Source organism: Prochlorococcus marinus str. AS9601 (assembly GCF_000015645.1).
Taxonomy (GTDB): Bacteria; Cyanobacteriota; Cyanobacteriia; order PCC-6307; family Cyanobiaceae; genus Prochlorococcus_A; species Prochlorococcus_A marinus_O.
In genome coordinates this window covers 1484892-1541413 of the sequence record NC_008816.1, presented here as the reverse complement: position 1 = coordinate 1541413, position 56522 = coordinate 1484892, and the positions used below count along the sequence as shown (strand labels likewise).

69 protein-coding genes and 3 tRNA genes (2 of these 72 cut by a window edge) are annotated in these 56522 nt (G+C 32.3%); 57 read left to right on the top strand and 15 right to left on the bottom strand.

The window, feature by feature from the left end:
- The 4 genes in view from A9601_RS17620 to A9601_RS17605 are tightly spaced (at most 43 nt apart) and all read left to right on the top strand, a layout consistent with a single transcriptional unit that may run on beyond the window.
- A protein-coding gene (locus A9601_RS17620) for a cation:proton antiporter (RefSeq protein WP_011819214.1) crosses the window boundary here: on the top strand, window positions 1-135 show its final stretch. It extends 1233 nt beyond the left edge of the window; 135 of the gene's 1368 nt are visible here — the last part of the coding sequence; its start codon lies beyond the left edge, outside the window; its stop codon occupies window positions 133-135.
- Between the two features lie 43 nt (window positions 136-178).
- Window positions 179-1078, top strand: a complete 900-nt coding sequence (locus A9601_RS17615; protein ID WP_011819213.1) for an alpha/beta fold hydrolase — start codon at window positions 179-181, stop codon at window positions 1076-1078.
- Window positions 1079-1087: 9 nt separating this feature from the next.
- A complete protein-coding gene (locus A9601_RS17610; RefSeq protein WP_011819212.1) occupies window positions 1088-1942 on the top strand; it encodes a galactose mutarotase in 855 nt (284 codons plus the stop codon).
- Window positions 1943-1955: 13 nt separating this feature from the next.
- Window positions 1956-3305 carry a four-carbon acid sugar kinase family protein gene (locus A9601_RS17605; RefSeq protein WP_011819211.1) on the top strand — a complete coding sequence of 450 codons (1350 nt, stop codon included), beginning with the start codon at window positions 1956-1958 and terminating at the stop codon, window positions 3303-3305.
- Window positions 3306-3307: 2 nt separating this feature from the next.
- Here A9601_RS17605 and A9601_RS17600 read toward each other — a convergent pair whose 3' ends face one another.
- Complete coding sequence (locus tag A9601_RS17600; protein WP_011819210.1) at window positions 3308-4732, bottom strand: NADP-dependent isocitrate dehydrogenase; 1425 nt, start codon at window positions 4730-4732, stop codon at window positions 3308-3310.
- 210 nt (window positions 4733-4942) lie between these two features.
- Here A9601_RS17600 and A9601_RS17595 point away from each other — a divergent pair, with 210 nt between their 5' ends.
- From A9601_RS17595 to A9601_RS17575, 5 genes are read left to right on the top strand one after another with little or no spacing between them, the layout of a single operon-like run.
- Window positions 4943-5374, top strand: a complete 432-nt coding sequence (locus tag A9601_RS17595; RefSeq protein WP_011819209.1) for a hypothetical protein — start codon at window positions 4943-4945, stop codon at window positions 5372-5374.
- Between the two features lie 57 nt (window positions 5375-5431).
- Window positions 5432-6142 carry a heme oxygenase (biliverdin-producing) gene (locus A9601_RS17590; RefSeq protein ID WP_011819208.1) on the top strand — a complete coding sequence of 237 codons (711 nt, stop codon included), beginning with the start codon at window positions 5432-5434 and terminating at the stop codon, window positions 6140-6142.
- Window positions 6143-6147: 5 nt separating this feature from the next.
- Window positions 6148-6858 (top strand): 15,16-dihydrobiliverdin:ferredoxin oxidoreductase, encoded by a 711-nt coding sequence (locus A9601_RS17585; RefSeq protein WP_011819207.1) that lies wholly within the window; start codon window positions 6148-6150, stop codon window positions 6856-6858.
- Complete coding sequence (locus A9601_RS17580; RefSeq protein WP_011819206.1) at window positions 6859-7620, top strand: phycoerythrobilin:ferredoxin oxidoreductase; 762 nt, start codon at window positions 6859-6861, stop codon at window positions 7618-7620.
- A 32-nt stretch (window positions 7621-7652) separates the two neighbouring features.
- Entirely contained in the window at window positions 7653-8126 is a 474-nt protein-coding gene (locus tag A9601_RS17575; protein WP_011819205.1) for a low molecular weight protein-tyrosine-phosphatase, read from the top strand.
- Between the two features lie 2 nt (window positions 8127-8128).
- Here A9601_RS17575 and A9601_RS17570 read toward each other — a convergent pair whose 3' ends face one another.
- Window positions 8129-9658 carry a bifunctional pantoate--beta-alanine ligase/(d)CMP kinase gene (locus tag A9601_RS17570; protein WP_011819204.1) on the bottom strand — a complete coding sequence of 510 codons (1530 nt, stop codon included), beginning with the start codon at window positions 9656-9658 and terminating at the stop codon, window positions 8129-8131.
- A gap of 98 nt (window positions 9659-9756) precedes the next feature.
- On the opposite strand from A9601_RS17570, the gene purM reads away from it, so the two are divergent.
- The 4 genes from purM to A9601_RS17555 all read left to right on the top strand — a co-directional run bounded on the left by purM (window position 9757) and on the right by A9601_RS17555 (window position 13435).
- The gene (gene purM / locus A9601_RS17565) at window positions 9757-10800 is read left to right on the top strand and encodes a phosphoribosylformylglycinamidine cyclo-ligase (protein ID WP_011819203.1); all 1044 of its coding nucleotides are present in this window, start codon (window positions 9757-9759) and stop codon (window positions 10798-10800) included.
- Between the two features lie 133 nt (window positions 10801-10933).
- On the top strand, window positions 10934-11563 hold the full coding sequence (locus A9601_RS17560) for a hypothetical protein (protein WP_011819202.1): 630 nt from the start codon (window positions 10934-10936) through the stop codon (window positions 11561-11563).
- 1 nt (window position 11564) lies between these two features.
- Window positions 11565-11732 (top strand): hypothetical protein, encoded by a 168-nt coding sequence (locus A9601_RS18850; RefSeq protein WP_011819201.1) that lies wholly within the window; start codon window positions 11565-11567, stop codon window positions 11730-11732.
- Between the two features lie 548 nt (window positions 11733-12280).
- On the top strand, window positions 12281-13435 hold the full coding sequence (locus A9601_RS17555; RefSeq protein ID WP_225866256.1) for a polysaccharide biosynthesis/export family protein: 1155 nt from the start codon (window positions 12281-12283) through the stop codon (window positions 13433-13435).
- A 193-nt stretch (window positions 13436-13628) separates the two neighbouring features.
- On the opposite strand, the gene A9601_RS17550 is transcribed toward A9601_RS17555, so the two are convergent.
- A tRNA-Cys gene (locus A9601_RS17550) sits at window positions 13629-13699 on the bottom strand.
- On the opposite strand from A9601_RS17550, the gene A9601_RS18410 reads away from it, so the two are divergent.
- Entirely contained in the window at window positions 13664-14971 is a 1308-nt protein-coding gene (locus A9601_RS18410) for a lipid-A-disaccharide synthase-related protein (RefSeq protein ID WP_071813234.1), read from the top strand. The two genes, A9601_RS17550 and A9601_RS18410, sit on opposite strands and share 36 nt — an antisense overlap.
- A 35-nt stretch (window positions 14972-15006) precedes the next feature.
- On the top strand, window positions 15007-15273 hold the full coding sequence (locus A9601_RS17540; protein ID WP_011819198.1) for a hypothetical protein: 267 nt from the start codon (window positions 15007-15009) through the stop codon (window positions 15271-15273).
- 3 nt (window positions 15274-15276) lie between these two features.
- Here A9601_RS17540 and A9601_RS17535 read toward each other — a convergent pair whose 3' ends face one another.
- A complete protein-coding gene (locus tag A9601_RS17535) occupies window positions 15277-15912 on the bottom strand; it encodes a ribonuclease D (protein WP_011819197.1) in 636 nt (211 codons plus the stop codon).
- Window positions 15913-16075: 163 nt separating this feature from the next.
- On the opposite strand from A9601_RS17535, the gene A9601_RS17530 reads away from it, so the two are divergent.
- Window positions 16076-16633, top strand: coding sequence for a cofactor assembly of complex C subunit B (locus A9601_RS17530; protein ID WP_011819195.1), 558 nt, complete (start codon window positions 16076-16078; stop codon window positions 16631-16633).
- A gap of 28 nt (window positions 16634-16661) precedes the next feature.
- Here A9601_RS17530 and hemF read toward each other — a convergent pair whose 3' ends face one another.
- Window positions 16662-17690 carry an oxygen-dependent coproporphyrinogen oxidase gene (hemF, locus tag A9601_RS17525; protein ID WP_011819194.1) on the bottom strand — a complete coding sequence of 343 codons (1029 nt, stop codon included), beginning with the start codon at window positions 17688-17690 and terminating at the stop codon, window positions 16662-16664.
- 159 nt (window positions 17691-17849) lie between these two features.
- Between hemF and A9601_RS17520 the strand changes: the two genes are divergently transcribed.
- The 8 genes from A9601_RS17520 (at window position 17850) to A9601_RS17485 (ending at window position 28261) form a co-directional block, all read left to right on the top strand.
- Window positions 17850-18920, top strand: a complete 1071-nt coding sequence (locus A9601_RS17520) for an Mrp/NBP35 family ATP-binding protein (RefSeq protein ID WP_011819193.1) — start codon at window positions 17850-17852, stop codon at window positions 18918-18920.
- 3 nt (window positions 18921-18923) lie between these two features.
- Window positions 18924-20192 carry a rod shape-determining protein RodA gene (gene rodA / locus A9601_RS17515; protein ID WP_011819192.1) on the top strand — a complete coding sequence of 423 codons (1269 nt, stop codon included), beginning with the start codon at window positions 18924-18926 and terminating at the stop codon, window positions 20190-20192.
- The gene (locus A9601_RS17510; RefSeq protein WP_011819191.1) at window positions 20192-21556 is read left to right on the top strand and encodes a sensor histidine kinase; all 1365 of its coding nucleotides are present in this window, start codon (window positions 20192-20194) and stop codon (window positions 21554-21556) included. The genes rodA and A9601_RS17510 overlap by 1 nt, the downstream gene beginning before the upstream one ends.
- A gap of 111 nt (window positions 21557-21667) precedes the next feature.
- Window positions 21668-22090, top strand: a complete 423-nt coding sequence (locus A9601_RS17505) for a photosystem I reaction center subunit II PsaD (RefSeq protein ID WP_011819190.1) — start codon at window positions 21668-21670, stop codon at window positions 22088-22090.
- Window positions 22091-22149: 59 nt separating this feature from the next.
- Window positions 22150-23670: an anthranilate synthase component I family protein gene (locus tag A9601_RS17500; protein ID WP_011819189.1), complete on the top strand. Its 1521-nt coding sequence runs from the start codon at window positions 22150-22152 to the stop codon at window positions 23668-23670.
- A complete protein-coding gene (gshA, locus tag A9601_RS17495; RefSeq protein ID WP_011819188.1) occupies window positions 23671-24780 on the top strand; it encodes a glutamate--cysteine ligase in 1110 nt (369 codons plus the stop codon).
- A 61-nt stretch (window positions 24781-24841) separates the two neighbouring features.
- Window positions 24842-27811 (top strand): phosphoenolpyruvate carboxylase, encoded by a 2970-nt coding sequence (gene ppc / locus A9601_RS17490; protein WP_011819187.1) that lies wholly within the window; start codon window positions 24842-24844, stop codon window positions 27809-27811.
- Between the two features lie 3 nt (window positions 27812-27814).
- Window positions 27815-28261: a hypothetical protein gene (locus A9601_RS17485; protein WP_011819186.1), complete on the top strand. Its 447-nt coding sequence runs from the start codon at window positions 27815-27817 to the stop codon at window positions 28259-28261.
- An 11-nt stretch (window positions 28262-28272) separates the two neighbouring features.
- Here A9601_RS17485 and A9601_RS17480 read toward each other — a convergent pair.
- Window positions 28273-28346: transfer RNA gene (locus A9601_RS17480), tRNA-Arg, on the bottom strand.
- Window positions 28347-28381: 35 nt separating this feature from the next.
- On the opposite strand from A9601_RS17480, the gene recF reads away from it, so the two are divergent.
- Both recF and speD read left to right on the top strand, forming a co-directional pair.
- A complete protein-coding gene (gene recF, locus A9601_RS17475) occupies window positions 28382-29515 on the top strand; it encodes a DNA replication/repair protein RecF (protein ID WP_343205483.1) in 1134 nt (377 codons plus the stop codon).
- A gap of 51 nt (window positions 29516-29566) precedes the next feature.
- Window positions 29567-30001: an adenosylmethionine decarboxylase gene (gene speD, locus A9601_RS17470; protein ID WP_011819184.1), complete on the top strand. Its 435-nt coding sequence runs from the start codon at window positions 29567-29569 to the stop codon at window positions 29999-30001.
- A gap of 8 nt (window positions 30002-30009) precedes the next feature.
- Here speD and larE read toward each other — a convergent pair whose 3' ends face one another.
- Window positions 30010-30834, bottom strand: coding sequence for an ATP-dependent sacrificial sulfur transferase LarE (larE, locus tag A9601_RS17465; RefSeq protein ID WP_011819183.1), 825 nt, complete (start codon window positions 30832-30834; stop codon window positions 30010-30012).
- 109 nt (window positions 30835-30943) lie between these two features.
- Here larE and A9601_RS17460 point away from each other — a divergent pair, with 109 nt between their 5' ends.
- Window positions 30944-32104 carry a cob(I)yrinic acid a,c-diamide adenosyltransferase gene (locus A9601_RS17460; RefSeq protein WP_011819182.1) on the top strand — a complete coding sequence of 387 codons (1161 nt, stop codon included), beginning with the start codon at window positions 30944-30946 and terminating at the stop codon, window positions 32102-32104.
- A 14-nt stretch (window positions 32105-32118) separates the two neighbouring features.
- On the opposite strand, the gene moeB is transcribed toward A9601_RS17460, so the two are convergent.
- Window positions 32119-33264 carry a molybdopterin-synthase adenylyltransferase MoeB gene (moeB, locus tag A9601_RS17455; protein ID WP_011819181.1) on the bottom strand — a complete coding sequence of 382 codons (1146 nt, stop codon included), beginning with the start codon at window positions 33262-33264 and terminating at the stop codon, window positions 32119-32121.
- A gap of 295 nt (window positions 33265-33559) precedes the next feature.
- Here moeB and A9601_RS17450 point away from each other — a divergent pair, with 295 nt between their 5' ends.
- Window positions 33560-33925 (top strand): CAAD domain-containing protein, encoded by a 366-nt coding sequence (locus tag A9601_RS17450; protein WP_011819180.1) that lies wholly within the window; start codon window positions 33560-33562, stop codon window positions 33923-33925.
- Between the two features lie 7 nt (window positions 33926-33932).
- On the opposite strand, the gene A9601_RS17445 is transcribed toward A9601_RS17450, so the two are convergent.
- Entirely contained in the window at window positions 33933-34811 is an 879-nt protein-coding gene (locus A9601_RS17445) for a fructosamine kinase family protein (protein WP_011819179.1), read from the bottom strand.
- Window positions 34812-34815: 4 nt separating this feature from the next.
- On the opposite strand from A9601_RS17445, the gene crtD reads away from it, so the two are divergent.
- Window positions 34816-36321, top strand: a complete 1506-nt coding sequence (gene crtD, locus A9601_RS17440; RefSeq protein ID WP_011819178.1) for a C-3',4' desaturase CrtD — start codon at window positions 34816-34818, stop codon at window positions 36319-36321.
- Here crtD and A9601_RS17435 read toward each other — a convergent pair.
- Window positions 36311-37150, bottom strand: a complete 840-nt coding sequence (locus tag A9601_RS17435; RefSeq protein ID WP_011819177.1) for a prephenate/arogenate dehydrogenase — start codon at window positions 37148-37150, stop codon at window positions 36311-36313. The genes crtD and A9601_RS17435 overlap by 11 nt on opposite strands.
- Before the next feature lie 95 nt (window positions 37151-37245).
- Between A9601_RS17435 and A9601_RS17430 the strand changes: the two genes are divergently transcribed.
- Both A9601_RS17430 and A9601_RS17425 read left to right on the top strand, forming a co-directional pair.
- The gene (locus A9601_RS17430) at window positions 37246-38694 is read left to right on the top strand and encodes a DNA helicase (protein WP_011819176.1); all 1449 of its coding nucleotides are present in this window, start codon (window positions 37246-37248) and stop codon (window positions 38692-38694) included.
- 29 nt (window positions 38695-38723) lie between these two features.
- Window positions 38724-38969, top strand: a complete 246-nt coding sequence (locus A9601_RS17425; RefSeq protein ID WP_011819175.1) for a DUF2839 domain-containing protein — start codon at window positions 38724-38726, stop codon at window positions 38967-38969.
- 2 nt (window positions 38970-38971) lie between these two features.
- Here the strand turns inward: A9601_RS17425 and recA are convergent, their stop codons facing one another.
- The 5 genes from recA to ndhN all read right to left on the bottom strand — a co-directional run bounded on the left by recA (window position 38972) and on the right by ndhN (window position 42630).
- Entirely contained in the window at window positions 38972-40069 is a 1098-nt protein-coding gene (recA, locus tag A9601_RS17420) for a recombinase RecA (protein WP_011819174.1), read from the bottom strand.
- A gap of 112 nt (window positions 40070-40181) precedes the next feature.
- A complete protein-coding gene (locus A9601_RS17415) occupies window positions 40182-40958 on the bottom strand; it encodes an HAD family hydrolase (protein ID WP_011819173.1) in 777 nt (258 codons plus the stop codon).
- Between the two features lie 16 nt (window positions 40959-40974).
- A tRNA-Gln gene (locus A9601_RS17410) sits at window positions 40975-41046 on the bottom strand.
- A gap of 94 nt (window positions 41047-41140) precedes the next feature.
- Window positions 41141-42148, bottom strand: a complete 1008-nt coding sequence (locus tag A9601_RS17405; protein WP_011819172.1) for an LdpA C-terminal domain-containing domain — start codon at window positions 42146-42148, stop codon at window positions 41141-41143.
- A 5-nt stretch (window positions 42149-42153) separates the two neighbouring features.
- Complete coding sequence (gene ndhN / locus A9601_RS17400; protein ID WP_011819171.1) at window positions 42154-42630, bottom strand: NAD(P)H-quinone oxidoreductase subunit N; 477 nt, start codon at window positions 42628-42630, stop codon at window positions 42154-42156.
- 279 nt (window positions 42631-42909) lie between these two features.
- Here ndhN and rplC point away from each other — a divergent pair, with 279 nt between their 5' ends.
- The 26 genes from rplC to truA form a co-directional block, all read left to right on the top strand.
- Window positions 42910-43563, top strand: a complete 654-nt coding sequence (gene rplC, locus A9601_RS17395) for a 50S ribosomal protein L3 (RefSeq protein ID WP_011819170.1) — start codon at window positions 42910-42912, stop codon at window positions 43561-43563.
- Entirely contained in the window at window positions 43560-44192 is a 633-nt protein-coding gene (gene rplD / locus A9601_RS17390) for a 50S ribosomal protein L4 (protein ID WP_011819169.1), read from the top strand. Before rplC ends, rplD begins: the two co-directional genes overlap by 4 nt.
- Window positions 44189-44491, top strand: coding sequence for a 50S ribosomal protein L23 (locus A9601_RS17385; protein ID WP_011819168.1), 303 nt, complete (start codon window positions 44189-44191; stop codon window positions 44489-44491). The genes rplD and A9601_RS17385 overlap by 4 nt, the downstream gene beginning before the upstream one ends.
- 12 nt (window positions 44492-44503) lie before the next feature.
- Window positions 44504-45367: a 50S ribosomal protein L2 gene (gene rplB, locus A9601_RS17380; protein ID WP_002807290.1), complete on the top strand. Its 864-nt coding sequence runs from the start codon at window positions 44504-44506 to the stop codon at window positions 45365-45367.
- A 37-nt stretch (window positions 45368-45404) separates the two neighbouring features.
- Window positions 45405-45683, top strand: coding sequence for a 30S ribosomal protein S19 (gene rpsS / locus A9601_RS17375; RefSeq protein WP_011819167.1), 279 nt, complete (start codon window positions 45405-45407; stop codon window positions 45681-45683).
- Window positions 45680-46066, top strand: coding sequence for a 50S ribosomal protein L22 (rplV, locus tag A9601_RS17370; RefSeq protein ID WP_011819166.1), 387 nt, complete (start codon window positions 45680-45682; stop codon window positions 46064-46066). The genes rpsS and rplV overlap by 4 nt, the downstream gene beginning before the upstream one ends.
- On the top strand, window positions 46066-46797 hold the full coding sequence (gene rpsC / locus A9601_RS17365; protein ID WP_011819165.1) for a 30S ribosomal protein S3: 732 nt from the start codon (window positions 46066-46068) through the stop codon (window positions 46795-46797). Before rplV ends, rpsC begins: the two co-directional genes overlap by 1 nt.
- Window positions 46798-46808: 11 nt before the next feature.
- Entirely contained in the window at window positions 46809-47291 is a 483-nt protein-coding gene (gene rplP / locus A9601_RS17360; protein ID WP_011819164.1) for a 50S ribosomal protein L16, read from the top strand.
- Window positions 47288-47506: a 50S ribosomal protein L29 gene (rpmC, locus tag A9601_RS18450; protein WP_011819163.1), complete on the top strand. Its 219-nt coding sequence runs from the start codon at window positions 47288-47290 to the stop codon at window positions 47504-47506. The genes rplP and rpmC overlap by 4 nt, the downstream gene beginning before the upstream one ends.
- Before the next feature lie 9 nt (window positions 47507-47515).
- Window positions 47516-47782 carry a 30S ribosomal protein S17 gene (rpsQ, locus tag A9601_RS18445; protein ID WP_011819162.1) on the top strand — a complete coding sequence of 89 codons (267 nt, stop codon included), beginning with the start codon at window positions 47516-47518 and terminating at the stop codon, window positions 47780-47782.
- Complete coding sequence (rplN, locus tag A9601_RS17345; RefSeq protein WP_002807235.1) at window positions 47779-48144, top strand: 50S ribosomal protein L14; 366 nt, start codon at window positions 47779-47781, stop codon at window positions 48142-48144. The genes rpsQ and rplN overlap by 4 nt, the downstream gene beginning before the upstream one ends.
- A complete protein-coding gene (gene rplX / locus A9601_RS17340; RefSeq protein WP_011819161.1) occupies window positions 48145-48501 on the top strand; it encodes a 50S ribosomal protein L24 in 357 nt (118 codons plus the stop codon).
- Between the two features lie 74 nt (window positions 48502-48575).
- The gene (gene rplE, locus A9601_RS18440; RefSeq protein WP_011819160.1) at window positions 48576-49115 is read left to right on the top strand and encodes a 50S ribosomal protein L5; all 540 of its coding nucleotides are present in this window, start codon (window positions 48576-48578) and stop codon (window positions 49113-49115) included.
- A gap of 9 nt (window positions 49116-49124) precedes the next feature.
- Complete coding sequence (rpsH, locus tag A9601_RS18435; RefSeq protein ID WP_011819159.1) at window positions 49125-49526, top strand: 30S ribosomal protein S8; 402 nt, start codon at window positions 49125-49127, stop codon at window positions 49524-49526.
- A gap of 12 nt (window positions 49527-49538) precedes the next feature.
- Window positions 49539-50078 carry a 50S ribosomal protein L6 gene (gene rplF / locus A9601_RS17325; protein WP_011819158.1) on the top strand — a complete coding sequence of 180 codons (540 nt, stop codon included), beginning with the start codon at window positions 49539-49541 and terminating at the stop codon, window positions 50076-50078.
- A 14-nt stretch (window positions 50079-50092) separates the two neighbouring features.
- Window positions 50093-50461 (top strand): 50S ribosomal protein L18, encoded by a 369-nt coding sequence (gene rplR, locus A9601_RS17320; protein WP_011819157.1) that lies wholly within the window; start codon window positions 50093-50095, stop codon window positions 50459-50461.
- A 13-nt stretch (window positions 50462-50474) separates the two neighbouring features.
- Window positions 50475-51095, top strand: coding sequence for a 30S ribosomal protein S5 (rpsE, locus tag A9601_RS17315; RefSeq protein WP_011819156.1), 621 nt, complete (start codon window positions 50475-50477; stop codon window positions 51093-51095).
- A gap of 5 nt (window positions 51096-51100) precedes the next feature.
- Window positions 51101-51559, top strand: coding sequence for a 50S ribosomal protein L15 (gene rplO / locus A9601_RS17310; RefSeq protein WP_011819155.1), 459 nt, complete (start codon window positions 51101-51103; stop codon window positions 51557-51559).
- A 29-nt stretch (window positions 51560-51588) separates the two neighbouring features.
- Complete coding sequence (gene secY, locus A9601_RS17305; protein ID WP_011819154.1) at window positions 51589-52908, top strand: preprotein translocase subunit SecY; 1320 nt, start codon at window positions 51589-51591, stop codon at window positions 52906-52908.
- Window positions 52908-53456, top strand: a complete 549-nt coding sequence (locus A9601_RS17300; RefSeq protein WP_011819153.1) for an adenylate kinase — start codon at window positions 52908-52910, stop codon at window positions 53454-53456. The genes secY and A9601_RS17300 overlap by 1 nt, the downstream gene beginning before the upstream one ends.
- 45 nt (window positions 53457-53501) lie before the next feature.
- Entirely contained in the window at window positions 53502-53618 is a 117-nt protein-coding gene (gene rpmJ / locus A9601_RS18395) for a 50S ribosomal protein L36 (RefSeq protein ID WP_011377173.1), read from the top strand.
- 41 nt (window positions 53619-53659) lie between these two features.
- Window positions 53660-54025, top strand: a complete 366-nt coding sequence (gene rpsM / locus A9601_RS17295) for a 30S ribosomal protein S13 (RefSeq protein ID WP_011819152.1) — start codon at window positions 53660-53662, stop codon at window positions 54023-54025.
- Window positions 54026-54069: 44 nt separating this feature from the next.
- Entirely contained in the window at window positions 54070-54462 is a 393-nt protein-coding gene (gene rpsK / locus A9601_RS17290) for a 30S ribosomal protein S11 (protein WP_002805825.1), read from the top strand.
- Between the two features lie 49 nt (window positions 54463-54511).
- Entirely contained in the window at window positions 54512-55450 is a 939-nt protein-coding gene (locus A9601_RS17285; RefSeq protein ID WP_041484570.1) for a DNA-directed RNA polymerase subunit alpha, read from the top strand.
- Between the two features lie 14 nt (window positions 55451-55464).
- Window positions 55465-55815: a 50S ribosomal protein L17 gene (rplQ, locus tag A9601_RS17280; protein WP_011819150.1), complete on the top strand. Its 351-nt coding sequence runs from the start codon at window positions 55465-55467 to the stop codon at window positions 55813-55815.
- A gap of 37 nt (window positions 55816-55852) precedes the next feature.
- A protein-coding gene (gene truA, locus A9601_RS17275; RefSeq protein WP_011819149.1) for a tRNA pseudouridine(38-40) synthase TruA crosses the window boundary here: on the top strand, window positions 55853-56522 show its 5' portion. It continues 137 nt past the right edge of the window; only the first 670 of its 807 coding nucleotides appear in the window; the start codon lies at window positions 55853-55855; the stop codon falls past the right edge of the window.

The following is a 56522-nucleotide window of genomic DNA, read 5'->3' as shown; positions in this document are numbered from 1 at the left end:
GCTATTTTATTAATGGTTATTGGAACTACATTTCTTGCACCTGTTCTTTTAAGAATTGTTCTAAAAGATAAGCCCCCAAATGATGGCAATAAAATTTCAGATGATGTTGCAGCTGATCCTGTCGGTCTTCTTTAGGAAATAAGTTTATTAGAATTAATCAACATAGAATTTTCAATAAATGGAAAAATCAGCTCTGATAGATAGTGATGTAAATTTTGACTGGAATTTTTTAAATTACCCAATACATACTATTACTGCTAAGCCTAAGCAAATATCAAAAGAATGTGCAATTTTATTAATTCATGGTTTCGGGGCCTCTACGGATCATTGGAGATTCAATATCCCTACTTTAAGTAACAAATATGAAGTTCATGCGATGGATCTTCTCGGTTTTGGAAAAAGTCCTAAGCCCCAGGATGTTGAATATTCAGGATCTTTATGGAAGGATCAGGTTGTTGCTTATGTACAAGAGAAAATAAAAAAACCCACAATTGTTGTTGGAAATTCATTAGGTGGTTATGCGGCATTAGCAGCTGGTGCAGAATTAAATGATCTAAATGCAGGAGTGATATTACTGAATGCTGCAGGATATTTTAGTGAAGAAAAAACTATTAAAAAGAATATGTTGCAAACTTCAATTGAAACAGTTGCCGGCATATTTTTGAAAAATATTGTTCTTCAACGTTTGATTTTTGAGAATATGAGAAATCCAAAAAATATTAAAAAAACTTTAAATCAAGTTTATGTTGATAAAAAAAATGTTGATGATTTTTTAGTTGAGTCAATAAGGAAGCCTTCATTAGATTTCGGAGCTTTTAATGTTTTTAGAAGTGTATTTAACCCATCAGGTCCTCAGGGATTGCCGTTGGATAAGCTATTCGCAAAACTAAATGCACCATTATTACTTCTTTGGGGAGGGAAAGATCCATGGATGAACACGCCAAAAAAAAGAAATCTATACAAAAAATTTACACCAAAGAATACAAAAGAAATTATTCTTGATGCAGGACATTGCCCTCATGATGAGATACCTGAATTAGTTAATCAGCATATATTGGATTGGGTTGATTCTCTTTGAGTAACAGTTGTGCAAATTAAATTATCTAATAAGGACCAAGGGATTTTTGTCTTTCAATTAGATAAAAGTAATTACATTAAATTTTGTCCTGAAAGAGGAGGCGTTATTACAAATTGGGTTTCGGATGGTAATGAAATACTTTATTTCGATGAAACAAGATTTATGGACAAGACAAAAAGTATTAGGGGAGGCATTCCAATCTTGTTTCCAATTTGTGGAAATCTCAATACATCTAGTTCAGTATTTGGAAATGGTTATTTGCAATTACCACAACATGGTTTCGCTAGGGATTTGCAATGGCAATACTCCTTCAATGAAAATGAAAAATTTTTATGTTTATTCTTAAATGCATCTAAACAAACCAAAAAATATTATCCTTTCGATTTCGAACTAAAAATAGAAGTTACCTTGAAAATTAACTTTTTAGAATTTGAAATTACAATCCATAACAAAACAGATTTTGCTATGCCTATAAATTTTGGATTGCATCCTTATTTTAATATTTCGGATTTCAAAAATTTAGAGTTTGTTGATAATCCACTTAATTGTCAGGATCAAGAAAGGAATACTATAAGTAATACTTTGGATGAATTAAACAAAATTAATTTAGGAGTTGATCTACTTATGTATACTTCCGGTAGAAGCTCTTTTCGAGATAAGATTTTTAAAAGAGAGGTAACTTTAAATCATCCATATCCTTTTGATTTAGGCGTTATTTGGAGTGATCCTCCAAGAAGAATGATATGTCTCGAACCTTGGACTAGTCCCCGAAATTCTTTTGTTGATGGATTTAGAAACATTATGATTCCTTCAAATGATAGTAAAAGGTTAAATTCCTCAATACAAATAAAATCTCTTAAGTAATTTTGCAATACTTATGAAATTTGTCGTTATAGATGATGATCCCACAGGCTCTCAAACTGTTCACGATTGCTTATTACTGCTTAAGTGGGACTGCTCAACTTTAGTCAAAGGTTTTGAATCTAAATCTAATTTATTTTTTATTTTGGCTAACACAAGGTCACTATCTGAAAATGATGCGAAATTAACAATAGAGGAAATTTGCAAAAATCTTAAGACTGTAATTACTTCTCAAGCCTATGAAGAAGAAATTATTTTTATAAGTAGAGGAGACTCTACTCTTCGCGGACATAACTATTTAGAGCCAATAGCTCTAAATAGTTGCATAGGTCCTTTTGATGCTACTTTTCATATTCCAGCTTTCATAGAGGGTAAAAGATTAACAATTAATGGATCTCATTTTGTTGATAAAACTCCTATTAGTCAAACAATTTTTGCAAAAGATAAAATTTTTGGATATGAGACAAGTAATGTCAAGAATCTTTTATTTCAGCAGAGTAAATCGCAAATAAATTTTGAAGATATTCAAAATCTTTTATTGTCAGATATCGAAATGCTAAATGATGAAGAAAATAATATTGTTTTTAAAACACTAAAGAACTTGAAGAATAACAAACATGTAGTTGTAGATGTAGCAAATTATTCTCAACTCAAAAAATTTTCTTTAGTAATTAAAAAATTAATTAAACAAAAAAAATTCCTTTTTCGAACTGCAGCAAGTTTTATAAGTTCAATCTCTGAGAAAAAAAGTGTCTCTCAGAGTGAAATATTTTTCTCTAATTTAAGAATAAGAAATAAAGAAAAGAGTTTTCTTCCAGGATTGATAATTGTTGGATCTTATGTAGAACTTTCAACAATACAATTAAATAATTTATTAGAGATAAGTAATTGCAATCCAGTTGAATTAGATGTTTTTGAATTCTTTAAAATTACTTCATCAGATAATAATCAGAAGCGAAGGAATTTGTTTAAAAATAAATTTTTGAAAGAAATTAGATTTTCTTTTGAGAAAGGAAAAACTCCTGTTTTGTTTACTTCAAGAAAATTTATGACTTTAGATGCTTCTGGACTATTTAATTTCTATAATTTACTTGCTTGTTTTATTGCTGAATTAGTCGCAGATTTGAAGTATGAAATAGGATATTTGATTTCAAAAGGTGGAATAACAACAAATTTGATTCTTAGTAAAGGACTTAATGCAGATTATGTTTATCTTGAGGGACAGATTTTAACTGGCATTTCAGTGGTGACTTACAATCTAAAAAATGGCGAAAAACTTCCCATTGTTACTCATCCTGGAAACATTGGCACCAAAGATTCACTGGTTAGTATTTGGAAAGTTTTTGAAAATAAAAATAATTTTTAAAATTAGAAATTTGAGATAATTTCTTCAGCAAAACTGCTGCAGGATAAGGGTTCTACTTTTGGTTCCATTAAGCGTGCTAGATCATAGGTGACTTTTTTTTGCTCTATGGCCTTACTTAAACCATTAGTAATTAAGTTAGCTGCCTCATTCCAACCAAAATATTCAAGCATCATTACACCACTAAGAATTACTGAGCCTGGATTAATCTTATTTAAGCCTGCATGTTTTGGCGCAGTACCGTGCGTAGCTTCGAAAATTGCTGCATTATCTCCAATATTTGCACCAGGAGCCATACCTAGGCCACCAACAATTGCTGCAGCTGCATCAGAAACATAGTCTCCATTGAGATTTAAGGTTGCAAGAATTGAATATTCTTGAGGTCTAGTTTGTATTTGTTGAAATATACTGTCAGCTATCCGATCATCAATAAGAATAAGTTCTTTCCATTTTCCATCTCCGTGAGAATTTGATATTGATGCAATAACTTCTTTAATTTCTTCGCAAATGAATGCTTTTTTGTTATTTGTAAGCTTGTCAAAACCTGGTTCAATTTTTCGAGCATTATTTTCAATTGTAATTTCTGGATTTTTCTGAATATTATCTAAAATCCAGCTTTCTCTTTCTGTAATACAATCTTCTCTAAATTCATTTACTGCTAATTCGTATCCCCAATCTCTGAATGCACCTTCAGTATATTTCATAATATTCCCTTTATGTACAAGAGTCACATGCCTTTTATCTCCTGATAATCTTTTGGCATGTTCAATAGCTTTTTTAATATGCCTTTGGCTACCAGATTTACTCACAGGTTTTATTCCAATACCTGATCCGTCGGGTATGGATCTATTTTTTAAATTTTTACTTTTTGGTATGACAACGTTATTTAAGTGATTAATTAATTCAAGACAATTATTATCCTCCGCTTCCCATTCAATTCCCATATAGATGTCCTCAGTATTTTCTCTATAAACAATAACGTCTAAATTTTGGGGATTTTTATGAGGGCTTGGAGTTCCAGAATAATATTTGCATGGTCTAACGCAGCTATATAAATCAAATATTTGCCTTAATGCAACATTAAGAGATCTAATACCTCCACCGATGGGAGTCGTTAAAGGACCTTTGATTGCAACACCAAAGTGTTTGATTGCTTCAATAGTATCTTGAGGGAGGTAGTTATATGTTCCATACAGTTCACAAGCTTCATCACCTGCATAGACTTTAAACCAATTAATTTTTCTTTCATTTCCATAGCTTTTTTTAATAGCTGAATCAAGAACGATTTGAGTTGCAGGCCAAATATCAACTCCAGTACCATCACCTCTAATAAATGGGACAATTGGATTATTAGGAACATTAGGTTTGCCTTGATTAAAAGTTATTATCTCGCCTTCATAAGGTAAAGTTAATTTTTCAAATTTTGGCATAGCATTGAATTAATAAAAGATAACTCATTAAAGTTCCTCGTATTGTAATTTGCGATGAGTTATTTTCTTTAAAACCTAGAAATTAATTATTCAAATGTGAATAGAGAATAGTTTATTGATCAGCATTTCAACATCTTTATTAAAAGAAAAAGTAGTTAATAAGCAAGTTAGAGCAAATTATGTCATTTTCAAAAAAATACTCAGCTACTTATGAATGCGAGTTCAAATGTAAGTAATGTTGAAATAGCTAATAAAATTGCTTCCACTGCAGCTTTGTTTCGGAAATATTTTCCAGATGCAAGCGTAAACTTTAGTCCCTGGGATAATTCAAATAATGAATATATGCAAGATACTATTGATTTTGCTTTTCATTTCCCTGGTTGGAGTCCTCTTATTGAATGTAGAGCAATACTTTTACAATTAAGAGTTGAAAATGATAAAAATGGCAGAGTTCCGAAATTGTTGGGAATAATAATGCGAGGTATGATTGTTCCCTCCGAGAGATGGAGAGTGGCTACCATCGGTGATTGGGAAATGACTGGTACTCATCTACCGCAAAAGGAACAAAAAGATAACCTGTTTTTGGTTTGTAAGGAACTTTATAAGCTGTTCTCTACAACATCCGCTGGTAACAAAAATTAGCTGTTTTATGTATTTTCCTTGTAGATTAAATACACTTACAAAAATAATTCAAAATATATGGCAGTTGCTCTTGCAGGACAATTAAGAGAAGGGACAAAAAAATCCCATACTATGGCAGAAAATACTGGCTTTGTGGCTTGTTTTTTAAAAGGAGTTGTTGAAAAAAAATCTTATAGAAAATTAATTAGTGATTTATATTTTGTTTATGCAGCTATGGAAGAAGAAATTGAAAGACTGGTAAATGAGGAACATCCCGTAATAAAACCTATAGGTTTTAAATCATTATTCAGGAAAGAAACTCTTGTAAATGATCTTAAATTTTATTTTGGTGAAAACTGGAAGAACGAAATTAATATTTCTCATTCAGCAAAAGAATATGTTGAAAGAATACGAGAGGTCGCTAAAAATTCACCAGAGCTCTTAGTTGGTCACCACTACACTCGCTACATAGGAGATTTATCTGGGGGGCAAATCTTGAAAAGGATCGCTAAAAAAGCATTAAATTTGCAGGGAAATGATGGTTTAAATTTTTATGAGTTTGAATTAATTGCTGATGAAAAGAAATTCAAGGAAGAATATTCCCTTACTTTGAATCAACTTCCTATAAATCAAAAGACGGCTGATCAAATTATTGATGAAGCTAATCAAGCTTTTACTTACAATATGAAAATGTTTAAGGAGCTTGAAGGAAACTTGATTGCTGTTTTAGGCAAGATTGTATTCAATTACATTACAAAAAAAGTTAGGAAAGGAAGTACCGAGACCTAATATTTATGTTTGATTCATTAGTTGATTTCCTTAAAACCAATATTGATCAATTAAATGGACATGAAGTACAAATATCTAGTGAATTCAAAGAACATCACAATGAAGACTCAAAATATATTATTAAAAATTGGCTTTTTTCATCTCCAGAATATAGAAAGTGGCGAATAACAAGATTAGATGGTGGCAAAAAACTGCAAGTGTTTAATACGGTCGCATATCCTAATTTTGAAAGTGAATTGCCTATTTTAGGAGCTGATATTTTATGGTTTGGAACTTCTCAAAAGTTATTAGCAATACTTGATTATCAACCTTTAATTCAAGAAAGCAAATATCTTGAAAAATATTGTTCAAGTTTAGGTATTATTAAAGAAGAATATTCTGCATTTGATAATAATAAAATGAAGAATATATATGATTCAAAAAAGTATTTTTCCCCATGGGTGATTATATGTAGAGGAAATAAATTAAATCTTGATAGAGATTTAAATGATATATTCCATTCATTTGTAAATAATTATTTGAACATTTATAAATCGAATCCTGTTAATCAATTTTTAAATTCAGAAGAAATAAAGATTAATCAAATTAAATATGATAAGTACAGTTTTGAAAAAGACCCTGCAGATAAATTGTTTAAATCTTTTTTTGGAGAAAAATGGACAAAAAAATTTATCAATAAATTTCTATTTACACTAAATAATGAGATTATTCATTGAATGTTAATACAAGATACTATTTTTTATAGGCCAGATTGGAGATGGCATAATTTTTTAAAATATTTAACAAATAATTTAAGTAAATATAACTGCTTAGAAAAAACAATACCCTCGGAATATTCTTATAAAGATTCAACTTATGGTTCAAAAAAATCAAAAAAAAATGTGAATCTATCTACTTGGGGTGTAACGCATAAAAAAAGAATTAAATTCGCAAGGGCAGTTTGCATAAATAGTCCAAATTATTCTGTTTTGAATTTTTTAATTATTCCTAATACTATTTATAATGTCCCATTTTTTGGAGTAGATTTTGTTTCTCTACCTAATAGTTATTTATTAGTGTTAGATTTTCAGCCTTCATTAAAAATACAAAATCAATACAATAATGATTTATTAGAAAAACTTATAAAACTTAAAAATCATTGTCATTCATCACTCCCATTAGCTGAAAAAATGTCTGCTGATGTAGCTAGATTTTTTTCTCCAGGAGTAATATGGTCAAAATTACCAAAAGAAGAAAGGAGTGATTTTTTAATTACTAATCAGCTGTATACTTCATTTAAGGAATATCTTGATTTGTATTTGGAAATTCTTTTCGAAAGCAAAGAAGTCAATATTGAACTACAAAAAGAATTAACAAATGGTCAAATTAATTATTTAAATTATAGAAGAGATAACGATCCAGCAAGACCAATGTTGTCGAGTTTGTTTGGTCAAGAATTTACTGAATCTTTAATTGAAGAAGTTTTATTTACTACTTAAAAGTCTTATAATTTATTGGAATTTGAAATCATATGAATAAAATTTCTGTTCTTTTTGTATGTTTGGGAAATATTTGTAGGTCTCCTGCAGCAGAAGCTATCTTTATAAGTCTACTTGAAAACAAAGGACTAACCGATGGCTTTATTGTAGATTCTGCTGGAACTGGGAGTTGGCATATTGGAAAAAAAGCTGACTCAAGGATGAGAATTGCGGCAGAAAGAAGAGATATACATATCTTAAGCAGAGCTCGTCAAATTACTAGCAAAGATTTTGGCGAATTTAACTATATTCTTGCGATGGACGATTCAAATTTTAGAAATATTCAAGATCTTAAAAATAGAACAGCTTCAACTGGTTTTGCATCAATTAAAAAAATACAAAATTTTAGATCAGTTTTTAATGAGCAAGAAGTTCCTGACCCATATTTTGGAGGTGATGAGGGCTTCGATTATGTCCTTGATATTTTAGAAGACTCTGTAAGCGGTTTTTTGGAAAGTATTTCTTGAATTTATTTGATCTCACTCTCTTTAGGAATCTTGTCATTATAAAGATCGATAATTTTATCCACTACCTCATTAATTGAATATCCATCCGTAATAATTTCTATTGCGTCATTCGCTTTTATTAGAGGTGAAATTTTCCTATTGGAATCTTCAGAATCTCTTTGCTTTATAAGTTCTTTTAATTTATGAAGGTCTATTTCTTGTAAGTCTTTACTATTTTTATCAGATTTTCTTCTTTTTGCTCTTTCATCGATGCTAGCAGTTAAAAATATTTTAAGTTCTGCATGAGGAAAAACAGTAGTTCCTATATCTCTTCCCTCAGCTACAAGTCCGCCTGATTCTCCAATTTTTCTTTGTTCTTCTACTAAGAATTCTCGTACTTCTTTTATAGAAGAAATTTTAGAAACGATGGAACTTATCTTTTGCGACCTAATTTCTTCAGTAACACAGTAGTTGTTAACATAAACATCCTGATGTGAACTTGTATTCGATTTGAAAACAATAGATATATCTTTAAGAATGTTCTGTAATTTATTTTCTTTTTTAAAATCAATATTTTCTTTTATGATGAGCCAACTCAATGCCCTATACATTGCTCCAGTATCTAAATATAAAAGTTTAAGTTTCTTTGCTATTAACTTTGTTACAGTACTCTTACCAGACCCTGCAGGACCATCAATTGCAATAATTGGCCTTCTTTTCATAAGAAAAACGTGATCAATTAATCTTGTCTCTCCACATCTTATCGCACCAGCCAGTAACGAAATATTATCCTCAATTTTTGCTTTTTGGAGTGTATAAGGGTGCAAATGTTCTAAATATTCAATTGAAATTTTTTTTTCTGATAGCTTTTTAATTATTTCTTTTAAATTGATCTTTTTTTCTTTTTGAAAATTTTTTTTTGCTTCTAATAACTCCCTTGAAAAAAAACTAATCAATTTTCTTTCGTTTTTTGATAAATGTACATTACGAGAACTTAAAGGAATCCCATCAAAATCTCTTTGTGTAGGAATAGATTTTATAGCAATATTTAATTTCTTTCTTAGGACAAGATTTTTTAAAATTAAAAGTTGTTGCCAATCTTTTTCTCCTAAGTAAAGATTTTTTGGCTTGATGAGATTAAGTAATCTATAAACTACTGTGCAAACGCCATCAAAATGTCCAATTCGATTTAATCCACATAATGCAGAAGATAATTCTATTGGAGCTTTTAGGAAGCTAATATTATTATTCGGTGGATATATATCTTCATTACTTGGGATGAAGATGGCATCTGCACCATTTGAAAAGGAGATATTTATATCATTATCAATTGTTTTAGGGTAATTCTCTAAATCCAACTTGTTATCAAATTGAAGTGGATTAATAAAAATACTTACCAAATTAATATTAGAATTGTCATTTTTTGCTGTTGATATTAGTTTTATATGTCCATCATGAAGATTACCCATTGTTGGAATGAAGTTAATTTCACTATCTATATCTTTCCTCCAATTTTCTATTTCTTCAGTTTTCCTTATGATTAACTTCTTCACTTTGTTTTTAAAAAATAAATCTATTTGATAAATAATTACTGGACAAAATCAATCTTAGGAGGAAGATCTATATAGAGAAAGTCTATCATTTTTATTTCATGGATTACAAAACATCAGGTGTTGATATAGAAGCTGGGCGAGAATTTGTTTCCGAAATTAAACAGGCAGTTGAAGGAACACATACATCTAATGTGATTGAGGGTATTGGTGGGTTTGGAGGTTTGTTTAGAATTCCTATCGATAGTTTTAAAAAACCAGTTCTTGTTTCAGGAACTGATGGTGTTGGAACAAAATTAGAATTAGCCCAAAGTAAAAACTTCCACTTTGAGGTTGGTATTGATTTAGTTGCTATGTGTATGAATGATATTATTACAAGTGGGGCAAAACCTTTATTTTTTTTGGATTATATTGCTACTGGTAAACTTGATAAGAATCAATTATTGAGGGTTGTTAAGGGAATTTCACATGGCTGCGGAGAAAATAACTGTTCATTACTCGGCGGAGAAACTGCTGAGATGCCTGGATTTTATTCAAAAAATAAGTATGATCTTGCAGGATTTTGTGTTGGAATAGTTGATGAGGATAAGCTTATTAATGGTAAAAAAGTATCTGAAAATGACTTAATAATTGCTTTAAAAAGTAATGGAGTTCATAGTAACGGCTTTAGTTTAGTAAGAAAAATTATTCAAAATAATAATCAAATAGATAAAGAATTTGAAAAAGTTTTTCACTTAAATTTTTATGATGAGTTATTGAAACCTACAAAAATTTATAATAATGTGATTAACCAAATGTTAACTGAAAATATAGAAATTAAAGCAATGTCTCATATTACTGGGGGAGGAATTCCAGAAAATTTACCAAGATGTATGCCTTCTGATTTTATTCCTTATGTAGATACCGGTTCTTGGGAAATACCTATTATATTTAAATTCCTCAAAGAGAAAGGATCGATTCCTGAAAAAGATTTTTGGAATACTTTCAATCTTGGAGTAGGATTTTGTTTAATTATTGATAAACAATTTAAGGATCCGATATTAAATATCTGTAAAGATAATGAAATAGATAGTTGGGAAATTGGAAAGATAGTTCGAAAAAATGATTCAACGATTAGTAAATTTTTGCCAGAAATTTTAACTTAAATTTTTTTATCTTCTTTTAATGAGTTTTAAAAAATTATTTTTTATACCCAAATGAAAAAGTTAGGTGTAATATAATAAAATTACCGCCGAATTATATCGGAAGTTTAAGTATTAAGATTTAACCTTTTATTCAATGCCCTTTGCAAATAATCAAAGAATTACACGTAGACGTAGTTCAGCTGGCCCTACACCTCCCAAAAGACCATTAGGTAATAATTCTGAATCAATGAGTAGACAGGCTCAGGGTCCAAGACCAACTTTTTTGACGCTAAGGGATCATGGGAAAGTTTTTGTTGCTGATTTACCTAATTTGTCGGATGGTCAATTAGCGCATATTAGTAAAGAAGCTAATGAAGTTTTAAATAGTTTGGAAAAAAGACTTAGCGATCTTGAAAATGAGCCTAATGTTAGTAATCCTGAAAACGATACGCTGATAAAAGCATCTACCAAAAGAGATGTCACACTGAGGTTTATTAAATCAATTGAGGAAGAACAAGAACATAGAAAAAATAATCCTGCTTTACGAGATGCTGCATCCGAATCGCTACCGAGAACTTTTCTTGAGGTTGCTAGACATAGATTGCCAGGTGCAACTTTTGATTCACTACTTCGAGAGGCTCTTGAAGCTTGTGCAGTTGATGAGAGTACTGAAGAAAATCAAGTTATTGATGAGCCTAAAGAAACTGTAAAAATCATGGATATACCCTCTTCCAACACAAATGCTTCACTTGTTGTTAGTATCGACTCAAGTGATGATACCTAGAATGGCTCTATTTGATTCAACACAAGATTTAATAAGTTTTAAGAATATAAATATTTCAAAGATTAACCCTTCTTCAGAGAAAGATCCTATTTTATGTAATCATTGCAAAAGGACTGCATCAAATGGTGTTAGATGTTTAGGGATGTGTGTAGCAGATAATGATTACTAAAATAGTTCAAATTTTTATATAAATAATTGAAACTTTTTACCGTCTATTTAAGATTGAGTATTTTCGAAAATTTCATTATTAAATGTGAAAAAAATTAAAACAGGGGGGACCCAGATTCGAATAAGGTTTATCTTTTAAAGTAGTAAGCTATTACTAACTTCTAAAATATTATCCGTAACTTGCTGTCTGTTTGCTTTCCATAAATCTCATTATTAATAACTTTGTTTGATTTTTATTGAATACGAAATTGCACTCTGGACAGCAAGGATTAATTAGAAAAATACAAAAACAATATTCAGTGTAAATTGATTTCTAATAAACTTTTAAAAGTTTAAAAGGTTTTAACTATTGACTTTAGATGATAAAAAAAGAGAGTATGGATAAATATATTTCTATTAGTATAGAAAAGTAGGAATATGATTTTGTCTTAAATTGAGTTTTTTAAGAAGTTGATTTTACTAAAAGTCTTTGACAATAAATTAACTGAAATTTTTTCTTTAAAAAGGAAATTTCAACCTTTTTTAATTTTTAATGTATTTTTATTATTTTTGACATTTAATATATCTAAAGCAGATACGAATAATTCTACTAATTCAAAGAATAATCAAATAGAAATAGAATATTTAGAATCAAGAAATGAATTAGAGGATTACATTTTTGATACTGGCGATTCAATTTCTTTAGAATTTTATCCTGCGGTTGAATTAAGTGGAGTTTATACAGTTAATGAAGAGGGAGAATTATTCTTACCAATGTTGGATGAAACATTTGTAAGAGGACTAACAAAGTCTGAATTAAAAACTTTATTAGAAAAAAGATACGATGATTTTCTTATTGATCCAGAAATAAAAGTAAAGATCGCAGTATTTAAAAGTATTAGAGTATTAGCAAGAGGTGAGTTGAGGAATCCTGGTTTTTACAAATTTTCTGCTTATTCATCACCTTCAAGGATAACTTTAGAAAAAAAAGATAATTCTGAGTTGGATTCATTGATAGAAAATTACAATGAGCAATCAGATTTAAGTCAAAATTTGCAATCAGATAATCAATCTTCACAAGATTTAGAAGTCAAAAGATCAAGTGAAAATCTAACTACTATTTCTGATGTAATTAGAAAAGCTGGTGGCATAACTTCACTAACTGATTTATCTAGAATTGAAATTATAAGAGATGTACCTCTTGGAAAAGGCGGAGGCAAAAAGAGAGCGATTATTGATTTTAGTACTTATATAAATTCATCAGATACTACTAACGATATACGTATATTTGATGGAGATAGTTTATTCTTTCCAAAACTGAGTAAAGCTAATACAAATCAAATACCAAAATCGATTTTATCTGGTATTACTCCAAAATTTATTACAGTAAGTCTTTTTGGTAGAGTTGAAACTACTGGAGTGGTAAAACTCCCCATTGAAGCTGTCCTATCAGATGCTATTGATTTGACTGGACCGATAAAACCTCTCTCGGGAAAAATTGTTCTTATAAGGTACTCGAACAATGGAAGAGTTATTAAAAAAAATATTTCTTATTCTGCAAATGCAAAAAGAGGATCCAAAAGAAATCCTTATTTAAAAAAAGACGATTTAATATCAGTGAAAAGTAGTTTTTTTGGAAAAACTACTGGTGTAATAAAAGAGATTACAGCTCCTTTTGTGGGTATTTATTCAACTAAAGAATTAATAGAAGGTTTTAGTGAATAATTAAGAATTTTATTGTAAGTCTAATTATTTTGATTTTTTAGGCAGAAATAGGATACTAGTATTAGTTGATTTAAAATCTATAAAAATCGCTTTATACTTGCTGTCAACTAAATTTGCTTATTGATGTATAATCGTTTTTCAAAACTTACTGTGCTGGAAAGGATAACAGTAAAAATGATTTCAAAATTGAAGAAGGCGGCACCCAGATTCGAACTGGGGATAAAGGATTTGCAATCCTCTGCCTTACCACTTGGCCATGCCGCCGAAAAAGATTCAATTAAGTCTTCTTATGATCTTAACAGTAAGAGGCATCATTCTCTGTTATTTATATGCAATGGCCATGGAGAAGATGTAATCGCATCGGAAATAATAAAAAGATTACTAAAAAAAATAAAATATAAAAGTATCGAAGTTTTGCCTTTAGTAGGAAATGGAGATGTATTTAATTCCATAAAATCAAAGAATTTTCGTAAAATAGGATTTTTAAAAGAGTTGCCTAGTGGAGGTTTTAGTAATCAAAGTCTGAAGGGATTTGTGCTTGATTTGTTTGCAGGATTTTTAATCGATAATTTAAGAAATTTTCTACTTGTAAAACAGAAGTCAAAACATAACTACAAAATTATCGCAGTAGGCGATTTCTTGCCATTACTATACGCTTGGAGTTCAGAATGCGAATTTAGTTTCATTGGAACTCCTAAAAGCGATCATACTTGGAGTAGTGGGCCAGGTTGGGATTTAAGCGATTTTTATCATAAGTTGAAAGGTTCTGAATGGGATCCATGGGAAATGTTTTTAATGAAATGTCCAAGATGTAAAAATTTAATTATGAGAGATAAAATTACAGCTAATAATTTGAATAAGAAAAATATTGATGCAAAATACTTGGGTAATCCAATGATGGATTTTGTTAATGAAACAAACGATAAAATATCAAATATTATTTCTTTTAAAAGGATTATTTTATTAGTTGGAAGTAGATATCCAGAAGCTCTTAAAAATCTTGATAATTTTCTAAATTGTTTGCAAGATTTTCATTTATCAAAGGATTTGGTTATTCTTTTGCCTTTGAGTATTAATGCAAATGTGATTCAAATTGAAAGTTATTTAAATAAATATGGTTTTATAAAACAGAGTAAAGTTAAATTTCTAATTAATGAAGATTCAGTATGGAAAAAGAAAGATCAATATGTAGTGATTGGTAAAGGTAAATTCAATTTATGGGCCAATATGGCAGAAGTTGGCTTGTCTAATGCAGGAACTGCTACAGAGCAAATTGCTGGCCTTGGAATTCCATCTCTCTCTCTACCGGGACCTGGACCACAATTCACAAAATCATTTGCAAAAAGGCAATCAAGATTATTGGGCGGTAGTGTTATAGTTTGCAAGAACAAAAAAATTCTTTTAAAACGTTTAAGTTTACTTTTGAAAAAAAAAGTTTATAGGTTAGAACAAGCAAAAATAGGCAAAAAAAGAATGGGGGAAGCCGGAGCAAGTAAGAAAATCGTAGATACCATAAACCTTCATTTGTTATCTTAGTAAATGGCACTAGCTTATTAATTATTAATTCTTTTATGTATCCAATAAATGATCGGCAATATCTAAAAATTTGTGCAGAGATTGCAAAACTTATGAGTATAAGCTTATCTTCTGCTAAAAAGAAAGTAGAAATTCAACTTGCAAAAGAAGGATCGAAAACTATTCAAGAAAAAATACAAGTTGCTCAAAATGTTTTAAAAATTTGTCAAAAAAATGATGGAGATCAACTAAGTTCTTCAAGAATACTTGATAAGCTTATGAAAACTCTTGATGGTGAAGATAATTTTTTAACTGAAGATTGATTCTTAATGTTCAAATATATTTGAGAATTTTAGTATGTCTAAATCAGCATGTACAGAAACTGTTTCGAAACATTTTTGAGCTAATTCATATCTATTCTCTCTTTTTAAGATAACTTTTAATTTAAGCATAGCTTCAATTAAATATCTAACATCATTTGCTGCATAATCTAGTTGATCTTTTGTTAAATCTTCGTTGCTACCCCAATCACTACTTTGCGAGCTTTTGTCCAGTTCTATACCTAACAATTCATTAATTAAATCCTTTAAGCCGTGTTTATTTGTATAAGTTCTTGCCAACTTACTAGCAATTTTTGTACAAAAAATATTTTTTGTATTAATTTCAAGATTGCATTTTAAAGCTGCTACATCAAATCTCGCATAGTGAAATATTTTAGTAATTTTGTCATCTTCAAGAAGTGCTTTTAAATTAGGTGATGAAGACGTATTAAGTTCGATTTTTATACAGGATGTTCTTTTAAATTCATTGCATATTTGTACTAAACAGAGTCTATCTCTTCCATGAATTAAGCCCATTGCTTCAGTGTCAATAGCAAGGTACGATGATTTTTTGTAAAGATTGTATAAATCTACTGTTAAATCGCTATAAAGAAAATCAATATTTTTATTTTCAATAGTCATTTTTAATAAGTTTTTAAGGTAATTTAAAATTTAGAATATTACTTAAGATTTTATTTAATTAAGAATTTTTATCTAATGGGAATATTTTACAGAACAATTCTAAAAAATTATAATAAGATGTAACTTTAATTTTTATTCTCGAGTTACTAGAAAAAATTATTTAATGTCATATTCCTTAAATTCTACATTATTGCTGACAATTCTCTTAGCCATAGGATTATTTTTTTTTCTTAGGGCTTCCAGTAAAGATAGAACAACCATCGTTGAGATTTCATCTTCTCAGAAGCCAATTAAGGTTTTAAATGGTTTATGTGAATGGCTTAATTTGAGGGGATGGAAGCAAACAGGAGGAGATTTTGAACAAAGAATTTTAATATTTAAGGGTCAAGTTGTTTCTAGTAAATTTTTAGCAATTTTTTTAGGTTTTCTTGGCGGTTTTGGTTCTTGTGCTTTGGGATTAGTAATTATTCAAATATATCCCGAATTAGGTTGGTGGCCTATTCTTTTGGGATTAATTGGTGGCCCTTTGTCTGGAATTGTTTACTTTAAAAAATCAGCTAGAGAGGAGAAATTTGAATTAAGGTTGCTAAATGAAAATGAAAATGATTCAACTTTTATGAGACTTAGAGCCCATAGGGATGAATTAATCTCTTTAGAAAATGAACTCGGAGAAAAACTTCAATTGAAAAGTGACGGTTCTTTATTTAAAACACCTATTTAAGATACTTGAAAATTTTATTTGATAATTTTTAATCAAAAATATTATTCTCCATACAGAATTTTTCTAACTCTTTATCATTAAACCAATCTTGGGGTTTTGTAAAAATTGATGTGAGAAATTCCTCTCGAGAGCCATTTTTAGCTTTATATCCATATTCCCATCTAGCTAAAGGCGGTAAGGACATTAATATAGATTCAGTTCTGCCATTTGTTTGTAGCCCAAAAATCGTCCCTCTATCCCAAACTAAATTGAATTCGACATATCTACCTCTTCGATATAGCTGGAATTCTCTTTCTTTCGGTGAATATTTTTGAGAAGCTCTTTTTTCAATAATGGGCAAATATGAAGGTAGGAATGCCTGCCCACAGTTTTCTGCTAAAGAAAATAAATTATCCCAATTTAAATTAGATCTGCCAACATTTTGTGAAGCTTTTGATGCTTCTCCATTTTTATTATTTCCTCTATAAATATTTCCTGAACCATCTTGATAATCATAAAAAATACCTCCTATACCTCTAGATTCATTTCTATGTTTCAAGAAGAAATATTCATCACACCATGGTTTGAAAACTTTATGCAAATCTTGATCAACTTTCTCACAAGCTTTTTTATGCTCATTATGAAAATTCCTTACATCAGAAAGATAAGGATAAAAAGGGGTTAAGTCTGCACCTCCTCCAAACCACCAAACAGGACCAGCTTCGAAATATCGATAATTCAGATGAACTGTGGGAATATAGGGATTCTTAGGATGCAAAACCATAGAAGTTCCCGTAGCAAACCATTCATGACCTTTTGCTTCGGGCCTTTGAGAGATTATAGATTGAGGTAATTCTTTTCCTTGTACTTCCGAGAAATTTACGCCTGCTTGCTCAAAAATAGAACCATTTTTCAATACTCTAGATCTTCCACCGCCACCTTCGTCTCTTAGCCAGGATTCCTCTGTAAATTTTCCTTTTCCATCTACATTTTCAAGTCCTGAACAAATTTTGTCTTGTAGAGTTAATAAGAGATTTTTAGTTTTTTCTCTCGAGTTTTTAGGAGGTTCTTTCAACATGTATTTAGTAAATCTTGAAGAAAAAAAATTTTTTGGTTAATTATAAGTTTCTCTTTATAATTTCTCTTAGGGGGACCTTATTGCCTATTATTTGATAGTTCGACATAGTTCTTAATCTTTTAAACAGTCGACTACCTTGTCAAAATATTTAAAAATTTAATGACCACAATAGAAGATGCGAATTTAGCTTTACAAAAAGTTCTAGATGCTGGATCAAAGAAAAATGTAATTGAATTAGCTTGGATTAAAAATGTAAGAGTAACTATACCGAGAGTAATCGTAACATTATCATTACCATCGTTTGCAAATTCTCAAAGAGATAGAATTGTACAAGAGGTTAGAAGGGTACTACTGGATTTTGAAGATATTAATGATGTTCAAATAGAAATAGATAATAATCCTTCCAAAACAGAATCTCAAAATCAAAGTAAAGTGCCTGAGTTGCAGATGATTGATGGGATTCGGCATATCATAGCTGTTAGTAGTGGTAAAGGTGGAGTTGGAAAAAGTACCATTGCAGTTAATCTCGCTTGTTCTCTAGCTAAATTAGGTTTAAAAACTGGTTTGCTGGATGCCGATATATATGGACCTAATACTCCCTCAATGATGGGAGTTGCCGAACAGAATCCAAAGGTTACAGAAGGTAGTGGCAGTGATCAAAGGTTAATACCAATATATAAATATGGAATTTCATTGGTATCCATGGGTTTTCTCATAGAAGAAGGTCAGCCAGTTATATGGAGAGGACCAATGCTTAATAGTATTATTCGACAATTTTTGTACCAAGTTGAGTGGAATAATCTTGATTTTCTGGTTATTGACTTGCCTCCAGGAACGGGAGATGCTCAAATATCTCTTTCTCAATCTGTTCCTATAACTGGAGCTATTGTTGTCACCACTCCTCAACAAGTATCTTTGCAAGATGCAAGGAGGGGATTAGCAATGTTCAAACAACTTGGAGTGCCGTTACTGGGAATTGTAGAAAATATGTCAGTATTTATTCCGCCGGATATGCCAAGTAAAAAATATGAAATTTTTGGTAAGGGTGGAGGTAAAATATTAGCTAAAGAAAATGATTTGCCATTATTAGCCCAAATTCCTATTGAAATGCCTCTCGTTGATGAAAGCAATAGGGGTGTACCAATATCAATAAGCCAGCCCAATAAAAATAGTTCTATTGCTTTTAGTAATTTAGCTCAATTAATTAAGAGTCAATTTGTTAATAGATAATTGATGTTTAGGAGAATTTCTTTATTAAATAAGAGAGGATTTTTCCCAAAAAAAGAAAACTTTAAGAGAGGTTTTTTATTTTCTCCACTACTTATAATTCCTCTGTTTTTGGTTATTATTTCGGGTTTATTAATAAAAAGTATTCAGGGTGATTTTTTAGTATCGAATTATTTGAGTCATATTTTTACTGGTTTTTTAGGTTATTTTTTAGCATTTTTTATTTCTTATATACCGTTAGAGAGACTAAGAAAGTACTTAGTACCATTTTATTTGTGTACTTTAATATCCTTATTACTAATATATTTCTTTGGGATATCAGTTTCTGGAGCTCAAAGGTGGTTAAACTTGGGTATCTTTTCTTTTCAGCCTTCAGAAGTAGCTAAACTAAGTACTGTATTAACTCTTGCTTTAGTACTCGACAAAAAAATAATTTGCACAATAAGGGACTTAATTTTGCCCTTATTAGTAGTAGTTATTCCTTGGTTATTGGTTTTCTTTCAGCCGGACTTAGGTACCTCTTTAGTTTTAATTGTTTTGACAGGTGTGATGCTCTACTGGTCGCAAATGCCCATAGAGTGGATTTTGTTATTAGTATTTTGTCTTGTCACTTCTATATTGTATTTGACCTTACCAAATCTTCTTGTTTTCTGGATTCCATTTATAGGATATCTTGCTTATAGATCTTCGAGAAAGAAAATTATTTTTCCTGCTATCGCGATTTCTTTTCATTTATTAGTGGCAAAATTGACACCATTTTTGTGGCAATATGGCTTAAAAGAATATCAAAAAGATAGATTAGTTTTATTTTTAGATCCAAATAGAGATCCATTAGGTGGTGGATATCATTTGATACAGAGTCAAATTGCAATTGGTTCTGGAGGATTATTTGGTACTGGTTTGCTAAAAGGTAAGCTGACTAATTTGCAATTTATACCAGAACAACATACTGATTTTATATTCAGTGCTTTAGGCGAAGAATTGGGTTTTGTGGGGTGCATAGTAGTTTTATTTTTGTTCTTTTTTTTGATAAAAAAACTTATTAATACTGCAACAATTGCCAGGACTAACTTTGAATCTCTAATTGTTATTGGAATAGCCTCAACTTTTTTGTTCCAAATAATTATTAACTTATTTATGACTATTGGATTAGGACCAGTTACTGGAATCCCCCTTCCTTTTATGAGCTATGGTCGAACGTCATTGGTGACCAATTTTATATCCATTGGATTTGTTTTATCTATATTAAAACGTTCTAGATCACTAAGAATTTGATGAAATCACAAATAACCATAAAAAAAATTCAAGAGCTTTTGATTAAAGGAGTTAAAAAAATATATGTGGATGATGATACATCCAGAAGAATGTGGTGGGCTTCTTTAGAAGTTATTCAAAAAGATTTCCTTTATCAGAATTATAAACAGGGGGGGATATGGGTTGCCTCGCCTTTGCCAGCCTTTAATGATAAAAAATTTTTAAATCAACTTCATGGATGGCTTTGGTCTCCTGAGGGGTTTCCATACTTTCAAAATGAGAATGCAGGTTTTTTACCAGTCAATAATTCAGAAAAGATAAAAAACGATTTCGATTTAATTAGTAATTATAAAGTTTTAAACCTTTGTCAAGAAGATGGCTATGAACCTTTTTTGATGATAATCACTCCAAATTTTCAATGCGTATTATCAATTGTAGGAGAAAAAGATAAGAAAATTCTATTAATGAAGTGTGATGAAGAGAGCCTTAAACTTTCAATTGAATTAATGCATGCAAAATTAAATCAAGAAAATTATGAGGAAGGAGTAAAATTTCGTAATGCAATTAATAACTTAGGCAATCTTAATGTTAATAATCAATTTGAAAAATTATTTTGGCCAATATTATCGGCAAAATTAGCAAATTTCACGCCAAATCACAATATACAGAATTCTGTGAATAATGATGAAAAAAATGTGCAAATAACTGAAGCAAAATTATTACGTGCAATATCTCATGAAGTAAGAACTCCTTTGACAACAATAAGAACCTTAATAAGTTCTACTTTAAAAAAATATAAAATGGATGAATCAATGAGAAATCGTTTAATTCAAATAGATAATGAATGTAATGAACAAATTGATAGGTTTGGTTTAATCTTTAATGCAGCAGAATTAGTTGGTAATGAATTGCCATCATTGAATAACTTGGCGAAAATTAATTTAGCCGAAATTTTCAAAAAGCTTTCTCCTTTATGGAATAAACAATTAAACCGACGTGGTATTTCTTTGAAGATAGATATCCCTAAACAACTTCCACAAATTTTGAGTGATTCTGAAAAATTAGAATTAATGTTAAGAGGATTAATTGATAAAAATACTAGAGGATTAAAAGAAGGTAGTACATTAATTTTAGAATTAAGACCAGCTGGTCAAAAACTCAAACTTCAACTCAAAGTACAAAAATTAGATAACAATCAAAATGAAAATCTAAAAAAAGATAACGGTTCTGATATTGGCCCTGTTTTAAATTGGAACCCTCAAACTGGAAGTTTACAACTTAGTCAAAATGCCACTCAAAAGTTGTTAGCTAGTCTAGGAGGGCATGTTACACAAAGACGTGATACAGGTTTGACAGTATTTTTTCCGATTTCAGATTCAAAATAAAATGAGAAACAAGTTTTCCATATATTAAATAATGTAGAAAATTTGCTATGAATTTTGAATTTTGCAAAATATGAATGCTAGTTTCTTATTAGAAATAACTCAAAATCTAGGATGACTGAAACTTTAGTTGGTCAATTTCCAAAGCATATAGGAAGTACTGGGGGTTTATTAAACTCAGCAGAAACCGAAGAAAAATATGCAATTGTATGGAAAAGTTCCAAGGAACAAGCATTTGAATTGCCTACCGGCGGAGCGGCCTTAATGCATGAAGGTGATAATTTAATGTACTTTGCTAGAAAAGAACAATGTCTTGCATTAGGGACACAATTAAGAGCTTTCAAACCAAGAATTGAAGATTTTAAAATCTACCGCATTTTCCCAGGTGGCGATATTGAATTTTTACACCCCAAGGATGGTGTTTTCCCTGAAAAAGTAAATGAAGGCAGAGAGAAAGTAGGTCATAATCCTAGAAGAATAGGTGAGAACCCTAATCCAGCTGGTTTGAAATTTACAACTAAGAATACTTTTGATTAACTTCTTTAAAGTTGATATAAAAGAAGAAAATAATTATAATTTGGGCTGACATTATTAATATGATCAGCTCACAAAAAGATAGTTTTTTAAAGGCTTACAAAGAAGGTAAAAACTTTATACCTATAGTTGAAACTTGGCCAGCAGATTTAGAGACTCCATTATCGACTTGGTTAAAATTATCTTCAAAAGATTCCCATGGTGTTTTTCTTGAATCTGTTGAGGGTGGCGAGAATTTGGGTAGGTGGAGTATTGTTGCTACTCAACCTCTTTGGGAAGCCGTTTGTTATGGAGAAGAAATAATTAAAACTTGGAATAATGGCAAAACTGAAACACATAAAGGTGATCCTTTTGATATTTTGAGAAGTTGGACAAACGAATACAAGTCAACCACGCTTGATGAATTACCCTCAATTGGACAGTTATATGGCTCTTGGGGTTATGAATTAATAAATCGAATAGAACCAAGCGTTCCAATAAATGAAAAATTAGAAAACAATATCCCTTATGGTTCCTGGATGTTTTTTGATCAGATAGTTGTTTTTGATCAAATAAAAAGATGTATTACTGCAGTGGTTTATGCAGATACAACTTCTACAAAAGAGTGCGAAATTGAACTGTTGTACCTAAACTCAATTTCTAGAATTAAGAAAACTAGAAATTTAATGAGAGTTCCTCTAAAAGAAAATGAGTTTTTAGATTGGAATGAAAATGAGAATTTGAATTTAGATCTAGAAAGTAATTGGGAGAAAAAAGATTTTGAGGATGCAGTTCTCTCTGCAAAAGAATATATAAGAAAGGGAGATATCTTCCAAATAGTTATTAGTCAGAGATTCCAAACTCAAGTCAATAATGATCCCTTTAATTTATATAGAAGTCTGAGAATGGTTAATCCATCTCCATACATGTCATTTTTTGATTTTGGCTCATGGTATCTGATAGGTTCAAGTCCTGAAGTCATGGTTAAAGCAGAAAAAAATAAAAATAGTCAGATCGTTGCAAGCTTAAGACCAATAGCTGGCACTAGACCTAGAGGTATTGATAATCAGCAAGACTTGGAATTAGAAAAGGAATTATTAAAAGATCCAAAAGAGATAGCTGAGCATGTAATGCTAATTGATCTTGGGAGAAATGATCTTGGAAGAGTTTGTGAAATTGGTACTGTCAAGGTCAAGGATTTAATGGTTATTGAGAAATATTCACATGTTATGCATATAGTCAGTCAAGTTGAGGGAATCTTAAAAAATAATGCTGATGTATGGGATTTGCTCAAAGCATCCTTTCCCGCTGGGACAGTAACTGGCGCTCCAAAAATAAGAGCTATGCAATTGATTAAGCACTTTGAAAAAGATGCTAGAGGACCTTATGCAGGTGTATACGGATCTATTGATATTAATGGCGCATTAAATACAGCAATTACAATAAGAACTATGATAGTAAAACCCTCAATAGATGGGAAATATGATGTTTCAGTGCAAGCAGGAGCTGGAATAGTTGCTGATTCTTTTCCTGAAAATGAATATCAAGAGACGATAAATAAAGCAAAGGGAATACTAAAAGCACTAGCCTGTTTGGATAAATAAATGAGTCAAAATAATCTTTATAAGGGTTTTGAGGTGGAACTTTTTACAGGCTCTTTAAATTCTCATATTGGTGTTTCGGATGAAATTGAGAAAATATTTCCTGATTTTGTGAAAGAGCCAGATAACAGAAACGTTGAATACATAACAACTCCTGAAAAAGATTACGGTTCTTTATATGAGAAATTAAAAATTCCAAGAAAAAAGTTAAGACGATGGCTTAACAAAAAAGATTTAACAATCATTCCTTCATCAACTCTTTGTTTTGAACACGATATTCAATTTCAAAGATCTGACATTAACAATCTTTATCATCAATTTATACAAGATAATTATGGAACTGCCATAGCAACTTCAAGTGTACATATAAACATAGGAATAGATGATTTAGATAAGCTTTTTGCGGCTATTAGACTTACAAGATCTGAGGCTGCTTTATATCTATCACTAAGTGCTAGTTCACCATTTTTAAATAATGAAATTACGGAGAATCACTCTCAGAGATGGATGCAGTTTCCTAAAACTCCAAGTAAGGTGCCTTTTTTTGTGAATCATGATTCTTATATTGCCTGGATAGAGAAAAATATAGCTAATAAAAATATGCAAAATATCAGGCATTTTTGGTCTTCAATCCGACCAAATGGTCCCCAAAGACCTTTAATTCTTGATCGCTTGGAATTAAGAATTTGTGATTTTGTTCACGATATTAATTTGCTTTTAGGGATAACGGCCATGATAGAACTGAGGATTTTAAATCTTTTTGAAAATATAAATACCTTAGATCCTATGAATGCTAGTACTTTTTCTCTGGATGAGTTATCAGAAATATGTGATCAAAATGAAATTAATGCTGCTAAAGATAGTCTGAATTCAGAGTTAATTCACTGGGAAGATGGCAAAAGAGTTATTTGTAGTGAATGGATTCAAAACTTATTATCAGATTTATCATCCACAGCAGAAGGCTTTGGTATGAAACATCTTTTAGATCCTATCTATAAAGTGCTTGAAGAAGGCAATCAATCTATGAAATGGATAAATCAATATGAAAAAGGTCTTTCTATTGAGCAGATAATGAAAATTTCTATCGAAGATATGATTAGGAGTGAGGCCTAGAATGTTTGATTATTTAAATAAACTTTGATCTGAACATTTTCACTTATGACATAATGATTATATGGAATCTTTTCGCCAGGTAAAAAATAATAATGTGGATCTGATAAGTAACAATGATCCACTTGATAAAAATCGTCTTCTAATTGAAGATCTCTGGGAATCTGTGCTAAGAGAAGAATGCCCAGATGATCAAGCAGAAAGGTTGATACAGCTTAAAGAATTAAGTTATTCAAAACAAATTGATGGCGATAGTTCAAAAACTTTTAAAAATGAAATAGTTGATATTGTAAATTCTATGGATTTAGCAGAATCCATAGCTGCAGCAAGGGCTTTTTCATTATATTTTCAACTTGTGAATATTTTGGAACAAAGAGTTGAGGAAGATAGATATATTCAAAGCTTTACCAATAAGGATGTTCAAAAATCGCCCGACAATCTTGATCCTTTTGCCCCAGCATTGGCTAGGCAAAATGCTCCTGTAACTTTTAGAGAATTGTTTTACAGGCTTAGGAAACTAAATGTGCCACCAGGCAAATTAGAAGAGTTATTACAGGAAATGGATATTCGTTTAGTTTTTACTGCACATCCGACGGAGATAGTAAGACATACGATTAGACATAAGCAGACAAGAGTAGCAAATTTGTTAAAAAAAATACAGATTGAGCAATTTCTGACAAAAGAAGAAAAAAATTCTTTAAAAACCCAATTAAAAGAGGAAGTAAGACTTTGGTGGAGGACTGATGAATTGCATCAATTTAAACCTTCAGTTTTAGATGAAGTTGATTATGCCTTGCATTATTTTCAGCAAGTTTTATTTAATGCGATGCCTCAGTTGAGGGGAAGGATCGCTGAAGCACTTACCGATAATTATCCAGATGTTCAGTTGCCCTCAGAATCTTTTTGCAACTTCGGTTCTTGGGTAGGCTCTGATAGGGACGGTAATCCATCGGTCACTCCTGAGATAACATGGAGAACTGCTTGCTACCAAAGGCAGTTGATGTTGGAAAGATATATTATTGCGACGTCTAATCTTAGAGATCAATTAAGTGTTTCGATGCAATGGAGTCAAGTCAGTTCCTCCTTATTAGAGTCACTTGAAACTGACAGGGTTAAGTTCCCTGAAATATATGAAGCTAGAGCTACAAGGTATAGATCAGAACCCTACAGATTAAAATTAAGTTATATCCTAGAGAAATTAAGATTAACACAAGAAAGAAATAATTTATTAGCTGATAGTGGATGGAAATTTGACTTGGAAGGAGAAACTGATAACAAAAATTTAGATAAAGTTGAAAGCTTATATTACAAGTCAGTAAAAGAATTTACTTATGATCTAGAACTTATCAAAAATAGTTTAATTAGTACAGATTTAAATTGTGAGTCTGTAAACACCTTACTTACTCAAGTTCATATTTTTGGATTTTCCTTAGCAAGTTTAGATATTCGTCAAGAGAGTACAAGGCATAGTGACGCTATTCAAGAGCTTACAAATTATCTTGATTTATCTGTTCAATATGACCAAATGTCTGAGGAAGAGAAAATTAAATGGCTTATAGACGAATTAAATACAAAAAGGCCTTTAATTCCATCTGACGTTCACTGGACAAAAACCACAGAAGAAACATTTTCAGTTTTTAAAATGGTTAAGAGACTACAGCAAGAATTTGGAAGTCGCATTTGTCATTCTTATGTAATTTCAATGAGTCATAGTGCATCTGATTTGCTTGAAGTTCTCTTACTGGCAAAAGAAATGGGACTTCTTGATCAAAATTCACAAAAGTCAAAATTATTAGTTGTTCCTCTTTTTGAAACTGTGGAAGACCTTAAAAGAGCACCAGAAGTAATGGAAAAGTTGTTTAAATTAGATTTCTATAGATCATTATTGCCAAAAGTAGGAGAATCTTTTAAACCTCTGCAAGAATTAATGCTTGGATATTCTGATAGCAATAAAGATTCGGGGTTTGTTTCTAGTAATTGGGAAATTCATAGAGCCCAAATAGCTCTTCAAAATCTTTCAAGTAGGAATAACATATTGTTAAGACTGTTTCATGGAAGAGGTGGTTCTGTAGGTAGAGGAGGAGGACCAGCCTATCAGGCAATATTGGCTCAACCAAGCGGTACTTTAAAAGGGCGAATAAAAATAACAGAACAAGGAGAAGTTTTAGCTTCTAAATATAGTCTTCCGGAACTTGCTTTATACAATCTTGAAACTGTAACTACAGCGGTAATTCAAAATAGCTTGGTAAATAATAGACTTGACGCTACTCCAGAATGGAATCAATTAATGTCTAGGTTGGCAGAAACATCAAGGTCTCACTACCGAAAATTAGTGCATGAGAATCCTGACTTGTTGAATTTCTTTCAAGAGGTCACTCCAATAGAAGAAATAAGTAAATTACAGATATCCAGTAGGCCTGCAAGAAGAAAAAAAGGTGCAAAAGATTTATCAAGTTTACGAGCTATTCCATGGGTATTTGGATGGACACAAAGTAGATTTCTTTTACCAAGTTGGTTTGGAGTAGGTACTGCATTGTCATCTGAATTAAATTTAGATCCACAACAAATTGAATTACTAAGAGTCTTGCATCAAAGATGGCCATTTTTTAGGATGCTTATATCTAAGGTAGAAATGACATTATCTAAGGTGGATTTAGAAGTGGCAAGATATTATGTTGATACTCTTGGCAGTAAAGAAAATAAAGATTCTTTTGATAATATTTTTGAAGTAATTTCTAAAGAATATAATCTCACGAAATCTTTAATACTTGAAATTACTGGTAAAAATAAGCTTCTTGAATCTGATAGAGACTTGAAGTCATCTGTAAGCTTGAGAAATAAGACAATCATTCCATTGGGGTTTTTGCAAGTTTCACTTTTAAGAAGATTAAGAGACCAGACAAGACAACCCCCAATAAGCGAGTTTTTTCTGGATAAAGATGAATCTACAAGAGCTTACAGCAGAAGTGAACTATTAAGGGGAGCACTTTTAACTATTAATGGGATAGCAGCTGGTATGAGAAATACAGGATAATAATTGCAATATTTTTCTAAAAAAAAACTTGTTCTTCCAGAAGGTTATTTTGTTAACTCTTCTCAAATACCATTAGCTAAAGAAGTTAATAAACTTTTAGCTAATTGTGGTTGTGATACATTTCCAATAAAACCTTTTTCCGAGGCTATTGAGAAAAGTAATTTCTTTTTTACCATACAGAATGAATTAAAAAATAAGTTATATGGCTTTGTAAGGGTTACGTCTGATAGGGGGTTAAATGCAAACTTGTGGAATTTAAGTGCATTGCCAGGTAATAATCAGCAACTTTATTATTCAATATTGATTCAAGTAACTCTTGAGAAAATAAATAGAGAAATGCCTGGATGCAGTATTTCTGTACAGGCACCAGTATCTTCGTTTTTAAGTTTAGAGGAGAATGGATTCATACTAGATCCAAATGGAATAAGAGTAATGGGATATAAACTTTAAAAATGATGTTACGAGCATGGAGGGATTCGAACCCCCGACTCTCAGAACCGGAATCTGATGCTCTATCCAACTGAGCTACATGCCCTTTAATTTTTCAATTTCTTTAAAGAAAATCTAAACATTTTAAACTTAGCTAATTTAATTAATGAATGCACAAAAAAAATTTTTTTAAATAAATTAAAAATTAAAAATTTTCGAAACTATAAAAGTTTTGAAATTGATTTAAAAGAGCAAAGAACTATTGTTCTTGGCTGTAACGGTATTGGGAAGTCAAATTTACTTGAATCGGTTGAATTTTTAAGTCAACTAAAATCTAATAGAGCATTAAGCGATAAGGATTTAATTGAGAATGACAGTGATATGGCTGTAGTCAAAGGACAGATAAATTTTAAAGATGATTTAAAGTTAAATTTATTCCGCAAAGGGCCTAAAAGAATTTACGTCAATGAAACAATCTTGAAAAAACAGAGTGAAATAAAGAATTATATTCGGAGTGTATGTTTCTGCTCCAATGATATCGATATTGTTAGAAGTGAACCAAGTTATCGAAGAATATGGATTGATAAAGTCGTATCTCAGCTTGAACCAGTATATTTAGATCTGATAAGTAGATTTAATAGGATTTTAAAGCAAAGAAGTCATTTTTGGCGTTCCGAAAGTTTTTTAAAAACTCAATCTTCAGATATTGTTGAAAGCTTTGATATTCAAATGTCAATAATAAGTACAAGAATTTTTAGGCGCAGAAGAAGGGCATTATTAAAAATAAAACCATATGTTGAATATTGGCATAATCATTTAAGTAAATCTAAAGAGCAAATAGATATAAATTATCTTTCCGGGATACAAAATATAAGTCCAGAAGAAGAAGAAGAAGAAGTTATTAGTAAAAAAATAGTAGAACAACTCTTAAATCAGCGTTCAATAGAAGCATTGACAGGTAAATGTAATTTTGGACCTCATCGTGATGATGTTGAGTTTCTAATTAATAATGTTTCAGTTAGAAAATATGGTTCTTCAGGACAGCAAAGGACTTTTATCTTGGCTTTAAAGATGGCTGAACTCGATTTATTAACTAAAACATTAAATGTTCCTCCAATACTTATATTGGATGATGTTTTGGCGGAATTAGATTTAACCAGGCAAAATTTGTTATTAAATTCTGTTGGCAAAGATAGTCAATGTTTTATAAGTGCGACACATTTGGATAAATTTAATCAGTCTTTCGTAGGCTCTTCACAAATGATTCACTTATAATTTCAAAAAAGCATGATTTTTAGCTAATCTTAATTTCATATAAATTCTTAAATGGAAACCTACAAAAAAAGTCACATTTTAAGTTCGTTAAGTGATGAGCAAAAATTAAGTCATCAAAGTAAACACCTTTTGTTGGAACTTTATAAATGCGATGGCGAAAAATTAAATGACGAATCCTTTTTGCGCTGTATTCTTAATAGAGCTGCTAAATTGGCAAATGCAACAGTTTTAAATTTGATAAGTAATAAATTTGAGCCTCAGGGGGTTACAGCAATTGCATTACTGGCAGAATCTCATATTTCAATACATACTTGGCCTGAATCTAATTATTCGGCAGTCGATATTTTTACATGTGGTCGAAATATGATGCCTGAACTAGCTAGTCAATATATAATTGAATCTTTGATGGCTAAAGAACATTCTTTGCATGTCATTGAGCGAAATCCACCTTCAGCAGTACCCAAGCAGATCAGAACAGCTGTTTAAAACAATATTTACCTATTTAATTTTCCACTTATTAGTCCTTCAAGATCTAAGCTAGTACAATTAAAACCTAAATTAGAAAAATATTGAACTAATTCATTAAAGTTATATTTGTCAAAAAAATGCTTTAATTCATTTTTGGGAATTTCTATTCTTGCAGTTGAGCCTTGGCATCGAACTCTAACCTCCGATAAGCCACCTTGTTTAAGGTATTCTTCTGCTTTCTCAACCATTTTTAGCCTCTCGCTAGTTATCTCATGGCCATAAGGAAATCTAGATGATAAGCAAGGTTGAGCAGGTTTATCCCACCAAGGAAAACCTAATGCTCTTGATATATCTCTAATGTCTTTTTTTGAGAATTTAAATTTCGCAAGGGGAGAAATAACTCCTGCTTGTTTTGAGGCTTGTATACCTGGTCTGTAATCTTTCAGATCATCAACATTAACTCCATCTAAAACAATCTTGTAATTAAGTTTTTTAGAAAGGTAGGTTGTATGTTTGTGGAGTTCTTTTTTGCATGCAAAGCACCTATCCTTAGGATTTTTACTATAACTTGATTGGTCTAATTCTGATGTTTTAATTTCTAAATGTTTTACTCCAATCCATTTTGCTTGACTTTTTGCTTCTTCGCGAAGAGTATTGGCTAATGCAGGAGAAATACCAGTAATTGCAATTGCTTTGCTACCTAATTGCTCGAATGCTAATGATGTTACTAATGTACTGTCAACTCCTCCGGAATAAGCAATGCAAACACTATCAAGATTCTTAATGTATCTTCTAATTGTATAAAGCTTTTCACTTTGTTCATCAGTGAGGATTTCTAGTTGATTGAACATGGTAATTACTTTAAAATTCAAATTACCTATGAATAGGTTGAATTTATTATTAAATCTTTAATAATATTCTTATCTATATCTTAGATTAAATTTACTAAATTTTGTTCAATTGACGAATACGAGTAGAAATAGAGGAATTGGAATTGTCACAGCAAGTGACAGTCAAGAGAGATCAAAAGGTCAATTACATATTTATGATGGAGAGGGTAAGGGGAAAAGCCAGGCTGCATTGGGAGTAGTTCTCAGGACAATAGGATTAGGAATATGCGAAAAAAGACAGTCAAGAGTTTTACTTCTAAGATTCTTAAAAGGCCCTGAGAGGCCATATGACGAGGATTCCGCTATAGAGGCTTTACAAAGAGGCTTTCCTCATTTAATTGACCATGTAAGGACAGGAAGATCTGAATTCTTTACTGCTGACCAAGTGACAAGGTTTGATGTTGGTGAGGCCGAAAGAGGTTGGAATATTGCTAAAGGAGCAATTGCTAGTTCTCTTTATTCTGTAGTTGTACTCGATGAGTTGAATCCAGTTCTTGATTTAGGAATGCTTGATATCAATGAAGTAGTTGATTCTCTGCAAAATCGTCCAGATGGATTAGAAATAATTATTACTGGAAGGGCAGCCCCGCCCTCTTTGGTAAGAATATCTCAACTCCATTCAGAAATGAGACCACGATTGATAGGAAACTCAGCAGAACTAAACAAACAAAGTAGTTCTAGTGGTGGAATTGAGATTTATACAGGCGAAGGAAAGGGTAAATCCACAAGTGCACTCGGTAAGGCTCTTCAAGCTATCGGTAAAGGAATATCTCAAGATAAAAGTCATAGAGTTTTAATATTACAGTGGTTAAAAGGTGGAAATGGATATACCGAAGATGCTGCCATAGAAGCTTTGAGAGAGAGTTACCCTCATTTAGTAGATCATTTGCGTTCAGGCAGAGATGCCATCGTATGGAGAGGTCAGCAACAACCAATTGATTATGTTGAGGCTGAAAGAGCATGGGAAATTGCTAAAGCTGCTATTTTGTCTGGCTTGTATAAGACGATTATTTTAGATGAATTAAATCCAACTGTTGATTTAGAGTTGTTACCTGTGGAATCAATACATCAAACGCTCTTAAAAAAACCAGCAGAGACAGAAGTTGTAATTACTGGAAGGTGTAAAAATGAACCTTCATACTTTGAACTGGCTGATGTTTACTCTGAAATGGTTTGTCATAAGCATTATGCAAATGTGGGAGTTGATTTAAAAAGAGGTGTAGATTACTAACTATTCTTAAAAAATTAATTGCCCAATATTTTTTTTACCTTTTCGATGCCGCCTTCAATAGATCTTGACTTAATTTTGAATTTAGATAAGATTCTTGATGCTTTTTCAGAGCGTTTCCCCGATTTACATATAGTGAAAACCTCTTTATTTAAACTTTCTTTTTGAATAAATTTTAAGTCAGATGCTTGTTTCAAATGACTTAAGGGAATTGAGATAGATCCTTCTATTGCAAATGAAGAAAATTCTTCATTTTCTCTAACATCAATTAAAAGAATTTTGTTGGGTTTTGCTTTGTATAAACTATTAAATTCATCAGCATTTATAATGTTAATCTCATTATTTTTTTCACAATATTCGTCGCTATTATAAAAGCCCTCAAACTGAGACAGGTTTTTTATTCGTTTATTTGACTGATCACTTTTTAGATGTAATTTTTTCATATTCATATTCAATAGATCAAAAATTAAAATCTTCCCATCTAAAATTTCACCTTTTTTCAAAATGATTTTGATAATTTCATTAACCTGAAGAATTCCTATTAAACCTGTTGAAACACCCACAACTCCGAATTCTGCACAACTTGGGGCAGCATTTTTTGAAGGTGATTCTGGAAGTAAGTCTCTTAAATTTGGACTATTTTTATATAAATTGAAAACACTCACCTGCCCTTCAAAGCCTTGTACACTTCCAAAGACTAGGGGTTTATCTAATATCAGGCATGAATCATTTATTAAATATCTTGTGCCAAAGTTATCAGAGCAATCACAAATAACATCAAACTCCTTTATTAATTCAAGAGCATTTTTAGGATTAATTCTCTCTGAAAAGGTTAATATTTCACAATTAGGATTGAAATTTTTAATTCTTTCCCTAGCAGAATCAATTTTAAGATTGCCAATAGTATTTGTTTCATGAATTATCTGTCTCTGGAGATTAGACTTTTCAACTTGATCGTTATCAACTATTCCAATTCTCCCAATTCCTGTTGCAGCTAGATAAAGCAAAACGGAAGAGCCAAGCCCACCTGCTCCGATACATAATACTGAGCTGTTTTTAAGATTTAATTGGCCCTCGTAACCTATCTCTTTAAGGGTAAGATGTTTTTGGTATCTCTCTTCTTCATCAGAGTTTAAGAAATTAAATTTTATATCTTTGGACATTGAGATCCTTTAATTTTTGCGAGCTAAACTATGAAAATATAATAATTAAAATAAAAATTTTAGACTTTTTAAAATTTCTTTTTGATCTAATTTATTAATGTTTTTGTTAGAACTAGAAAATAATGTGAAGTTTTTATAAAACCAATTTTAAGCTTAAATATCTTCAGAAAGCCTAGATACCAAAGCCTCTAAAAAAATACAAAATGTTTCGGTTCGGAATTTTGCACAACAAAAAGGTAGTCAATAGACGTTTTTTCCGATACTGTCTGGTTCATATATTAAGTTTACTGAATTCATGAGTGATAACACTCCAGAGTCAAACCAAGACTCCGGCTCCGATACAAGCTCAGAAACCAAAAGTTTTTCAGAGAAGTACTCTGATGTTATGGGAAAAGTCAACGAAACCCTTGGTAATGTTGATTGGACTCAAATGGGTAAATACGGCAAGGCGGCAGGCATAATTGCTGTTGTCGTAATAGCTCAGATAATAATTAAAGTTGTCATTGACACGATAAACTTTTTCCCAATTCTTCCTGGTTTACTTGAACTACTAGGCGTAATTGTTGTCGGTCAATGGAGCTGGCAAAATCTTCGTACCAGTGAAAATCGTGAAGCTGTTTTAGATAAGGTACAAAATCTTAAGAAGACATATTTAGGGTAGTTTAAGATTACATATTGAGTATTTCTTTTACGTAATCTTTAACTTGTTTTAAATACCCTCCTCCAAACATATTGGCGTGATTCAATATGTGATAAAAATTATAAATAATAATTCTTTTTTCAAATCCTTTTTTTATAGGAAAAATTCTATGATATTCTTCATAAAATTCTTTTCTAAAACCTCCAAATAATTTTGTCATAGCTATATCTACTTCATTATCTGCCCACCAAGATGCCGGGTCAAAAATAACCCCCTTGCCACTTTTATCCATCCCTGCATTTCCTGACCACAAATCACCATGAACTAGAGCATTTATTGGTTCGTGATTCAGTAATTCTGTTTTAATTTTTTCTTTAACTTTATTTATGGTTTCTTTATCTAAAGTCGTTGGTTTAAGAATTAATAATTGAGGTATTATCCTTAAGTTTAAAAAACAATCTATCCAATTATCTTCCAAGCCTTTCTTCTGATCTGTTGTTCCGATAAAACCCTCAACTGGAAACCCAAACATTTTGGGATTAGATTCAGCCGATTTTAGATGCAATTCACCTAAACCTTTTCCAAGCTTTTTTTGTTCAAAGTTATTCATATCTATCCATTCAATTAAAAGAATCTCTATATTTTTTATATTTTTATATGCAATAACTTCTGGAATAACTAAGTTTTCTTGGTTAATATATTTTCTCAAATTTTGAAGACAATATTTTTCAAATTCAAGAAATTTTTTGTTTCTAATATTTTTTTTAAGGAATAACTTTTTGTTTGAGAATTCTATTCGCCATGCACTATGAATATCACCACCATGTACTTGTTCAATACTTTTTGGATAGGTTTCACCTAATTCTTCACAAATTTCGTTAATTTCAATAGGAGATAATTTTTGCATTTTAATGAGAAATTCTGAAGTTATTGTTATTGGCGCCGGTATAGCAGGACTAACTTCTGCAGCGATTTTATCAAAACAAGGCTTATCAGTGACCTTAATCGAATCTCATACTCAAGCCGGAGGATGTGCCGGTACTTTTAAAAGAAAGAATTATACTTTCGATGTTGGCGCAACTCAGGTTGCAGGTTTAGAGAAGGGAGGAATACATTATAGAATTTTTGATTTTTTAGATATTCCATCTCCAGAAGCCACAATTTTAGACCCTGCTTGCATTGTTGATTTAAATGATGGTGGTAATCCTATACCTATTTGGTATGAAAAAAGTAAATGGATTGTTGAACGAGAAATGCAGTTTCCTGGGAGTCAAAGATTTTGGAAACTTTGTTCCCTAATACATGAAAGTAATTGGATATTTGCTAATAACAATCCTGTATTACCAATAAGCAATTTTTGGGATTTTTCTCAACTTCTTAAAGCACTAGTTCCTTCAAACCTTGTCACAGGTATCTTACTTAAATCTACTATTTTTGATCTATTGCGGATATGTGGATTATCCAAGAATGAGCGCTTGATTAAATTCTTAAATCTTCAACTAAAACTTTATTCTCAAGAGGATGTTTATAATACTGCTGCATTATATGGATCTACTGTTCTTCAGATGTGTCAACAGCCATATGGTCTGTGGCATCTTAAAAAATCTATGCAGTCTTTAAGTGAATCATTAGAAAGTTCATTGATTAAAACTGGAGTTAATTTATTTTTTGGACAAGAAGTAAATTCTATAACTTTTGACGACGTAAATATGTGTTGGCAAGTATCTGCTAATTCGAAAAAAAAATCATTTATTTACCAAGCAAAAGATGTGATTTATACTGCCCCTCCACAGTCTTTGCTCAAGCATTTGAAAGATCCTTTAGAAAGAAAAAAAAATTATAAAAATCGACTTAATAATTTGCCTAATCCAAGTGGAGCTGTAGTTTTTTATTCAGCCTTAAAAAAGGAACATATTAAAAAAACATTCTCCAATCATTATCAATTTGTTTCGAAAGAATTTTGTTCCTTATTTGTATCAATTAGTGATGATGGTGATGGAAGAGCGCCAAAAGGTGAAGTTACTTTAATTGCCAGTATCTTTACCAAAACTAAAGATTGGGTTGACCTAGATAAACAAACTTATTTAAAGAAGAAAAATAGTTTCATGAAAAAAATATCCCTTGAATTGGAAAGTCAATTTGATATTGATCCTGATAAATGGCTACATAGGGAATTAGCAACTCCATTGGGCTTTGAAAGATGGACAAAAAGACCTAATGGAATAGTAGGGGGGCTTGGTCAAAATCCAGATATTTTTGGTTTATTTGGATTATCAAGTAGGACACCTTTTGAAGGTTTATGGTTATGTGGAGATTCGATTTATCCAGGAGAGGGGACTGCAGGTGTTAGTCAGTCTGCATTAATGGTTTCAAGGCAAATTTTAGCTTCCAAAGGTGTAAAAAATTTTAGTTTATAAAATTTTGTCTGTTTTCTTTTGCTTCAGCAAGTTTTTTAGAAAGTAAATCCCAATTTTTTTCTTTAATAAGAGATTCCAGTATGTTTAGCTTATTTTTAAAATTATTTATGGAATTTAGAATATTAATCTGATTATTAATAGCTAAATCTAGACCTAGTTGTTCATTGCCTCCGCCAACTCTCGAAGTATCAGCAAATCCTGTAGCAGCTAATTTTTGCGTGAGATCTAATAAAGATTGATTATTTTTTGTTTGCGCAGTTTCTATCAGGGCAGAAGCTAAAAATATAGGCAAATGAGAAATTAGAGATACTGCTTCATCATGCTCTTTTGGCGAAGCTTGGCAAATTTCACAATGCATTGATTTTATGAGCTCGGAAATAGTTCTGACTGAATTTAAATCACTATTTTGTGTTGGGGTAATAATCCATTTTGCATTTTTAAAAAGACCTTCAAAACCTGAATCAACTCCTTTTTTTTCTGTTCCTGCCATTGGATGAGATCCAATAAATAGAGGATGCAAATTTTCCCATGTATTTACAATTGGTTCTTTTACAGAGCCTACATCAGTTATTATTGTTTCCTGAGGTATTGATGCGACTAATTGTTGAGACGGACTGATCAAATCTTTGATAGGCAATGCCAAAATTATTAGCTCACATTTTTTTAATAGGCTCAAATCACAGCTAACAAAATTTGCAAGTTTTTTATCCTTAGCTTTTTTTTCATTAAATTCATTATTTGCTATTCCATAAATTGTATGATTTAGACTTTGGAGTTTTAATCCCAAAGAACCGCCAATTAAACCTAATCCTACTATTCCAATTTTCATAGATTGATTAATTCAAGACCCTCTTATATTGATACCAATTTTTTGTATATTAGGTTCATAAATTTTGTATGTATTTGAAATTAAATTAATTATAAATGCTTGAAATTTTAAGTCATCAATATTTGAAAAATTTTTTGAGAGATCAAAGTATTAGTTGGGAACACATATATTCTTTTGGGCGAATAATTTCCAAATGTATTGAAAATGATTCTACATATCTAATTAATTCTGAAATTTTTTCTAGCTATGATTGGTTACCTCCAATTTTGATTTCTTTATTTTTAAAGGAAGAGGATTCAACTTTTATTTTATCTAAAGAAAAAATTCAATTTATAAGCCAATTTCAGATTGATTCATTAAGAAATCTAGGTTTTAATTTTATTTTTAAAAATGATCAACTTATTTTTGCAAATCATCATATTCGTTTGATAACAATCCAAAATTTACTTAATGATCCCAATTCTCGTAATCTTAGAAATCATCGAATAGTTTATTCTGGAATCGAGGATATAAAACAGGATTTAAAAAATCATTTTAGAATTTCTTTGGTTAAAAAGGATTGGACAAAAAATTTTAATGAATTTGAATTAATCAATCAAAAATTTATAAAAGTATATGATTCATTGAAGAAAAAGTTCCTCATGAGAAAAGTCTTAGGTAATAGTTTTATCAATTTAAATGAAAAAGAAATTAGTTTTTTTTCAAACTTTTTTCATGAAAATTCCTTTTTTTCTGATAAATTTTTTATGGTTAATAAAGCATTATCTAAAGGTTGGGCGTGCTGGGTTAAGTTAAACGAAACAAATTTAGATTGGACTTTGTATTTACAGCCAATAGATGAACTTTCTCACATTAAAGAATTTTTTTCAAATAATAAATTTGTTTTTTTATCAGCATTGAGAAAAGATAATTTTTTCCAAATGTACTTTAAAAAACATAGTTTAGATATTGACTTGGTTATTAATTTTAAAAGTAATTTTGAAGAGAAAAAGATCTCATTATATATACCCTCTAGACAGTTGCTTCCTAATAATCCTCTTTTTACCAATTCAATCTTGGATAAATGCAAAAAGTTAATACTTTTTAGAAAGGGTTTAACTTTAGTTTTGTCTGATGATATTGATTTAAAAACTAATATTGCTACAGAATTAGCTTCTAAGTACGGGAAGAGGGTGTTGCTAGAGACAATTCCCTCAGGTAAAAATCAAATTCTTTGCTCAAGTTTTGACTGGTGGATTATGAATTCTTATTTAATTCAAATTCCAGAACAAATTATTATTCCTTTACTTCCTATTCCGAATATGTCAGAACCTATTAATAAAATTACAGTCGCTCATAAAAACAAGCTTTCCCAAGATTGGTTTCGAGACTTTTTTCTTCCCCAAGCTAGAATTAAACTTGAAAGATCTATTTCCCCTCTAAGAAGAAATTCAGGTAAGCTAATAATCTTAGATGGAAGAGTAAATAAAAGAAACTGGGGAAGATTACTTTTGCAAAACATTCAACCTTCAAAAAAAATTAACTATGTGCTACCTTTTGATTAGGTTATGATTTTGTAAATAACTAACGAAATATGGGAGAAGCAAAAAGACGTAAAATACTTGGTTTATCTCCAAAAAAAAATAATACTAGAACTAAAGTTGATGAGTCTCCAAGATTATTTGAATGGCTTCCCTTTACAATCAATCAAAGAGATAATCTAATTAAATTAAGTATTAAGGCTAGTTGGTTTGGAATCGGAGGGTTAGTTATCTTATGGATTGTAGTGAGATTTATAGGCCCTGCTGCTGGGTGGTGGACTTTAGCTGATTCTTTATAAATCTAAGCTACTGTTTTTATATCATTAACAGCGATTGTATTAGCAGGATTGCTATTTAATGCTTTCATTGAATTAGAACTGACTTCAGTTCCTTCTGTTAATTTCTCTTTAACCATAGATTCTACTTTATTCCTGATTTCTAAGTTTTGATCAAGCCAAATAATTGTATTATCTCTTCCTTGTCCAATATTTTCTCCTTCATAACTATACCAAGCGCCTCTCCTTATTATGATATTAGTCTCTTCTGCTAAATCTAATAAACATCCTGTTGTACTAATACCTTTTCCGAAGAGAATATCAAACTCTGCAATTCTAAATGGAGGTGCAACTTTGTTTTTTGCTACTTTCACTTTTGCTCTTATGCCATATTCTTCAGTACCTCTTTTAAGAGTTTGAATTCTTCTGATATCAAGTCTCACTGAGGCATAAAATTTTAATGCATTACCTCCTGTGGTTGTTTCTGGATTGCCGTATGTAACGCCAATTTTTAGGCGTAATTGATTCAGGAATATTACCGTACATCCAGATTTGCCAATATTTCCTGTTATTTTCCTCATTGCTTGGCTCATTAGCCTTGCTTGGCTTCCAATTACGTGATCTCCCATCTCTCCTTCTATCTCGGCTCTTGGGGTTAGTGCTGCGACCGAGTCAACAACTACAAGATCTACTGCACTTGATCTGATAAGTTGGTCAACTATTTCTAGAGCCATTTCACCTGTATCTGGTTGTGAGACTAACAAATTTTCAACATCAACTCCTAAAGAGGCTGCATAAACTGGATCGAGTGCATGCTCAGCATCTACAAATGCTGCTACTCCTCCATTCTTTTGGACTTCCGCAATCGCGTGCAGCGTTAATGTAGTTTTTCCTGAACTTTCTGGTCCATAAACCTCTACTACCCTTCCTTTGGGATAGCCTCCTCCTAATGCTAAATCTAAAGTGAGCGCTCCAGTAGATATTGTTTCTACTTTCATTCTTGAGGCGTCACCAAGTCTCATTATTGATCCTCGTCCAAAATTTCTTTCTATTTGACCTAAGACAAGACTTAATGCCTTGTCTTTTTCTTTTGATTCAGTTTTTTTCTTTTCTTCAAGGCTCATTGTTTGATTTATCGGTTAAAGTTCTTGTAATTATTCTAAATTTGGAAATTTTTATTTAAACCAAACTTCATAAATACAAACTATAGTACATCTGTACTCTAGCTGATTATCTTTAAATTGCAACTAATTCTCCTAGGTTTCCTAATTTTAATAATTTGATTTCATTACTTAACTTATTTTTATCTGATTCTTTCAAATATCCCCAGTCAGCTAGGAAGCATGGAATGTGAGAAGTTTCTGAATTTTGTTTAATATCAATTAGAGTTTTTTTCCTATCTTCTATAAAGCCTAAAATTTCATAAGTTTGTGTAAGCTTTTCAGCTATTTTGATTTTTGTTCCTGATTCATAACCAAAAATAAATTCTGGAAAAATATTTAATTGTATAAGTATTTTTTCTGCAAATATTTTACCTTTAGTTGTTATAACTCCAGTTTTTATTCCTCTTTTGCTTAATTCTTTCATAAAATTTATAATTTCAAAAAAAGGTTTATGTAAATTTACCCACGATTTAAAATCTTTATCAATTTGGTACTTGCGAGACTTATCTAACATTTTTTGTATATCTTCTGCTATCCAGGAATTTTCATTTAATATCCTCTGGCAATTTTGATGATAATTATTAATGAAATCATCTTTATTATCACTTGTTAATGGATTTTTTGTATTTATAATTTCGTGAACAATCAGAATCATTTCCCAACCATATTTAACCCAAGGCCTAATTTCTTTGAAAGAATTTGGGACTCCTTGATAAAGTTTTTGATCAACAGAGATGCATGGTGAATTTAAATATCTTTCACAGGCCAGCAAGGAGCTATGCCAATATTCTTGCATTCCATCAACTATTACTCCATCAAAATCAAATAGAAAAATTTTTTGAGAAGACACCAATTGAATATTAGAACTGGGCCGCTAGGATTCGAACCTAGGAATGTCGAGACCAAAACCCGATGCCTTACCACTTGGCGACGGCCCATTGAATTATCATTTTAATACATGAAAAGATTTTTTTCTATCCAAAAAATACAAATTTTTTATAAACATGGCGCTAGTTTTGAAAAATAAAAATATTATTTGAATGAGCGCGATTTCCATGGCTCTAGAAATTTCTGAGCTTTTTGGATCGCCAAACCCATTATTTCAGGATACTCATAGAGTTTTTTGTCATTTTTATGAGCAAATTCAATAAGGGGCTGCATAATTTTTCTTGCAGCACTTCCAAATGCTATTCCATCTGGGAGATTGTTTGAATTCAACAATTCATGAGTTTTTTCATTTGTTCCTCCTGCTAATTGAATTAATCCAGGTGGAAGATCTGAACCGATTTTTTCAAACAACTTAACAGCATCTCTACTTGTTGAAGGAGCAAGATCTCCAGACATTGGCCTTCCATCTAGTTGCCAAATAAGGGGAATATCAAGTTTTTTAAGAATTTCATATCTTTCCCACAGAGCTTTCAAAAGATCATCAGGCTCTTGGGCTTTTTTGAAAGATTGATTTAATCCACAACTGATAGATATCTTGTCTAATTTCATTCCAGAACTTGTAAGGATACTTACAACTTTTGTAAAAGAATCTAGGCGATTGATTTCTGTATGAATTTCTACTGCATTAGGCCTTATTTTTTGAAGAGTTGATGCTAAATTATTTTTTGACAAATTATATTCATATTCACTAATTAGATTTAGAGGACAACTATTTAAACATCTTCCGCATCCATAACATTTACTCTCTTTAATTCCGAAATTATCAATTGCAAATGTGGGGCATACTTTTTCGCATGGTCTTGGACAACTAGGGGGACATTTCAATGGATCAAATTTTGCTTTTCGAAAGTGGATATCATTACCATCACTAATGCTTATCATTAATCCAGGGGAGTTTTTAAAGACTTTTTTTGCCCAATCGATTCCTTTTTTTGCTGCATAAACTATAGATTCTTCTGCTGCAACATCTATGTAGTCGACACCAGCAGCAGTATAAATTGCACATAAATCTTCTATGGCAACAATATCTTCATTACTGGCACCACAAATTAACTTAATCCATTTATCTTTTTTATTCTTGGTTTTAATCAAACAATTTAACTTTCAAATTCATCCAAAATATAATTACTTAATGGTTTCCATTCAAGTTTTCTTGAACCCCCCATTTCAACAACTATTGTTAGTTTATTATCGTTAGTACAAATCTCTATTAAGCTTTCTAATTCAGACTGGGATAATACTTGACCTTCTAATAACCAAAGTAATTTATTTTTATCATTTTCATTAAATAACTCAGAAGCTTGTGGGATTACTTGCTGAACTTCCCCAAGCGCTCCGTTTCTTCCTACACTTTGATGACCAAGGTGAGGTGGTCTAACGCCATGCAATTTGAGCAAGAAAACTTCTGGATCTCCAAGCCCTCTTGCTGAAGTTATAAAAGTTTTAAAGCCTTTGGCCCTCATTCTCCTCAAAAGACGAGTTTCATAACCACCTTCAAGAGGAGCAAATATTGCGAGACATTTGTTAGTTTTTAAATCGTTATGAAACTTTTTCCCTGAGAGAAGTAATGGCATAAAAATTTCCTTTATTTCTATTTTATTTTATTTTATGGTACTTGATGATGTACAATTGTAACTCAGTGAATTTTTAAGCTCGCAAGCTAGCCGAGCCTCTGAAAATTTCACATTTTTTAGCGTTTCGTTAAAAAACTCAGGTGGGTTTATCCCAGGAGAAACTATCTAGATTTTCAGATAAGTCTCAACCTTACTAATTGTTTTTTGATTAACTTCACCTTAATAACTGAAGGGTTTAGATAATTGAAAAATTATTACGAGCTAGCCTAACTTAGTCTTATGTCTATTGGAATTTTAGGAAAGAAATTGGGCATGTCCCAACTTTTCGATGATAAAGGTAATTCGGTACCAGTTACTCTTATAGAGGCTGGTCCTTGCCGCGTCACTCAATTGAAAACAACTGCTTTGGATGGTTATACCGCTGTTCAGATAGGTTATGGCTTGTCCAAAGAGAAGCATTTAAGCAAACCTGAAAAGGGACACTTATTGAAATCAGGTGAAGAACTTTTAAAGCATTTGAAAGAATATAGGGTTGAAGAAACTTCATCTTATGAAATCGGAAAACAAATAACTGTAAAAAACTTTGAGGTTGGTCAAAAAGTTGATATCAGTGGCAAATCTATGGGTAGAGGTTTTGCAGGTTACCAGAAAAGACATGGTTTTAGCAGAGGTCCTATGAGTCATGGTTCAAAAAATCATAGAGCACCTGGATCTACAGGAGCAGGAACAACTCCAGGCAGAATTTATCCTGGAAAAAGAATGGCAGGAAGATATGGAGGAAAACAGATTACTACTAAAGGTTTGTTAGTTCTAAAAATTGATGATCAGAAAAATTTGCTTGTAGTAAAGGGTTCTGTCCCAGGTAAGCCAGGCTCAATAATAAACATTAAGCCAAATAATGTCGTAGGCAAAAAAGGAGGTGAAAAATCATGACAACACTTGAAACTCTTAAGTGGGATGGTAAAAAATCAGGCAAAGTTTCTCTTGATTTAGCAGTTGCTAAAGAAACTTCTTCGGCAGACTTAATCCATAGAGCAGTCCTTAGACAGTTAGCAAATAAAAGACAGGGGACAGCCTCAACTTTGACAAGATCTGAAGTGCGCGGGGGCGGTAGAAAGCCATACAAACAAAAAGGTACAGGAAGAGCTCGTCAAGGATCAATAAGGACACCTTTGAGACCTGGCGGTGGAATTATTTTTGGACCGAAGCCACGTTCTTACAATCTTGATATGAATCGTAAGGAACGTAGATTAGCTCTTAGAACAGCTCTTATGTCCAGAGTATCTGATATGAAGGCTGTTGAAGATTTTGGATCTACTTTAAAGCAGCCTAAAACAAGTGATATCATCAATGGCCTTGCTCGATTAGGTATACAAAAAACTGAAAAAGTTTTGGTTATTCTTGATAGCCCTTCCGATATTATAAAAAAATCCATTAATAACATTGAGAAAGTAAAATTAATCGCCGCCGATCAATTAAATGTATTTGATATTCTCAATGCCAATAAATTGGTAATAGGTCAATCAGCGATAGATAAAATTCAGGAGGTTTATGCATCATGAGTAAATTATTCGATTCTCGTTTAGCCGATGTAATACGAAAGCCAGTTATTACTGAAAAAGCTACAAATGCATTAGATCTTAACCAATACACTTTCGAAGTAGATCATAGAGCGGCTAAACCACAAATAAAGGCAGCTGTTGAAGCCTTGTTCAGTGTTAAAGTCATAGGAGTTAACACTATGAATCCTCCTAGGAGAACAAGAAGAGTCGGGAAATTTTCCGGTAAACGTTCTCAGGTCAAGAAGGCAATTGTACGTCTTGCTGAAGGAGACAAAATCCAACTATTTCCAGAATCTTAAGGAGTTTTAATCATGGCAATACGTAAATTTAAACCTTATACACCTGGCACTAGGCAGAGAGTAGTTACTGACTTTAGTGAAATCACAAGTGCAAAACCTGAAAGATCATTGATAGTTTCAAAACATAGAGTTAAAGGCAGGAATAATCGTGGAGTTATCACTTGTCGTCATCGTGGAGGTGGTCACAAAAGGCAATATAGATTGGTCGACTTTAGAAGAGATAAAAGAAATATCAACGCTAAAGTTGCAGCTATACACTACGATCCTCATAGAAATGCAAGGTTGGCACTTTTATTTTATGAAGATGGAGAGAAAAGATATATTATCGCTCCAGCAGGAGTAAAAGTCGGACAAAATGTCATTTCTGGAGAAAGTGTTCCAATTGAAGATGGAAATGCAATGCCGCTTTCTGTTATGCCATTAGGATCTAGTGTTCATTGTGTTGAGTTATACGCAGGTAGGGGCGCTCAAATGGTTAGATCCGCAGGAGCTAGTGCTCAAGTTATGGCAAAAGAGGGAGATTATGTCGCTTTAAAACTCCCATCTACTGAGGTAAGACTTGTAAGAAAAGAATGCTACGCAACTCTTGGTGAAGTAGGTAATTCTGAAATAAGAAATACTAGTTTAGGTAAAGCAGGCAGAAGAAGATGGCTTGGAAGAAGGCCTCAAGTAAGAGGTAGTGTAATGAACCCATGTGATCATCCACATGGAGGAGGAGAGGGAAAAGCACCAATTGGTAGAGCAGGCCCAGTTACTCCATGGGGTAAGCCAGCTCTTGGACTAAAGACACGTAAAAAGAACAAACCAAGTAATAAATTAGTTGTTCGAAGACGCCGTCGTGTTTCTAAGAGGAGTAGAGGAGGAAGAGACTCTTGATTACTTCATTTATTATTTCAATTTCTATTACATAATCATGGGACGTTCACTAAAAAAAGGACCTTTTATAGCAGATAGCCTGCTCAAGAAGGTAGAAAAACAAAATACTGATAATGACAAGTCTGTTATCAAAACTTGGTCAAGATCCTCTACGATTTTACCTTTAATGATTGGTCACACAATCGCCGTACATAATGGCAAAACTCACATTCCAGTATTTATTACTGAACAAATGATTGGTCATAAACTTGGTGAATTTGCTCCTACACGCACTTACCGAGGTCATATAAGAGATAAGAAAGGAGCAAAATCATGACAAAAACACCTGAAACAACAAAAAAAGCAATTGCTCATGGGAATTACGTTCGCGGATCGGCCTCTAAAGTGAGAAGAGTTTTGGATCAGATAAGGGGTAGGTCTTATAGAGATGCATTGATTATGTTGGAATTTATGCCTTACAGATCTACAGACCCCATAACTAAAGTTCTAAGATCTGCTGTTGCCAATGCAGAACATAACCTTGGAATGGATCCATCCACCTTAGTTATTTCTTCTGCATGGGCTAATAGTGGTCCAGTAATGAAAAGGTATAGGCCCAGAGCTCAAGGTCGAGCTTTTTCAATTAAAAAACAGACTTGCCACATCAGCATTTCTGTTGAATCGGCTCCTACTGAAACTAATGCGGAGGTACAAAACTAATGGGACATAAAATACATCCTTCTGGACTAAGATTAGGAATTACACAAGAGCATCGCTCTAAGTGGTTTGCTACTTCTAAAACATATCCAATTCTTCTCCAAGAAGATTTTAAAATTCGTACCTTTATACAAAAAAAATATGGAGCAGCAGGAATTAGCGATGTTTTAATAGCTAGAAAAGCTGACCAACTTGAACTTGAATTAAAAACAGCAAGACCCGGAGTAATAGTTGGAAGACAAGGGAGTGGGATTGAAGAATTAAGATCTGGCATTCAAAAAACAATAGGAGATAGAACAAGGCAAGTAAGAATAAACGTTGTAGAAGTAGAACGTGTAGATGCTGATGCTTTTTTACTAGCTGAATATATTGCGCAACAACTTGAAAAAAGAGTCGCTTTTAGAAGAACTATCAGGATGGCTTTACAAAGGGCTCAAAGGGCTGGAGTTTTAGGTCTCAAAATTCAAGTAGGTGGAAGGTTGAATGGTGCTGAAATAGCTAGAACTGAATGGACTAGAGAAGGTAGAGTACCTTTACATACATTGAGAGCTGAAATTGACTACGCAACACGTGAAGCTAATACAACTTACGGTGTTCTAGGCATTAAAGTTTGGGTTTTCAAAGGCGAAGTTCTCCCTAAAGAAGAACAAACCATCCCTGTGGGTGCGAGCCCTAAGAGGAAAGCTAGTAGAAGACCTCAGCAATTTGAGGATCGTTCAAATGAGAATTCATAGGAGGTATAAAAATGCTTAGTCCAAAACGTACTAAATTCCGTAAACAACATAGAGGCAGAATGAGGGGTGTAGCCTCAAAAGGAAATACTATTGCATTCGGTCAATTTGCTCTCCAAGCTCAAGACTGTGGCTGGGTAACTGCACGTCAGATTGAAGCAAGCAGAAGAGCTATGACTAGATATATCAAACGTGGTGGTCAAATCTGGATAAGAATATTTCCTGATAAACCCGTAACCATGAGACCTGCCGAAACCAGAATGGGTTCTGGTAAAGGTAATCCAGAGTTTTGGGTCGCAGTTGTAAAACCTGGAAGAATACTTTTTGAAATGGGTGGTGAGGATATCACTGAGGAAACTGCAAAGGAAGCTATGCGTCTGGCTCAATATAAACTTCCTGTAAAAACTAAATTTATCTCAATTGATAAAAATCTAGAAAATTCCTCCCAAGAAAATACAAAAGATAGTAAAAAATCTCAAGAGGAGGTTAAACAATGAAAAACTCAGAGTCACTTAAGGAATTTAAAAAATTAAATTCTGAACAAATTACTGAAAAGATTGACCAATTAAGAAAAGATCTTTTTGACTTGAGATTCAAGCAAGCTACAAGACAGCTCAATGAAACTCATAAATTTAAAATTATCAAGAAACAAGTTGCGCAATTACTCACTCTCAGTAAGAATCAATCTGCTTCTCAAACAACTCCTGATTAATTATTAGTTATGGCACTTAAAGAAAGAATTGGTACTGTTGTCAGCGACAAAATGGATAAAACAGTTGTTGTTGCTGTTATTAACAGATATCCACATCCCACTTATAAAAAAATTGTAAGTAGAACTACTCGATATAAGGCGCATGATCCAGAAAATACATGCGTTTTAGGTGATCGAGTTAAAATTAGAGAAACTAGACCGCTTAGTGCTCATAAAAGATGGGCTATAGAAGAGATTCTCAATAAAACAAGTCAGGCTAAGGAGGTTAAAAAATGATTCAACAAGAAACTTATTTAACAGTTGCCGATAATAGCGGAGCAAAAAGACTCCAATGTATTAGGGTTTTAGGTTCAAATAGAAGGTATGCACATGTCGGGGATGTAATCGTAGCAACTGTAAAAGATGCTCTGCCTAACATGGGAGTCAAGAAATCTGAAGTTGTTAAAGCTGTTATCGTCAGAACTAAAGCAACCTTAAGAAGAAATACTGGTAATTCAATCAGATTTGATGACAATGCGGCAGTATTGATTAATGAAGATAAGAATCCAAAAGGTACTAGAGTCTTTGGTCCTGTAGCTAGAGAACTGCGGGATAAAAATTATACAAAGATTGTTTCTCTTGCTCCGGAGGTGATTTAAATGTTGGATTCATTAAAGCAAAAGAAAAATTTCCAGAGAATAAAAATGAGAATCAAAACTGGAGATTTGGTAAAAGTAATTAATGGAAAGGACAAAGGGAAAACTGGAGAAGTTTTAAAAACTATCCCTCTTGAAAATAGAGTAGTTGTAAAGGGAATTAACCTTAGGACCAAACATGTAAAACCAACTCAGGAAGGAGAAACTGGAAGAATTCTTACAGAAGAAGCATCTTTACATGCATCAAATGTAATGTTTTTTTCAAAGGATAAAAATCTTACAAGTAAGATTGAATACTTTATTGATAAAGAGGGGGTTAAGAAAAGAAGATTGAAGAAAACTGGTGAAGTAATTGATTAATTTTTCATCAGAAACTAGATTTCAACTTTTTCTAATTTATCAATTCTGACAAAGACCAGAATTAACAAAAAATTATGACTCTAAAAAATCGCTACAAAGAATCAATAAGACCAAAACTTTTAAAGGATCTTGGCCTTAAAAATATTCATCAAGTACCAAAAGTTGTCAAAGTCAACGTTAACAGAGGTCTTGGTGAAGCAGCTTCGAATTCGAAAGCTCTTGAAGCCTCTTTAAATGAAATGGCAACAATTACAGGACAAAAGGCTTTAGTAACTAGGGCCAAAAAAGCTATCGCGGGTTTTAAAATTCGTGAGGGCATGCCTATTGGTTGTACTGTAACTTTGAGAGGAGACAGGATGTATTCCTTTTTGGAGAGATTTATAAATCTAGCTTTACCAAGAATAAGAGACTTTAGGGGAGTTAATCCAAAAAGTTTTGATGGGAGAGGTAATTACACCGTTGGCGTGAAAGAGCAATTGATTTTTCCTGAAATCTCTTTTGATAAAATAGATTCAATAAGAGGTATGGATATAACTATTGTCACTAGTGCAAAATCAGATCAAGAAGGTAAAGCTCTTTTGCAGGAGTTAGGAATGCCTTTTAGTAAGAATTAAATTAAAACTATGTCAAATCACGATCCTATTTCAGATATGCTAACTCGAATTAGAAATGCGAGTCAAAAAAAGCATACAACCACAACAATCCCAGGTTCAAAAATGTCCTTAAGTATCGCTAAAGTACTTCAAAAAGAGGGGTTCATTTCTGACATTAATGAGGAAGGTGAAGGTTATAAATCACAAATAATACTCGGCCTCAAATATAGTGGAAAAAACAAATTTCCTACTATTCGATCTATGCAAAGAGTTAGTAAACCTGGTTTGAGAATATATAAAAATACTAGAGGTTTACCAAAAGTTCTTGGAGGTCTTGGAGTTGCCATAATATCAACTTCTAAAGGCGTTATGAGTGATCGCGATGCTAGAAAGCAAGGCATTGGCGGCGAAGTCCTCTGCTATGTTTATTAAGGAGAATTAGTCATGTCAAGAATCGGAAAAACACCAGTACTTATTCCAGAGAAAGTTACAGTTGATTTTGATGGATTAACAGTTACAGTTAAGGGCCCAAAGGGTGAGTTAAAACGTCTCATGCCTGAGGGTGTTAGTTTTGATAAAAAAGATAATACTGTTGTCGTAAGTCCTACCACAACCAAAATACATTCAAGGCAGAGACATGGTTTATGTAGGGCTTTAATTGCAAATATGGTTGAAGGGGTTACTCAAGGTTTTTCAAAGAAACTAGAAATTGTTGGCGTTGGATCAAGAGCACAAGTCAAAGGAAAAAATTTAGTTGTTAGTGCAGGATATAGTCATCCTGTAGAAATGATCCCCCCTGATGGTATAACATACAAAGTTGAGAGTAATACAAACGTTACCGTATCTGGAATTGATAAGGAAATTGTTGGCAATGAAGCAGCAAAAATCAGATCAATTAGACCTCCAGAGCCATACAAAGGTAAAGGAATTAAATATCATGATGAGAGAATTCTCAGAAAAGCTGGTAAATCTGGCAAAAAATAATTCCAATTAAAAAAATGACCAAACTTTCCAGGAAATTACAAACCCAAAAAAGGCATAGAAGATTAAGGAGATACTTAATTGGAGATGCAACGCGTCCAAGATTGTCTGTTTATCGCTCTAATAATCATATTTATGCTCAGGTTATTGATGATAGCGCTCAAACAACTATTTGCTCAGCTTCAACTGTTGATAAAGAACTAAAAGAAAAATCTGAGAAATTACCATCTGATTGTAACTCTTCTTCCATTGTTGGAAAATTATTAGCAAAGAGAGCGATAAAAAAAGGTATTAAGCAAGTAATTTTTGACCGTGGAGGTAATTTATATCACGGGAGAGTAAAGGCACTTGCAGATGCTGCCCGCGAAGCTGGCCTAGAATTCTAACTTTTTTTTTACTATGACTGACACTCCAACAAAACAAGAAATTCAATCCAAGAACGATAATGTTCCTGCAGCTACGCCAGTAGAACAAAAAAAGAATAATCGTAATGATCGCAAAAGAAATAGAAGAGGTGATTCAAAAAATCTAGAGAGAGATTCTGATTGGCAAGAAAGGGTTGTTCAAATTCGACGTGTTTCTAAGACTGTTAAGGGTGGAAAAAAAATGAGTTTTAGAGCAATAGTTGTCGTTGGTAATGAAAAAGGTCAAGTCGGAGTTGGGGTTGGTAAAGCTGGTGATGTCATTGGTGCAGTTAGAAAGGGAGTTTCAGATGGTAAAAAGAATCTTGTCAGAGTTCCATTAACGCCAAATAATTCAATTCCAACTTTATCTTTAGGTAGTGATGGTGCGGCAAACGTGCTGATTAGGCCTGCCGCTCCAGGTACAGGTGTAATTGCTGGCGGTTCAATTAGAACGGTTTTAGAATTAGCTGGTATAAAAAATGTCTTGGCAAAAAGACTGGGCAGTAAAACACCTTTGAATAATGCAAGAGCTGCTATGGTAGCTCTTTCTCAATTAAGAACACACAAATCTGTTTCAAGGGAGAGAGGCATCTCACTTGAACAGCTCTATTCTTGAAAATTATGACTTCAACACTAAATACACTTAAATCAAACTCTGGCTCGAGAAAGAAAAAATTAAGAAAGGGTAGAGGTATCGCAGCCGGTCAGGGTGCATCATGTGGTTTTGGAATGAGAGGACAAAAGTCACGTTCCGGAAGACCTACACGTCCAGGTTTTGAAGGTGGCCAAATGCCTCTATATAGAAGAGTTCCAAAATTAAAGCACTTTGAAATAATTAATCAAAAGAACTTTTCCATAATTAATTTAGAAAAATTAAATGATTTCAAAGATAACGATACAGTTAACATTGACTCACTAGTTAAGAAGGGATTAATTTTCAAACCAAAATTTCCTTTAAAAATCCTTGGTAATGGAAAAATTAATGTAAAGCTAAAAGTCCAAGCTCATTCATTTACAAAAGTTGCAAAACAAAAAATTGAGGACGCAGGCGGATCCTGCGAGCTTATAAATAATAAATAAATTTAGTAAAAATTTAGGTAAGCTTTAAAATGTTTGTCAACAAAAGTAGAAATCCTAGCGCTTCTGAAATACTTTCCCAATTATTTTTAAATAAAGAGTTAAGGAGTAGAGTTTTAACTACTTTAGGCCTTCTGCTTTTAGTAAGACTTGGTATATATATCCCTATGCCTAGTATTGATAGGGTCGCTTTTAAAAGTTTTATAGATCAAGGAGGGCAATTAATAGGTTTTTTAGATATTTTTACAGGAGGAGGAATTTCAACCTTAGGAATATTCGCATTAGGCATACTACCCTTTATTAACGCATCAATTATTATTCAGCTTCTCACAGCTTCATTGCCTTTTCTTGAAGATTTGCAAAAAAATGAAGGAGAAGCAGGAAGAAGAAAAATTGCTCAAATAACTAGATATGTTTCTTTAGGATGGGGTTTTTTACAAAGTATAATTTTTTCCTTAATTCTTAGACAATATGCTATCGAGGGGATAAGTGAAACCACATTTGTTTTACAAACCTCCATTGCCTTAGTTACTGGTTCAATGTTAGTAATGTGGTTTAGTGAAATTATTACGGAGAAAGGGATAGGTCAAGGTGCTTCACTGGTGATTTTTTTGAATATTGTTTCGACTTTACCTAAGGCTCTAAGTTCAACCATTGAAAAAGCTCAAACTGGCGATAGAGGAGATGTTTTAGGTATAGCAGTTTTACTTGGAGTATTTTTACTGACAATTGTTGGGATAATTTTTGTTCAAGAGGGAGCAAGACGCATTCCTATTGTTAGTGCAAAAAGGCAGATAGGAAATACAACACTACTTCCTACAAGGCAAAGTTATTTACCTTTGAAATTAAATGCAGGAGGAGTAATGCCTATTATATTTGCATCTGCTTTAATCTTTTTACCTATAACTATTGCAAATGTTACGGGCAATCCAGTCTTAATCAAGTTAGCAAGTAGTTTAAATCCAGGATCTTCTAATCCATGGCCATATGCTCTTACATTCTTCTCCTTGATTTTGGGGTTCTCGTATTTTTATGCATCTCTTACTATCAATCCTGTTGATGTAGCTTCAAATTTAAAGAAAGGAGGAGTAGCGATACCAGGAGTTAGACCAGGAACTAATACAGCAAATTACCTTTCAGGTATACAAAATAGGTTGACATTATTGGGAGGATTGTTTCTGGGTTCGGTAGCAATAATCCCAGCAGCAGTAGAAAGAGCTACAAATGTTCAGACCTTTCAAGGTTTAGGAGCAACTTCTTTGCTAATTCTTGTGGGTGTCGCTATAGATACTGCTAAGCAAATTCAAACTTATGTTATTTCACAAAGGTATGAGGGACTAATTAACAATTAATGAAGAAGCATCTACTATTTTTAGGAGCTCCTGGAGCAGGGAAAGGGACTCAAGCGGAATTGTTGAGTCAAACTACTTCTTACTTACATCTTTCTACTGGTGAATTATTAAGAAAAGAAATCGAAATGAATACTAACCTTGGTATCCAGGTAAAAGATATTATGAATCGCGGGGAACTAGTTAGTGATGAGCTCGTATTAAAGATAGTAAGACAAAATTTAGTTAAGGATAATATCGGTTGGATTCTAGATGGTTACCCAAGAAATTTATCTCAAGCAGATTCATTGAATGAAGTCTTATCTGAAATAAATCAACCTTTAGAAGTAGTCTTTTATTTAGATATTCCAGAAGAAGTGCTAATTGAACGTTTGCTTTTAAGGGGGAGAAAAGATGATACAGAAGAAACAATTAGAACAAGAGTTGATATTTATAAAAAAACTACTGAACCATTGATTCAATATTTTAAAGATCTTTCATTGTTAGAATATATTAATGCTGATAGAGATTTAAAAACCATTTCCTCTGATATCAAACAAAAAATGGCTTGATGATGATGTAGAATATAGTATTAACGTTTTAATTGTTAAACCCCTATGAAGGTCAGATCTTCAGTCAAAAAAATTAGTCCTGACGATCAGATCGTGAGGAGAAGAGGTAAAATCTATGTTATTAACAAGAAAAGACCTCGCAATAAACAGCGTCAGGGTTAAATTTAAACCCTTAAATTCAAACTTTTACTTATTCAAAACACGTGGCCAGGATTGCAGGAATTGACATACCTCGCGAAAAGCGAGTTGAAATTGCACTAACATATGTCTATGGAATTGGTTTAACGAGATCTAAGCTAATTCTTGCTAATACGGGTGTAAACCCAGATACTCGTGTCAAAGACCTTTCAGATGGTGACGTACAAAAACTTCGAGGTGCCACAGAGGAATTTACTTTAGAGGGAGATTTGAGAAGAAAAGAGGGGATGGCTTTGAAACGTCTGCAAGATATAGGGTGTGTCAGAGGAAGAAGACATAGAATGAGTCTTCCAGTAAGAGGTCAAAGAACTAGAACTAATGCAAGAACAAGACGTGGTTCTAGAAAAACAGTTGCTGGAAGAAAAAAATAATTAACTAAATCTATCTACAAAATGAAGTATTAAATTAAAAGATCATGGCAGCTACAGTAAAAAAAACAGGTTCAAAGAAATCTAAACGAAATGTACCTAATGGTGTGGTACATATCCAAAGCACATTTAATAATACTATCGTCTCAATTACTGACACCTCAGGTCATGTAATTTCTTGGTCTTCTGCTGGCGCAAGTGGATTTAAAGGCGCTCGCAAAGGTACGCCATTTGCCGCTCAAACAGCTGCTGAAGCTGCAGCTAGAAGAGCTCTTGATCAAGGTATGAGACAAATAGAAGTACTAGTTAGAGGGCCTGGCGCAGGTAGGGAAACGGCCATAAGAGCTTTACAAGTGGCCGGATTAGAAATAACTCTAATAAGAGATGTAACTCCATTACCTCATAATGGATGTAGAAGACCTAAACGCAGACGCGTTTAGGTTTGAACCATTCTCAACCCCAAAAAAACTCTTAACCTCATTATTTTCCGTGTTGCAATACCAGATTGACAGAATCGACCATCAAATAGCAGATGATCGCTCCCAAACAGGAACTTTTTTAATTGGTCCTCTTGAAAGGGGGCAAGCTACAACTTTGGGTAATTCTCTTAGAAGAGTCCTTATGGGAGGACTTGAAGGGAGTGCAGTTACAGCAGTAAGAATAGCAGGAATTAATCATGAATATGCCACTATCCCTGGAGTTAGAGAAGACGTTTTAGATATTCTTCTGAATTGCAAGCAACTATCAATAAATAGTTCTAATCCAGAGCTCGAAATCGGCAGATTAGTGGCGAGCGGTCCAATGGAGGTGAAGGCGAATGATATTCAATTCTCCTCTCAAGTTGAAATTGTTGATGGCGAAAAACCGATCGCAACAATTCAGGAGGGGCATAACTTAGAGTTGGAAATCCATGTTGAAAGGGGTGTTGGATATAGACCAGTCGACCGTAAGAGTGAAGAGACAACTGCTATTGATTTACTTCAAATAGATGCAGTATTTATGCCAGTGAAGAGGGTAAATTTTACGATTGATGAAACTGCTGTAGCAGAGGGCGCAACAGGAAGAGAAAGATTAAAAATGGAAGTAGTTACAGATGGCTCAACAAGTCCTGACGATGCTATTGCTGAAGCTGCAAATCAGTTAATAGAACTCTTTCAACCTCTTGCTACTGTCACAATGGTTGAGGAAATTCCTGAAGAACCCGAACCATCTCCTGAAGCTCAAATCCCCCTTGAGGAACTAAACTTGTCCGTTAGAGCATATAATTGTTTGAAAAGGGCGCAAGTTAACTCAGTTTCTGATTTAATGGGCTTCAGCTATGAAGATCTTCTAGAAATTAAGAACTTTGGCTCTAAATCTGCAGATGAGGTTATTGAGGCTCTTGAGCGCATCGGCATTTCTATTCCACAAAGCAGAACATCTGTTTAACAATTTTTAAGATTATGAGACACCAACTTAGAATTCCATTATTAAGTAAACCTGCTGACCAGAGAAAAGCACTTCTTAGAGGTTTAACTACTCAATTAATTAGGGAAGGTAGAGTAACAACAACAAAAGCTAGGGCAAAAGCTTTAAGAAATGAAGCTGAAAGAATGATTTCACTCGCTAAAGAGGGAAGTTTGGCTTCTAGGAGAAGAGCTATTGGATATATTTATGATAAGAAATTAGTTCATTCATTATTTGAGAAAGCAAAGGAAAGATATGGAGACAGGGAAGGTGGTTATACTCGCATAGTCAGAACCGTATCAAGAAAAGGAGATAACGCTCAGATGGCCATAATAGAGCTTGTTTAATTAAGTTATTAAGACCGCTTTTACTAGAAAATAACTTTTGAAAAGGGTAGCTTTACTAGTCCAATATGATGGATCTCATTATTCAGGCTGGCAAAAACAAAAAAATGCAAATACTATTCAAGAAATTTTAGATAAAGCTCTCTTAAAGATTACAAATCATACAGTTAAGACTTTTGCTGCAGGTAGGACTGATGCCGGGGTGCATGCATCAGGTCAAGTTATACATTTTGATATTGATTGTGTTATTCCAGGAAATAGTTATTCTGATGTCTTAAATAGTCTTTTACCCTCAACAATTAGGATTTTGGAATCAGTTGAGGTTAAAGATAGTTGGCATGCATGCTATTCAGCAAGTTATAGACATTATCGGTATGTCATTAATAACAGTAAATTCCCTAACTTGTTTATTAACAATTGGTCATGGCATAGATATCAAAAAGTATTAGATGAAGTTTTAATGTTAAATGCATCCAAGAAAATGGAAGGTGAGCATGATTTTTTTGCTTTTCAGAAAAGTGGAAGTAACAGGCAAAATTCTATTACAAAAATAAAAAATATAGATGTTAAAAGAGTAGAGGATTTGATTTTAGTTGATATTAAAGCTACTGGTTTTCTATATGGAATGGTTCGTTTAATTGTTGGTCAACTAGTTTTAGTCGGAGAAAAAAAAATATCGCCAGAAATTTTTACAGATAGATGGGTAAACA

Coding starts and splice junctions, on each gene's coding strand:
- A9601_RS17615 (WP_011819213.1), top strand. CDS start 179: ATGGAAAAATCAGCTCTGATAGATAGTGATGTAAATTTTGACTGGAAT.
- A9601_RS17605 (WP_011819211.1), top strand. CDS start 1,956: ATGAAATTTGTCGTTATAGATGATGATCCCACAGGCTCTCAAACTGTT.
- A9601_RS17600 (WP_011819210.1), bottom strand. CDS start 4,732: ATGCCAAAATTTGAAAAATTAACTTTACCTTATGAAGGCGAGATAATA.
- A9601_RS17595 (WP_011819209.1), top strand. CDS start 4,943: ATGAATGCGAGTTCAAATGTAAGTAATGTTGAAATAGCTAATAAAATT.
- A9601_RS17590 (WP_011819208.1), top strand. CDS start 5,432: ATGGCAGTTGCTCTTGCAGGACAATTAAGAGAAGGGACAAAAAAATCC.
- A9601_RS17585 (WP_011819207.1), top strand. CDS start 6,148: ATGTTTGATTCATTAGTTGATTTCCTTAAAACCAATATTGATCAATTA.
- A9601_RS17580 (WP_011819206.1), top strand. CDS start 6,859: ATGTTAATACAAGATACTATTTTTTATAGGCCAGATTGGAGATGGCAT.
- A9601_RS17575 (WP_011819205.1), top strand. CDS start 7,653: ATGAATAAAATTTCTGTTCTTTTTGTATGTTTGGGAAATATTTGTAGG.
- purM (WP_011819203.1), top strand. CDS start 9,757: ATGGATTACAAAACATCAGGTGTTGATATAGAAGCTGGGCGAGAATTT.
- A9601_RS17560 (WP_011819202.1), top strand. CDS start 10,934: ATGCCCTTTGCAAATAATCAAAGAATTACACGTAGACGTAGTTCAGCT.
- A9601_RS18850 (WP_011819201.1), top strand. CDS start 11,565: ATGGCTCTATTTGATTCAACACAAGATTTAATAAGTTTTAAGAATATA.
- A9601_RS17540 (WP_011819198.1), top strand. CDS start 15,007: ATGTATCCAATAAATGATCGGCAATATCTAAAAATTTGTGCAGAGATT.
- A9601_RS17535 (WP_011819197.1), bottom strand. CDS start 15,912: ATGACTATTGAAAATAAAAATATTGATTTTCTTTATAGCGATTTAACA.
- A9601_RS17530 (WP_011819195.1), top strand. CDS start 16,076: ATGTCATATTCCTTAAATTCTACATTATTGCTGACAATTCTCTTAGCC.
- hemF (WP_011819194.1), bottom strand. CDS start 17,690: ATGTTGAAAGAACCTCCTAAAAACTCGAGAGAAAAAACTAAAAATCTC.
- A9601_RS17520 (WP_011819193.1), top strand. CDS start 17,850: ATGACCACAATAGAAGATGCGAATTTAGCTTTACAAAAAGTTCTAGAT.
- rodA (WP_011819192.1), top strand. CDS start 18,924: ATGTTTAGGAGAATTTCTTTATTAAATAAGAGAGGATTTTTCCCAAAA.
- A9601_RS17510 (WP_011819191.1), top strand. CDS start 20,192: ATGAAATCACAAATAACCATAAAAAAAATTCAAGAGCTTTTGATTAAA.
- A9601_RS17505 (WP_011819190.1), top strand. CDS start 21,668: ATGACTGAAACTTTAGTTGGTCAATTTCCAAAGCATATAGGAAGTACT.
- A9601_RS17500 (WP_011819189.1), top strand. CDS start 22,150: ATGATCAGCTCACAAAAAGATAGTTTTTTAAAGGCTTACAAAGAAGGT.
- gshA (WP_011819188.1), top strand. CDS start 23,671: ATGAGTCAAAATAATCTTTATAAGGGTTTTGAGGTGGAACTTTTTACA.
- ppc (WP_011819187.1), top strand. CDS start 24,842: ATGGAATCTTTTCGCCAGGTAAAAAATAATAATGTGGATCTGATAAGT.
- speD (WP_011819184.1), top strand. CDS start 29,567: ATGGAAACCTACAAAAAAAGTCACATTTTAAGTTCGTTAAGTGATGAG.
- larE (WP_011819183.1), bottom strand. CDS start 30,834: ATGTTCAATCAACTAGAAATCCTCACTGATGAACAAAGTGAAAAGCTT.
- moeB (WP_011819181.1), bottom strand. CDS start 33,264: ATGTCCAAAGATATAAAATTTAATTTCTTAAACTCTGATGAAGAAGAG.
- A9601_RS17450 (WP_011819180.1), top strand. CDS start 33,560: ATGAGTGATAACACTCCAGAGTCAAACCAAGACTCCGGCTCCGATACA.
- A9601_RS17445 (WP_011819179.1), bottom strand. CDS start 34,811: ATGCAAAAATTATCTCCTATTGAAATTAACGAAATTTGTGAAGAATTA.
- crtD (WP_011819178.1), top strand. CDS start 34,816: ATGAGAAATTCTGAAGTTATTGTTATTGGCGCCGGTATAGCAGGACTA.
- A9601_RS17435 (WP_011819177.1), bottom strand. CDS start 37,150: ATGAAAATTGGAATAGTAGGATTAGGTTTAATTGGCGGTTCTTTGGGA.
- A9601_RS17430 (WP_011819176.1), top strand. CDS start 37,246: ATGCTTGAAATTTTAAGTCATCAATATTTGAAAAATTTTTTGAGAGAT.
- A9601_RS17425 (WP_011819175.1), top strand. CDS start 38,724: ATGGGAGAAGCAAAAAGACGTAAAATACTTGGTTTATCTCCAAAAAAA.
- recA (WP_011819174.1), bottom strand. CDS start 40,069: ATGAGCCTTGAAGAAAAGAAAAAAACTGAATCAAAAGAAAAAGACAAG.
- ndhN (WP_011819171.1), bottom strand. CDS start 42,630: ATGCCATTACTTCTCTCAGGGAAAAAGTTTCATAACGATTTAAAAACT.
- rplC (WP_011819170.1), top strand. CDS start 42,910: ATGTCTATTGGAATTTTAGGAAAGAAATTGGGCATGTCCCAACTTTTC.
- rplD (WP_011819169.1), top strand. CDS start 43,560: ATGACAACACTTGAAACTCTTAAGTGGGATGGTAAAAAATCAGGCAAA.
- A9601_RS17385 (WP_011819168.1), top strand. CDS start 44,189: ATGAGTAAATTATTCGATTCTCGTTTAGCCGATGTAATACGAAAGCCA.
- rplB (WP_002807290.1), top strand. CDS start 44,504: ATGGCAATACGTAAATTTAAACCTTATACACCTGGCACTAGGCAGAGA.
- rpsS (WP_011819167.1), top strand. CDS start 45,405: ATGGGACGTTCACTAAAAAAAGGACCTTTTATAGCAGATAGCCTGCTC.
- rplV (WP_011819166.1), top strand. CDS start 45,680: ATGACAAAAACACCTGAAACAACAAAAAAAGCAATTGCTCATGGGAAT.
- rpsC (WP_011819165.1), top strand. CDS start 46,066: ATGGGACATAAAATACATCCTTCTGGACTAAGATTAGGAATTACACAA.
- rplP (WP_011819164.1), top strand. CDS start 46,809: ATGCTTAGTCCAAAACGTACTAAATTCCGTAAACAACATAGAGGCAGA.
- rpmC (WP_011819163.1), top strand. CDS start 47,288: ATGAAAAACTCAGAGTCACTTAAGGAATTTAAAAAATTAAATTCTGAA.
- rpsQ (WP_011819162.1), top strand. CDS start 47,516: ATGGCACTTAAAGAAAGAATTGGTACTGTTGTCAGCGACAAAATGGAT.
- rplN (WP_002807235.1), top strand. CDS start 47,779: ATGATTCAACAAGAAACTTATTTAACAGTTGCCGATAATAGCGGAGCA.
- rplX (WP_011819161.1), top strand. CDS start 48,145: ATGTTGGATTCATTAAAGCAAAAGAAAAATTTCCAGAGAATAAAAATG.
- rplE (WP_011819160.1), top strand. CDS start 48,576: ATGACTCTAAAAAATCGCTACAAAGAATCAATAAGACCAAAACTTTTA.
- rpsH (WP_011819159.1), top strand. CDS start 49,125: ATGTCAAATCACGATCCTATTTCAGATATGCTAACTCGAATTAGAAAT.
- rplF (WP_011819158.1), top strand. CDS start 49,539: ATGTCAAGAATCGGAAAAACACCAGTACTTATTCCAGAGAAAGTTACA.
- rplR (WP_011819157.1), top strand. CDS start 50,093: ATGACCAAACTTTCCAGGAAATTACAAACCCAAAAAAGGCATAGAAGA.
- rpsE (WP_011819156.1), top strand. CDS start 50,475: ATGACTGACACTCCAACAAAACAAGAAATTCAATCCAAGAACGATAAT.
- rplO (WP_011819155.1), top strand. CDS start 51,101: ATGACTTCAACACTAAATACACTTAAATCAAACTCTGGCTCGAGAAAG.
- secY (WP_011819154.1), top strand. CDS start 51,589: ATGTTTGTCAACAAAAGTAGAAATCCTAGCGCTTCTGAAATACTTTCC.
- A9601_RS17300 (WP_011819153.1), top strand. CDS start 52,908: ATGAAGAAGCATCTACTATTTTTAGGAGCTCCTGGAGCAGGGAAAGGG.
- rpmJ (WP_011377173.1), top strand. CDS start 53,502: ATGAAGGTCAGATCTTCAGTCAAAAAAATTAGTCCTGACGATCAGATC.
- rpsK (WP_002805825.1), top strand. CDS start 54,070: ATGGCAGCTACAGTAAAAAAAACAGGTTCAAAGAAATCTAAACGAAAT.
- rplQ (WP_011819150.1), top strand. CDS start 55,465: ATGAGACACCAACTTAGAATTCCATTATTAAGTAAACCTGCTGACCAG.